The following is a 56,648-nucleotide window of genomic DNA, read 5'->3' on the forward strand; positions in this document are numbered from 1 at the left end:
GAAACTTAAAATTGGCATGGGCTGTGCAATGTCTTACACATCGCAAGACGACTCAGCACTCACCCAAAAAATCGAGTGCCAGATAAACAAGGAAGCTAACATGTCACTACGCCCATTTATATTCACCCTCGCTTTTATAGTGTTTTTTACTGCTGGGGTATCGCTCACTGGCTGCATTCTTAATGTGAACGCAGCAGGCATGCCAGACTTAGACCACCAACAACGCGAACTCACACTCGATAGCCAAGACTTACAAGGCCTGATTGCAGAAACTGGCGCAGGCAGTTTGGAAATTATCGGTGTCAAAGGCCTTAGCCAAATTAAACTCGTCGCCGACATCTATAGCAATAAGGACGGCAACGATGACAGCAAAGTCATTCTCACCCTTGAGAAAAAAGCCAATAAAGCCAAGCTCAAGGCCAACTTTGAGCAAACAGATTCTAACAATGACTCGCCCTATATAGACCTAAAACTGCAAGTCCCTGCGAACTTTACACTGGATATAGATGACAGTTCAGGGGCTATTTTGATCAACAAGATGACGTCGGACATGAACGTCAAAGACGGTTCGGGTGAACTCACTATCAACGGTGGTAACAATATCAACATAGAGGATGGCTCAGGTGATATTGAAATCAGCCAAATCAACGGCAGCCTAACCATTGAAGATGGCGCTGGTGCCATCAAGGTGACCGATATTCGCGGCAATATCGCAATTGATGACGGCTCGGGCAACATAGAGGTCGCCAATGTGCAAAGTGCTGTGACCATCACAGATGGCTCAGGCAACATTAATGTCTTTAACACTAAGGGATTAACGATTCTTGCGGCAGGTTCTGGCGATGTGACATTTAACAAAATCGACGGCCCAGTAAGCATGCAATAACGCGCCGTTTTACCACTCTACTCCCAAAGGTTTTACCCACTTCCCGGCGTAGAGGCTGATGTTGCAACGGTTCCCAGCCAAGATGTCAGTCTTCTACCCACCCTTTTAAGCGTATGCCCGACTTATGCATTTATGCCACTAACCCCTTGTAGTGGCATTTTTTTATACCGAAATTAAGCTTGAGTTTGCAGAAATGATGTTGATTTTATTCAGACCGTTACGCTTTAACCTTGTGGATTTGCTAAGATTGTCAGCCTTCCCACTTCAATAGTCGAAAAGTCACACTGTATTGCCAGTAAGGTCGAGAATATGGATCAGTTTTCGGAATACCAAAAAGAAATTGAAGCGCTTTCTCTATCGGATAACCCTAGACAGATAATGGAAGGACTAGGGGATATTTGTTTTGATGGCGAATCTTTTTATCGCAACGGCAATAAAGCCCTAGCCAAACACATTTTCAAGCATATTTACGCCTTAGATGCGCACTCAGACTATTTATCACACGCCAGGACTGTCGCAAAAGCCTTTCTTATAACCTTGGAAGAAATTCCCCCTATCTCCCTAGAAGATGTTATTTTACAGATAAAGCATGAGCATGCCTCATTAGCTACACATCAATTAAATCTGCTGATTGCAAAGCGTATTTTTAGGGAATTTAGTCACCATCAAGATGCTATCCACATCACTATGCAATATCTCACCCAAGCCGAGGCACTTACCCCTCTGAGCAAGAGTGACCTTCGCTTTAAAGCTTTAGTCAGCTCAAATAAGAGTGAGTAAAGGGATAGCGTGACAGAATAAATCATCAGAATTTAGAGCCGCTTCTCAAAAGAAATGCAAAAATATACCGGAAGAGATCAACGTTCTGAATTCGACAACCCAATTTTAATTAAGTGATAATATGGACATTTCATCTTTTAAGAAATATATAAAGTTAGCACCAGAAAATGTTTCAGAATGGCAGAGATGGGAAAATTCATTACCTACCTTCGATTCTATATTACCAATATTGGATTATGTATATAACACTGAGTGGCAGCGAGATGATTGGAAAGCCATAATGGCATTCATTCGGAAAGGTTATGTTGAGCAAAATGAATCATCTGAATTGGTTGACGGGATTAAGCATGTAAATATATTCAACTCCAAAGTTATTAATCTAAAAGTTGATGTCGCAATTTCATTAAACTGCTCCATTGTTCGTTCATTAGAGTCAATTAATTTATGCTCAGACTCAGTTGAATCATTAAGTGTGTCCCATGCAAGCAAACTCTCTGAAATTACCGGAAACACCCAGAATTTAAGCTACTTATCTTTAAATAAATGTCAAAAGTTAGATTTTGGTTCTATCATTTCAACGCTGGACAGCGTAAAAATTTTAGACCTCAGTGGAAACCCACAGTTGTCCAGTATTGACGAGTTGCGTGGAAATAAAAATATTTTTGCGTTGTATCTTGTTGAAACAAATGTAATTAAAACTAAAGAGACAGTAGAAATCTTGGCTTCGATACCAAACTTGAAAAAACTTTGGATTAAAGCAAACAAAAAGGAGTTGGAACTTTTAAGAGAAGCCCTACCAGGGATTGTAAATTAAGCATAGAAAAAGGCCGGACATGTAGTTCGAGAGCGCGAAAAGATCTGTGTAAGTGGCATTCTTAAGCTGTTGAATGGAGTTCAGAATACCAATAGCAGACAAACTTATCGCTCAGCAGAAGAAAAAATCGACTCACCCCAATAATAAATCCGGCAATAAACCGGCCAGTGGCATTTTTTTAACTCTCAATTTCTACTTCTCTAACCCCAATGCAGACCAGTCTTTGGTGACGACTAAAGCTTAACCATTTGATTTATTATGAAAGTTAATCGTTAAGCTATTAAGCACTGCCATTCCAGTGACTCGCCGCCCTGTCGTTTAACAAGAAGTGCACCTATAGGCTCGACGGCGGCATCTGCTGCATACAGAAGTGCAAATACCGCGATCACATGGATGTGAAAGAGCGGCCATGCCGCCAACGGTTACTTCCATGACAGTGCTTAATCTCATTAACCTTTGAGTATACCTGTGGCCAAATTGAACAATGAATGCCTTAATAAACTTCACATATAATGTTGCATTCAAGTATGAGCAACATTGCCACTAGCCCCCAACCTTGAACTAAAAATACCAAGCTTTAGGAATCACTCTTAAATGCTTTATTATCTTAATGACTTTCGACCAAACCTCTCATAATCATGGACAATAGCTTCAAACAGTTTTGAACCTACCACTTTATCCACATTATCAATCACATAATTTTCAATCTTTGCAAGCTGTTCTTCTGGGATTTGCTCGTATAGTTCAGATATTTTATTTGCAGCATCCCTGATATAACCATCAAAACCGTCAGGAAAGACATACTGTCTTGGGGATATTGTTCCGCCGCTAATAGCCACACGGCTAGATCGCATTTGTTTCGATTGCTTTGACTTAATTACACCTATAACAATAAACGAAGGTAACTTCGTATAAATGTACGTGCCTTGTGAGTTACCCACAATATCCATGGCAATAGCACGAAGGAAATACCGATTGATGTTTGTTGGAAGACTATCGAAATTTGTTGACTCAATAACATCAAGAGGAAATATGTGTTGCTCAAATTCGTATAAGTTTGAAGATTTACCAAGTAAGAAGTTGGCTAACCCCTCTTCAGCTTTTGCCAACATTTCTAGGTATTCTTGCGGTTTAGTTTCATGGCTATTTTTGCTGCGAACATAAGTAAGTGTTCGCCAAGACAAAGAGGCTGCAAATTTTGACAACCAATTTCCATACACTGCTACTAAACTCGAGTTTTTCATATAAGGGTGGAATATTTTAACCGAAAAAGTTCTTTCCCATGTTGAAAATAAATCTTCGCAAGCTCCACATAACCAATATTCTTTGGCTATATCTTGCTGTCGTTTACTTACTTGATTTCCATCTCTTAAATAACCCGTAATTGAAGTCTTCTTAAGCCACTTTCCTATAAATTTTGGAATAAAATGACTCAACTCAAGCTTCGCTTCTTGATTACATAATTTGCAAACGCCATGCATATAAAAAAGACCTCCATTAAGATAACCTTTGAATAGTGTGCATGCTCGCTTACCTCATTAGAGCAGAGAAAGCGTGCATCGTTAACTATTTGTATCAAAATAAATTAATCAGATTTCTATCACTTTCCTTACACAACAATCTATCAGACAGAATATCCCATGTGCGAGTTACAAACCTATCATATATTGCAATAGGATCATGCCAACTAAGATAGATAGTTCTGTCTGACATTAGGCTTAAGAGAATGCTCTAGGTAACAGGATACTATGCAGTTAGCCAGATTAAGCACTGACATGGAAGTGACCGTTGACGGCATGGATGCCGTCGTCGAGCCTATAGGGACATATTTACGGCGAGTCACTGGAATGACACAGTGCTTAATCATTCCTCGTCACAGAACAAGTATGATGCAGTGTTAACGCTCTAGTAATCCACGCCCTGACTCAATCAACGCCAGCTTTTGAGCACGGCTTAACTTTTTAACTGCAATTTCACGGCGTAGTGCATCGCCGTGACTGCCAACCTGCTCTTGATACATCAGCGTTAATGGACCTTTACCGCGCAGATACTTAGCGGATTTAATGCCACCCGACTGATGCTCGCTAAAACGTCGCGCTACGTTGGTGGTGACACCTGTGTATAAATGCCCGTTGGCGCAGCGGACTAGATACAAGTACCAGAGGGATGCTGATTTTATGGGTGTAGGCTTCAGAGGTACAGGATTTAATGGTACGGGATTCAGCGCATCTTCTGTCGTAGCGACAGCGCTAGCCACTGGGGCAAGTGTATCTGCCACCAGTGACTCATGTTGCTGTAAAGCGCCTCTGTCAGTATTACCTAGGTTGACGGCTGATCCAGTCACTTGCGAATGACCTACTTCGCCATACCTAATAGACTCAAGAAGAAGGCATATTCTTGGGCTGTGTCTTGGTATTGGCGATAGCGACCACTCTTACCGCCGTGGCCAGCTTCCATATCCACATTGAATAACAACACCTTATCATCCATCTTGTACCACTTATTCTGTACATCGCGCAGTTTAGCGACCCACTTGGCGGGTTCAAAATACTGCACTTGGGAATCATGCAAACCAGTCGTCACTAGCATGTGTGGGTATTCTTGCTCGGTGACATTGTCGTAGGGCGAGTAACTCAGCATGTAATCGAAATAGGCTTTCTCGTTCGGATTGCCCCACTCGTCATACTCATTGGTCGTCAACGGAATCGACTCGTCCAGCATAGTCGTCACCACATCAACAAAAGGTACATGGGCTGCAAGGGCGAAATACTTATCCGGAGCTTGGTTAGCAATCGCGCCCATTAGCAAACCACCCGCGCTGCCACCAGAAGCGACGATCTTGTTTTTGTCGCCATAACCTTGCGCCGTTAATGCCGTTGTTACGTCAATAAAATCATTGAAGGTATTCTGCTTATTCAACAGCTTACCATTGTCATACCAAGGACGGCCGAGCATTTCTGAGCCGCGTACATGGGCAATGGCATACACAAAACCGCGGTCGAGCAAACTAATAACAGATGAAGAAAAATCGGGTTCTACTGTGTAACCGTAAGATCCATAACCGTATTGATACAGAGGGTTAGTACCATCTTTCTTGAATTTATCTTTGCGATACACCAAAGAGACGGGCACTTTCGCACCATCGCGGGCCGTCACAAATATCCGTTCGGCACGATACTGGCTGGCATCGAAGCCGCCTAAGACTTGATCTTGTTTTAATAAATCACGTCTATCGGGATTCACCAGTGAATATTCGTATACGGCTTCTGGCGTCGTTAGGCTGGAGTAAAAAATGCGTAACTTATTGCTGTCTTGCTGGGAATTGATCTCTAAACCCATCACATAAGCAGGCTCATCAAAGCTCAACTCGAAGGGCTTTTGACCATTGAGCGGCATCACTTTAATCCGGCTCAAGCCGTTTTCGCGGATTTGAATAATCAGATAATCCTTGAGCACCAACTCGTCTTCGATTCGGGCATTGGGATTATGCGCAACCACTTCTTGCCACTTAGATTTGTCCGCCGCATCTTTAATGGCGACTTTCATCAAACGGAAGTTAGTCGCCTGCCAGTTGGTGAGAATGTAATAAGTATCACCCAGCTTAGACACACTGTATTCGTGACCTTCTTCCCGCGCTAACACTGGCTTGAATAAACCTAAAGGCTCGCTGGCATCGAGAATAGACACTTCACTCGTCGTGGTGCTTTCTTGGAACAACACAATTTGCGACTCATCTAAGGTTTTGCCCAGTGAAATATAAAATGAATCGTCTTGTTCTTCATACACTAAGACATCGCTCGATTGCTTAGTGCCCAGCTCGTGGCGATACACTTGATAGCCCAGCAAGGTTTTTAGATCTTTGGCGATATAGAACACATGCTTGTTGTCGTTCGCCCACACTACGCGACCTTCGGTATTTTCAAGCACGTCGGTGATCATATCGCCCGAAGCCAAGTCTTTAAAATAGATGTGATATACACGGCGGCTGAGGACGTCTTCACCAAAGGCCAACATGGTTTCATCTGGGCTCACACTCGCGCCGCCTAAACCATAAAACTCATGGCCCTTAGCTCGCTCGTTAACATCGAGCATCACTTGCTCAACACCATCGGCGCCCTTACGGCTGATCAGCGGATATTCGCTGCCCTCTTGGTATCTGTGATAATAGCTGTGCTGATGCCATTGGTACGGCACGCTCGACTCATCGGCGACTAAACGCTCGGTTAACTCCTTATAAAGACCATCTTGCAATGGCTTTAATGGTTTGAAATAAGCAGCGGTATAACGATTCTCAGCGTTGAGATAGGCCAACACTTTAGGATCTTTGCGCTCATCATCACGCAGCCAATAGTAATCATCGGTACGCGTTACGCCATGTAAAGTCATCACATGGGGAATTTTTTCAGCAACCGGGGCGGGTACTTGCCCTTTGGAGGTCGAACAAGCGGATAACAGCATAGCAATACCTAAAGTGAGTAGCAGAGAGCGCATTTATACGTCCTTGTGACGTCCATAACGACCGTCGAAGAATGCGACGGCAAGTCAATTAGCTTATGTGTTCAGTATGATAGTGGTCAGGTGTGCACTAGCGCAAACATTGAACGCGAGAAGTTGCCATTCGCGGTAAATAAGAGCAACATAACCGCGTTTTTGAGCGCAAATGGCTCAAAAGCAAATTCTCAGGGCGGGGTGAAACTCCCCACCGGCGGTAAATGGGTAACGACTAAGTGATTATTTTGCTGAGCGACACCCAAAGCCCGCGAGCGCCCGAAATCACTTTCGGGGTCAGCAGATCTGGTGCCTTAGATTTTGCCTAGTGCAAAACTGACTATTCCAGAGCCGACGGTAATGGACTGTTTGCTTTAATGGCGACAGTGCTGAGTCCGGATGGAAGAGAATGTAAGACAACATTGTGGTATCTCAGTGCAACGCGCTGATGTATCTCAGTGTTAGCCTCATGTTTTGCAATAACTTCACCCCAAGTGAAGTGATATTGCTACAGCAAAATCGAGCCTTTTGGTTTGATTACGTTGTATTTCTGCACGCCCTGATTCTGGATATTCCAATGTCGTTTATTTAAGGATATTAACCATGAATCAGTCTTTACTTGCTCCTTTTGGTACTGCTATCGAACGCGTTGAAGCGGGTCTTAATGCCCTGCGTCAAGGCCAAGGTGTGTTAGTTGTCGATGACGAAGATAGAGAAAACGAAGGCGATTTAATTTTCGCTGCCGAGACGCTGACTAACGCTCAAATGGCCATGCTCATCCGTGAATGTAGCGGTATTGTTTGCCTGTGTTTACCCGATGCAAAAGTCAAAGCCCTCGAGTTGCCCCCTATGGTGGAAAACAACTCGAGCCAATACGGCACGGCGTTTACTGTGAGTATTGAAGCTAAAGTTGGTGTGACTACAGGGGTTTCTGCCGCCGATCGCGTGACCACCATTAAAGCGGCGATTGCCGATGGCGCTAAGCCAAGTGATCTCGCTCGTCCTGGCCATGTGTATCCACTTCGCGCCCAACCGGGTGGGGTATTGACCCGCCGTGGTCACACTGAAGGCACTATTGATTTAATGCAACTCGCGGGTTTAAAAGCCGCTGGCGTATTGTGTGAAGTCACTAACACCGATGGCACTATGGCGCGTTTACCCGAAATTATTGCCTTCGGTGCGCAGCACAATATACCCGTATTAACGATTGAAGATATTGTCGTTTATCGCAAATCATTGCTGGCCAATGTCGGCTAGATAACATGCCAATCGCCTGAATCTAGGGCATTGATTTAAATAGAAGGACGTTTAGCTGCGGCAAACGTCCTTTTTATTTAAGTAGATTTACCGTTAACAATCGCGTTCCACCTAATGCACTAAAAAACCGATGAAAGGTAAAGTTAAACAAGTCATTCTTTCGAATGATGAAATACTGCTTCACATCACAGACAAAGCAAATGCTTGTTTGATAGGTGCAAAATAGGTTAATAAAAATAGTCTCTTAGCATGATATATAACAATTTGCTTAATTTCGTGACCTAGATTAGATATCCATAAACTAAAGGTCGCGGTGGCTGGCCGCCTATGTTAAATATCCTCACCCTGTGCCTAGTCCTATTTGTAACTCGGATTCAACGTTATTACGTTGAATTTTCTTTTTCTGCCTAGGTGAACGAGTGGAGTGATCTTTAATGCCGTCAGCGCTACACCATCTCAGTTTGAAGCAAAAGCTCATTCTGTTTTCGTTAGTCCCATTATTAATGATGAGCTTTTTCATTCTGACGCGCATGCATGACTTGATAAAGGAATCACACTCAGCCAAGCACAATCATCTTGCGGTACAAACGACGGTACAAATCACTGAGCTACTCTATCAGTTGCAAAACGAATATGGTCTAAGTACAAATCAGCGACCAACCGATGAAGTGCTATTACAGCAACAAGCGACTAGGTCAAAAGCACTCGATGCATTACTGAACAGTGAGCCTTTAGAGCATCTTCTGGAGGCGCTCGACCCTAAAAGTATTGAAGCAAACAAAATGAATGCATTGTTGGATGCGCTCAAACTCACAGGCAACAAACTCGCTAACGTTCACCAAAACCACACAGACGAAACACTGAGTCAGTTTACGGAACTCTATAATCAATTCCACACTCAGCTTTTACAGCTCATCCAGTTATTACAGTTACAAACCAATGAAATCAGTCAGTCCCGTGCCTATACCGATCTATTGAACCTGCTTATGGTGCAGGAGTTGGCCGTAAAAGAACGAAGTGCCATCAATCAATTACTGCTCAGCAAGTCACTCAATATTAATGATTACCGCACCATAATCTCCTTTATGTATGAATATGAGCGAGCCGTGATGCACGCGAGTAATGCATCAATTTCCGATAGAAGGTCCTTACTGCAAAACCTACAAGATTCGCCAGAAAATCAACGCATTCTGCAAATCAGCAAGCAAATTGAACAACAAACTCGCATTAGCGCTCTGGCACAAAATATTAATGCCTACTTAGGTTACGGTGGCTTAATGGGCAGTTTTCAGGACTATTTGCTTAAGGGCGATGAGATTTCACTGCAAAAATTTAATGCAGCACTTGCGACGATTCAGCTTAATTTGGATGAACTCAGTCACGAGACTCGTTCTCTACCCGAATTTAAGGTGGCGCTCAAAACCATTGAGGACAGCATAAATCAATACCAGTTCAGCATGGTCAAGTTGCAGCAACTGAAGCAGCAAGGTTTGCCGATGACGGAGATCAAAGCCATCGCGCAAGTCCCTGCCAGTGAGGACAAATTAAGCCAAGCGATGAGCCAACTATTAATGCCGCCACATCCAATTGATAGCCAGGAGTGGTGGGATCTCACCACTCAGCGTATCAATCAACTACATTTGCTGGCGCAAAATATCACCAAGAACATGGCGCAGCAGAGCGAATATCAACAAAACCACACCTTAATCTTACTCGGCTTATACTTGTTCTCGGCTTTGTTCACCGCGACCATCACACTTTGGCTTGGACAAAAGATCATCCGCAATTTTATGGATAAGATCACTAAGATTGCCAATGACATGCAGCAAATGGCAGCAGATCCACAGCTCAATATTAATATCCAAGTCTCAGGCACAGATGAACTCGCCCGCATGGCCCGTGCCATGAACCGTATGATTAGCGAACGGCAAAAAGCGAACCATGCCCTAAGCCGTGCCGCAGCTGTGTTTGACTATTCTGCCGAAGGCATAGTGGTGACAGATGCCGACAACCATATTGAACTGGTCAACCCCGCGTTTTGCCACATTACGGGCTATTCATTGGAAGAAGTAAAAGGCCGCAGTCCCTCCCTACTCAGCTCTAGCCGTCATCCTAAACACTTTTATACCGCCATGTGGGAGTCACTACAAAAAGAAGGCAAATGGGAGGGTGAAGTTTGGAATAAACGCAAAGATGGCCAAGTATATCCCGAGTATCTAGCGATCACTGTGGTGCGAAATGAGCAAGGTAAAATAATCCAACATATTGGTTTATTTATGGATATCAGTAAGCGTAAGCAATATGAGCAGGATCTTTGGTATCAGGCCAACTTCGATGGGTTAACTGGGCTGCCTAATCGTAAGCTGTTCAATGAACGACTACAGCACGAAATCCATGTGGCGCAGCATGACTCTCGCAAGCTGGCTATCTTGCTGATTGATTTGGATCAATTCAAATATATCAATGATGTACAAGGCCATGCCACTGGAGACTTATTACTTAAAGATGTCGCAAAGCGCTTAGAAGGCATTGCGGGGAAAACCGATTTTATCGCACGTATCGGTGGCGACGAGTTTGTGCTTATCTTGCCACGGCTGACTAACGAACTCGCCATAGAACACATGGCAACCCGAATCATTGAAACCTTAGGTATGCCATTTAACTTAAATGACCGCGAGATCCAGATTTCGGCCAGCTTTGGTATTGGCGTCTATCCCGAAGATGGGTTAGATACTGGCTCACTCACCCGCAATACCGAAACCGCCATGTATCAAGCCAAAGATGCGGGACGGAACAATTTTAAATACTTCACCGCGGGTATGAATCAAGCCATGTTCGCCCGGATGGAGTTAGAACAACGTCTACGCCGTGCCGTGGCACAAAATGAATTTGCCCTGCATTATCAACCTATCGTGGATATGCAAACCGGAAGTGTCTGCAGCGTCGAAGCCCTTATCCGCTGGCAAGATCCCGAGCTTGGGTTGATCCCGCCGGATCAATTTATCCCATTAGCCGAAGAGACTGGATTGATAGAGCCTATGGGCGAATGGGTGCTCAACCAAGCCATGCATGACCTGAGGCAATGGCAGAAAAGTGGCTTAAATATCAATGTCGCGATTAATGTTTCCAGCCGCCAATGTATCAATACACGCGGTATGGGGTTCGACCAAGTGTTGCAAGAGTGCTTCAACCGCCACCACGTTAACCCACGAAATGTGCATATTGAGATCACTGAAAGCATGCTGATGGGCGATGCCAGCCATTGCTTGAGCACGCTCGAGTCTATTCGTCATTTAGGCTCGCAAATCTATATCGATGACTTTGGTACGGGTTATTCTTCCCTGAGTTATCTGAAAAAATTCCCAATTTCAGTGATTAAAATCGACCGCAGCTTTGTGGAAAATGCCCTCGAAAATAACTCGAACGCCAACTTAGTCAAAGCGATTGTCATGATGGGGCAAAGCCTAGAAATGGAGTTAGTTGCTGAAGGCATAGAAACCGAAGCACAGTGGCACTTCCTACGAGATTTAGGTTGTCACTTCGCTCAAGGGTATTTGATCTCCAAACCGCTCCCCTTTAACGAGATCACTCCCTTGCTACGCATCAAGCACACAGCGCTGTTGAATGATGGCTATCAAGATAAATGCGTGAATATCTAAGCTTATAAAAAATAAAACGATAAAGAACAAAAAAGCAGCCTAGGCTGCTTTTTTTGTGGCAAATAAAACGGGTTTAAGCCTGTGGTTGGCCTTGACCGTTCATTATGCTTTCGCCACCCTTAGAGGCTAGCTTAGCTAAATCTTTATCTATAAAGAACAGAGCCTTACCATCTTCGCCCACTAAACGTATCTTATCGACAATCGACTTAAACAGCTTTTCTTCTTCGTGCTGCTCAGCGACATACCATTGTAAGAAGTTAAAGGTTGAGTAATCTTGATTCGAAAATGCGGCATGGGCCAAGGCATTGATCTGACGGGTAATCAGTTGCTCATGCTCATAGGTTAATTCAAACAATGTCAGTAAAGAATCGAACTGTGACTGTGGCGCCGCAATCGCACCTAACAAAGGTAAGCCACCGGTTTCACTCACATACGTGAACAGACGACGCATATGGCCCATTTCTTCATCCGCGTGCTCACGCATAAACTTAGCTGCGCCTTCAAATCCCTGATCTTCACACCACGCACTCATTTGCAGGTATAAATTTGAGGAGAAGAACTCCATATTAATTTGTTCATTCAACTTTTCGATCATAGTTGCAGACAGCATAGTAAATCCTCTTTTGCATTCGAACTGAATCATGGGGGACATTGTCATCAAGGGGGTCGACAAAAGCAACAAAATTTACCTTTGGATTTCTTGCTAAGTTAATGATTCATTGATAAAAATGATTTTCATTTGTTCATCGACTCGCGTTCAACCCTCGAATTAGCGCAGTAAATTGTATGACTTCTAGCGAGGTTATCGCCCAAAGTGGCAGAAAAAACTGACTGGCCTATCACAGAAACTCACATGCAAATCATAGCCATCCCAGATCAGCGTGGCATAATAGCCAGTCATAATCAGGTGGAAATTCATTCAGCGTCATTACGACCCATTGCATATAAGGCAGACCCTAATGTCCGTAACAGCCGATCCTTGTTCGCAACCTAGCTTAATGCATCCAGATCAAGCTATTCCCCTTTTGCTCGAGCAAGTTAGCCCAGTGTCAGACACCGAAGTCGTATTGCTTCCCCATGCCCTTGGCCGCGTCCTAGCAGAAGATTTAGCTTCCTGCATCGACCTGCCGCCCTTTAACAACTCCTCTATGGACGGCTACGCCTTCCGTTTTGTCGACTTAAATACGCAAACCAATCAGACCGCATTGCGCCTTATCGGCAGTTCCTTCGCCGGCCATGGTTTTAAAGGTGAAGCCAAACCTAATACCTGCGTGCGGATCATGACAGGCGCGCCTGTGCCTACAGGTTATGACACAGTGCAAATGCAGGAAGAAGCCGAGGTTGAAGGAGAGATTATTCATATCCGCCACCCTAGGGCGCAAGGCGCCAATGTGCGTTGCCGCGGTGAAGAACTCACCCAAGGCACTAAAGTGCTCAGTGCTGGCATTCAAATTGGTGCCGCCGAACTCGGGGTGTTGGCCACGATTGGTGTTAGCCAAGTGCGAGTTTATCGTCAGCTTAAAGTGGCCTTTTTCTCCACAGGCGATGAACTGCGTCCCGTTGGCAGCGAATTAGCCCTAGGACAAATTTACGATTCAAACCGTTACTCGATCCAAGGCTTACTCAGCCGCGCTAACGTGGAATGGCTCGATTTAGGCGTAATAGCCGATGATCCTGAAGCCATACGTCAGGCATTTCGCCATGCGGCCAGCCAAGCCGACATGGTATTAACCTCGGGTGGCGTGTCGGTCGGTGAAGCGGATTTCACTAAACAAATTCTTGATGAGGAAGGCAAAATTACCTTCTGGAAACTCGCCATCAAACCAGGCAAGCCCTTTGCCATGGGCCGTATCGGCAAAGCGATATTCTGTGGTTTACCGGGGAATCCCGTGTCTTCTATGGTGACGTTTTACAAACTCGTTTGGCCAATACTGAACAAGATGCAGGGGTTAACCCCAGTTGCACCTTTGATGTTAGACGCTACGCTCACCACGCCTGTGCGTAAACAACCGGGCCGCGTCGAATATCAACGGGGCATTTTAAGCCGTAATGCACAAGGTAAACTTGAAGTTGCCATTACTGGTAGCCAAGGTTCTGGCATGTTGACTTCGATGAGCTTAGCAAACTGTTTCGTTTTATTGGAGCAATTCCAAGGTGATACTTCCGCTGGCACCCAAGTGACTGTCGAGCCATTTAACAGCGTGCTTTGCTAGGAAAATCCCAATGAATGTGCCAAAAGATATTCTCAGCGACAGCGAACTCTTAAGATACAGCCGCCAAATATCCATCAAGGCTATGGATATCGACGGTCAAGAACGCTTAAAACAAGCCAAAGTGCTGATGATAGGCGCTGGCGGTTTGGGCTGTGCCGCCAGCCAGTACCTCACGGTTGCGGGTATTGGTGAACTGACACTGGTCGATTTTGATACAGTTGAATTATCCAACCTGCAGCGCCAAGTGCTGCATCAAGATGCTAATGTCGGCCAGCCTAAAGTCGAATCGGCTAAACAGAGCCTCATGCAGCTCAATCCCTTTATTAAGATCAATATTATCAATGCCGTATTAGATGATTATGAGATTGACGCCCTTGTCGCCGATCACAATCTAGTGCTCGACTGCACCGATAATGTCAGTGTGCGCGAGCAACTTAATCTCAGCTGTTTTAAGCATAAAGTGCCCTTAGTGTCTGCCGCGGCAATTCGGATGGAAGGCATGGTCACTGTGTTCGATTATCACAGCGAAACGCCTTGTTATCATTGCTTTAGCGCCCTATTTGGCGAGCAACAACTGAGCTGCGTTGAATCGGGTATCCTAGCCCCTGTCGTCGGCATGATAGGTTGTTTGCAGGCGGTTGAAGCCATCAAAGTGATCACTGGCATGGGTAAAACCTTAGCGGGACGCATTTTGATGATCGATGCGATGACGATGGAGTTTCGCGAGATGAAGTTACCGAAACAAGCCCGCTGCAGTGTTTGTGACACTGAAGAGGCTTAGGTTGTTCTCACTTGAAAAACGGCTTTATTTACACTAGCTTAATTGCCACCGCTTAATTTGCCGTCATATAGCCCAACACTGATGACGCTTAATGGCCCGTTAAAATAAGGAAATCACAAGGAAAACATATGGATTCGGAAAACAGTGTATTTGACCGCATGACCACAGACGACCCAATAGTTGGCGCAGGTATTTACAACCTCGTTATCGGCCTCACGCTGATTTGGGGTTTTGCCGTTAACTATTGGATGGTCACCAATATCGACCCAGAGGCGATTGCCAATGTTAATCCTTGGATTTTCTTTATCGGCTATTTCGCCTCCTGTTTCTTTGGGATTTATCTATTCCAAAAATCGACTAATCCCGTTGTCAGTTTTATTGGCTACAACTTTGTAGTCGTACCTTTCGGCTTAATTATCAATATGGTGGTTAGTCAATACGATCCCGAATTGGTGACCGAAGCCATTCGTATCACAGGGCTAGTGACCATAGCCATGATGTGTTTAGGCACACTCTTCCCCGCCTTTTTCCAAAAAATTTCCGGCGCACTCACGATTGCTTTATTGCTCGTTATCGTCGTCGAACTGATTGAAGTGTTTATCTTTAATACTCACCACGGCATTTTAGATTGGATAGTCGTGCTGATTTTCTGCGGTTATATTGGTTATGACTGGGGACGAGCGAATCAAATTCCTAAAACCATAGATAATGCTATCGATAGCGCCGCTGCTTTGTATATGGATATCATCAACTTGTTCCTACGGATCCTGCGGATTTTAGGGCGAAAATAACTCACCAAGGAGTGTCTATGAAAATCAAATTCCTGCTTGTTACTGCTCCACTTCTGGCGAGTGTGGTATTAGTCGGATGCAGTGATACTGAACAAGCAAAAATAGCCAATCCCGCCTCTGAGTATTGTGTCTCCATTGGTGGCAAATTAACAATTGAGAAAACCGCCGAAGGTGAACATGGGATCTGCACCTTACCCAGCGGTGAAGCAATTGAAGAGTGGGCGTTATTCCGTCGCGAGCATAAGGAAGAAAAGCCGCAGTAACAGTGGCTATTTTTACCTTTAATAAAAACAGGCGCTATTGGCGCCTGTTTTGTTAACAGTACTTAATTGGGTCATACCCAAAAGCCTTAACGGGCTAAGTGTTCACCGCGCCAGATTGTGCGCTTAGCTGCTGACTGGAAGCTCCACGCTAAAACCCGCGTAATTTTATTACCCTGCTGCATCTCAATCGTTTTCACAGTATCGACTTTCAACTGCGCTAAGGCTTGATAACAAGGTTTCAGGTTTTCCTTCTTCGACACTAGACTGGTAAACCATAAGCATTGATCTGCAACCATTTGGCTCTCACGGATCATAGTCGCTAGAAACTGTCGTTCACCACCTTGGCACCAAAGCTCAGCCGCTTGACCGCCGAAATTCAGCTTAGGGGAAGACTTGACCAAGCCACCTCGATTGAGCTGCAGATTATTCACCTTACGCTTTGTACCTTCGCTCGCCTCAGCCATAGAGGCATGAAATGGCGGATTGCACAGGGTTAACTCAAAACGTTCTCCGGCTTGAATGATTCCCTTGAAGACCGCCTTGTCATCTGGCTGTAATCGTAAACTTATCTGCCCTTGCAGCAATGGGTTTTGCTCAATAATACTCTGCACATTACTGAGTGAACCGGCATTAATATCCGAGGCGACAAATTGCCAACCGTATACTTGGCAACCCAATATGGGATAAATACCGTTCGCGCCAGTGCCGATATCTAATACCCTAGTTTTATCCAAAGCAAATACATCATCGCCTTCGGCTAGAAGGTCTGCTAAATAATGTAAATAATCGACTCGACCGGGAATAGGAGGACATAACGCTCCATCAGGAATATCCCAAGACTCAATCCCATAATGATATTTCAGTAGCGCCGCATTAAGGATTTTAACTGCTAACGGATCGGCAAAATCGACCGATAAAGCCCCATAAGGCGTGGGTCGAACAAAGGCTTTTAGCTTAGGGAATGAACTCATCAGCGCCGGAAAATCATAGCCGTTCAAGTGTACATTTCGAGGATGTAAAGCTTTTTTAATCTCAGCACTAGGCCTGTTTTTGACCGACTTGGCTTTGCCTTTCACCTCAGTTCTAGCCTGCTTTGGTGCTTTAGTTTTTGCATGACCAATGTTGGCTGTACTCGTTAGGCGTTTCGCAGTCACTAATTGGACGGGTTTCACGGCAGGTTTTGACATAATAGCTCTTGTAACGCAATGGGCCGACCTGAGTCAGCCCATGGAATGGGGCAGTAAATTAATCGTACAGATAAGAGGTAAACAATAAGTTTACGATCAAGGGTTTGCCAGCTTCTTTGGTGATCAAGTTGTTGACCATTTCAAAGCACTCACGACGAATCTCTTCACGACCCGTGAGCGACTTAATCTTCTCTTCCGATTGATTGCCTAACACTTCAACAATTGCGGCTCGCAATAATGGATTATGGAGCTCAATTGTCACTAGATCATCTGGACTCTTTACCATTAACTCAACGCTAATCTTCACAAAACCCAATTTCTTGCGATTAGAAATATAGTTAGTGACAATTTCGGGTTCGAAACCATAGTAGGCATACTCACCCGTAGGTGGGGTTGCTGCAGCAGGTGCTGCTTCTTTTTCATCGGCCGCATAAACACTGAAAACACTGGTAAACAGGATCAGACAGACTGAGAGTAATTTTTTCATAGCGGCTTACGGCTCCCTAAAACAATAATGGTAATGGAAGAAACTTCCCAATCTATATAGCCAAACAACCTGAAGATGCAGTATCCGTATCTGGAAGTAGCTTGGGTATATATGCTCGCGTCGCGACATGCTAGACTGCCGACGTTTGTTTATATTGTAACGAGTATTTAATGAATGTGACTAGCTTAAGCTTTCCCTATGGTGAATCTATTCAGTGGTTTTCAGCCGATCTAGCCGACAAACTCCCCAAATCGCCCTTGAAAGAATGGTTGCTTGCCACTGGCAGCCTAACGCAAAAACTCAAAACTTGCTGTGCTCAATTTGAAGTAAAGATACTAGGCGAAGGACTGCATGCTCCCTTAGAGGGCGAATATCCCCAGCAAGGTGCTGTATGGATCCGTGAAGTCTTGCTTTGCCTCGACTCGATACCTTGGGTATTTGCCAGAACCTTGATCCCTGAAAAATTAATGGCCGAGCGCAAAATGGATTTCCTTAGTTTGGGTACTCGCCCCTTAGGTGAATTACTGTTTAGCCAAGATAACTTCATCCCCGGTAGAATCGAAGTGGCCAGTTTCGAAACCTGTAGTCGCCTTGGCCACTTAGCTGAAAGTTTAGATCAAAGTGTCGAACATGCACTCTGGGGACGCCGCCGCTATTTCCATCACGGTGAGCATGAAATGATCGTCAGCGAAATCTTTCTGCCAGCGGCCGAGCAAGCTATCCGTCAGTTGTAAACTTTAGATTTCACCCAAAGCTTAGTCAGAATTTAGCCTCAAGACAGATAAAAAATGCCTCTAGATCAGAGGCATTTTTGTTCGGGTTTCAAACAATCAACTTAGTGCACATTTAACTGGCGGCGCCAAGTCAATAAGCTAAGGAAGGTAAGGCTTAACCAACCTAAGCTGCCGCCACCTGAACTCTCACTGGCCGGCGGAGTTACTGGAGGCGTAACAGGTGCAACAACCGTTACCGTCGAACTGCTAATCGCCTTAGTATTTTGCGCATCTGTCACTGTAAGCTTCACAGTATAAGTGCCCGCCTTCGCATAGGTATGGGTTGGCGCCGTGACAGTGCTTGTCGTGCCATCACCAAAATCCCAAGCGTAGGTTAATACTCCCATACCGCCACCAATGTTGCTGGTGAAGCTTACTGCTAATTGGTTGACAGTATTAGTAAAACTGACAGTTAACGGCGCTATAGCATCAGAGTTCGCATTCGCAAGACGAATGACCGCAGTACCATTATTGCTGGCTTGAGATAGTACCTGCATTGTCAACCCCAGCTGCTGCAACACCATACCTGACTGTGGCTGTAGTGGCGCGCTGTAATCTAAGCTGTCATCGAACAGGCTGACAGCATCGCGATGATTGTCCTCCAAATAGAAGGTTTGATTTACTGTACTAAAGGCCGCATCACGAATTTGCACGTCGGTAGAGCGAGTGCCAATCATATTTTGGTCAGCATCAATCACGCCAATCAAGCCATGGCCAGCATGGTCTGAAACGTTATTGTCACTGTAGCTAAAATTTTCTAACCAGAGTAAAACTCCGGGATCAAAGCTTTTTGCTTTCAAACCCGCATCGACACCATTATGGCTACGCAGCTGGATAATATAACGAGACTGAGATTTGGGATCCGGACGAGAATCCTTAATCCGGCTATAGCCGTAAAACGTCATTTTATCCGCGACTTCAGCGTTATCACTATATAACTCAGTGGTATTTTGTTTAACGCTGATGTTATCAATAGCGATCCCTGACTTAGAGGTTAAATCATCGGTGACATAGTTGAACTCAACAGCAACAGATTTTCCAGAATATGCTGATAAATCATATTCTAATGTTACCCAAGCATCACGACCTTCCGCCTGAGCAAGCGCAGACGATTCACCAGTGATGATATGACGAGCGCTATTTATCCCATTGTTCGACTTAGTGTAATTACCCGCAATGGCCGCACCATCCACTTTCACCTGCATGTAGTCAAAGTCAAGTTCAATACTCCAACTGGCCTTCATACTCAGAATCAGTTTATCTGTGGTTACGGCAGGTAATTTAACATTAAAAATCATGCTGTTATTCAGCATATTTCCTTGGCCAGAATAGTACTGATAACTGCCCTGATAAGGTGTTTTAAAAGGAATTAGCGTTGGAGGAAGTGGAATAGAGATCTGATTAACCGCCTGATGATTAACCGCCTCATTCAACGTCACTTCCATGCCTGATTTGGGAATGCTATCTAAGGAAATTTCACGTTCATTTAACCACTTACCTTTGTATCTTTTCTGTAGATAAGATCGAGCATAAGGACTAAAACCACTCGGCTGAGCGCCAGGAATAGCACCAGCCCAACTACCACCAGACATTAAAGACCATAGCCCCACAGGCGAACCGTCTTTCTTATCATTTTCAGAGGTATCGTACTCATCAGGCAGACCTAGATCATGGCCAAACTCGTGGGTACACACGCCCGTTGCCGCATCGATAGGCTGAATGGTATAACCGAATACTTTTTTGTTGGTACCAGTAAGCGCATAACCATTGGTTGCTTGGTCGACATAATATCGATGCGACCATATCGCACTTTCACCTAGTTTTCCGCCACCGACCTCTTCGCCTACGCTAGAGTGGAAAATCATCACATGGTCGATAATGCCATCGGGCTCATCGTAAATACCGTTACTGTTCAAATCATTTTGGTCTTCAATATCATAGCTAGCCAGCTCTGCTTCAGACATATTTGCAACAGCTTGAGATACGGCTTCTTTGACCAATTGTTCGACCTGTGAATCACTACGGGTATCTGGATCATTAGCACCATAGTATTCAGCATTTTGCGAGGCGGTATACCAGCCCTTCACATCCCCAGTAAAGGAGAAGGTTTGCCCAGAAACCGCTTGATAATATTGATACCCCGAATCTAACGTCTGCCCCTGTGGACCTTTGAAGCCCGTAGGCGAAAAGAGTAATTCCTTGTAGTGGGACGCAGGATAACTCGGGTAATACATGTCTGTATCTCCCGCTTTTAAGCCATTGTCATCATGTTTTAGATCAGCAAAATCCACTAATACTGTGAGCACTTTAACGGTTTTCTTTACATCCGCATCGGCCTGTAAACGCTGTGCAGGTGAGCGCATCATTTGCGATGATTTAGCTCTTTGTAGACGCGCATGTTCAGCTTCAACTTCGATGCGTGGCGCTTTAGGTTGTGCCAAAGTGGCGCGATGAATATAAGCTTCTATCGCCTCCTGCTTTACGCTATCACTGGCATCGGCGGCCACTTCGCCACGCTTAATCAACCAATATAAAATTCGATCTTTATTAATCACACCCGCATCTGCAGGTGTATGATTCGGAGCTGCAATACTCGCGCCGCTAATCAATGCCAACATCAGTCCAAACGCTGTTACGCCTTTTGTACTTCGCATTTTTAACATCCTTCTGTAACAGCCAACGCCATTCTATTTATTAAGACTAGTGTCTCTTTGTATTAAGACAAATTACCTTTAATTAGTAACCTACTCAGGGTTTATCTGCCTTCAAGTGATAGAGACAGAGTTTTTGACATTAGCAGCACTGCACCTCAGTAACAACTTGATACACCTGTTCGCAGGTAAGATTTGCACTTTTGTCAGCAAATATTCAGCAAACCTCTGTGCTGACTCAATTCCAAGCCAAATCTCAGCCATAAAAAAACCGCATTAACAACGTTAATACGGTTTCGTTTTGATCAAACTAGATAAAGTTAGCCAGCGGTTTTCAGATAGTTTGAAATACCGTCGAGGAACATTTGCACTGAGATCATGACCAGCACCATACCCATCAAACGTTCGACTGCTGTGAGCCCCTTTTCCCCCAGCACACGGGTGAAAAGTTTATAAAACATTAAGATCACCGCACTCGCCCCCCAAGCTGACACTAACGCTATGGTCCAATCGCCCATACGTGAGCTATCGGTATGCGCCAGTAAAATCAAGGCTGCAAGAATCGATGGGCCAGCCATCAAGGGAATAGCCATAGGCACGATAAAAGGCTCTTCTCCCGCGGCTAATCCAACGACACCACCGGGTTGGGGGAAAATCATCTTAATCGCGATCAAAAACAGAATAATACCGCCTGCAATACTCACAGATTCGGAACGAAGATTTAAGAAACTTAAAATTGCTTCACCCGCATAAAGAAAAGACAGCATGATCACTAAGGCGAAAAGTAATTCGCGGATCAGTACCTTACGACGTTTCTTGGGATCGATATGTCGCAGAATCGATGCGAAAATCGGCAAATTACCCAAAGGGTCCATGATCAGAAACAACATTACCGCAGCAGAGAATATATCCATTTAACGTATCAACACCCAAGCCAACATAAGCCGATATTATATACCCAAACAATCTGAAGATGCAGAATTCAGCGGGAATGTAACGCACTTTAGGCAAGGCGGTTATTTGCGGACCTAGTGGGCTAAGTTAAAAATAACCAACACGGCATAAAGTACGTTACAACCCGCCGGAACGGAGCGCCTAGGGAGCTCCACTTCCGTGTTGCAACAATTCAAAAGGTGGCCGCTCTGAAACTCGTATCTTCAGGTAGCTTGGGTATAGTACCTTTTCTCGAGTTAGATCTGAAAATTTCTCCGCAGAATGGCCAAAGTGAATAAAATTCTCCCCTTCAAAACACAGTATAAAATGTCAGTTGAGTAAATTGCCTGCAAGTCACTGCTCACTTTGCTTTACAGCTGGTATACTATGGCGTTTTTTCAGCAAATTTTCCGTGGAATCCATGCTCTATCTTCTTGCTAGCTGTATCGCACTCTTAATTGGCCCTCTGTTTTATCGCTACTTCTCATCGAGTAGTGGCTTACAAAAGGGGCTCGATGGTTTTATATTCGTCTCATTAGGCGGATTAGTGCTGATCCACATCTTGCCAGAATTACTCGAGCATGGTGGCATGCTTGCGATCGTCTTTGTACTCCTCGGCATCTGGGGGCCTACCGCCAGCGAACGCCTATTTCACCGTTATTCAGAAGTCACCCATAATTTTACGCTTTTCTTGGGTATTGGTGGCTTATTACTGCATACCATCACCGATGGCACCGCTATGGTTTTGGCGCAGCAAGACGATAACTCCATTCTGCTAGCTCTTGGTGTCATACTCCACCAATTACCCGTCGGTTTTGCAGTATGGTGGATACTTAAACCCCATCTTGGAACACGTTGGACACTTATGATCTTTGCAGCCCAGATGCTATTTACAGGCATAGGCTATTTCGCCGGTGAGCAACTACTTCCTTATTTAAATATCGATGACACTGTCTACTTACAAGCCTTTATTACAGGCACAATTCTGCATGTGGTACTACATCAACCCCATGGTCAGCATGAAAGTGATACGCAAGGCAAATATGAATACCAAGCTGGCATAGGTAGTTTGCTCGGCATCGGCTTACTCGTGATGTTGCTATTAATGGATTCAGGCGGCCACGGCCACGAACATGCCCACCATGATCACAGCACAGAGCAATTAATGACTTGGCTATTAAAGCTCGCACCCGTGTTGCTGCTGAGCTATGGTGCGGCTGCGCTGCGCTTTAAATTAGGTTTGACGCCGCAGGATAGCAGTTTAGCCCGTCGCTGGTTCCAACGCTTAGCTGGGCCTGAAGCCTTAGTGATCACAGCTCTACTTCTCGGTCCTTGGTTAGCGTTATTCCAATTGCTTGTAGTGTTTATTCTGAGTGCGTATTTAAGCCATGCTAACGTCACCATTACCGATCCACACACTAAATTACCCAGCAATTCACTGCGTTTCGGCTTTGCTCATTTAGTCGATCGCAGTGCACCTTGGATTTTACTCAGCCTAGTATTAGTGAATTTAATTGGCCACCCTTCAATGCCCTTAAGCAATCCATTGCTACAGGTTGTTGTGCTATTGCTTGTATTTTTACCAATGCGTTTCTGCAACTTAGGCGCCGCCGTACTCGCTCTTGCACTGGCTTATAGTGGCTGGAGTCCTATTGCGATTATGATGCCGCTGATTGCAGCACCTGTGCTCAACATAGCTCAGCTTAAGTTAATGACATGGACGCAAAGGGCGATATTACTGAGTATTATTGCGCTGAGCTTAGCCGCAGCATTACGCTTGCCACTATGGTTCTCCTTATTTACCTTGCCTGAAGTCGTGAACTTAATTGCTCTACTGATCCTCTCCGGGGTGTTTGCCGCCAGCTTACTGCGCTTAGGTCCACGTAAATTTTTACGCCGCTTAATGCTTAGCAAACCGGCAGCTCATGCGCATAGCCATTCCCACGAGAATACACATACTCACGAATCTAGCGCTTCGCACACTGACGAGCAGAAACCTGTTGTGGCGCCTAGTGCCGATAAACATGCACATGAACACGCAAAAACGGATAAGCACTCGCACCACTAACGCTGTTCATTTGTGAGCAGACAGGCTAAGTTAATCTACCTTTGGATTAATTTAGCCTGCTATGTGCATACTCTTTGTCGCCATTAATGCCCATCCTAAGTATCCCTTAATCATCTGTGCCAACCGCGATGAGTTTCATCATAGACCAACTGCGCCAGCGCATTTTTGGCCGCCGGAAGAAAACATACTCGCGGGTAAAGATCTGCAGGCCGGTGGCACTTGGTTTGGTATCAATAAACAAGGACAAATCGCTGGCGTAACCAATCTGCGCGTTCCGCAAAAGAACCCTGAAGCCATGCGTAGTCGTGGCGAGCTGATTACTATGACGCTCAACTCAGGGTCGCTCGTGTGCCCTAATTGGCTCGTTGAACATAGCGACAATTATCAGCCGTTCAATCTCATCTTCGGCCAAGGTACTGACTTATATTGTTTTAACAGTATCAATAAAGACACAGTAAAACTTGCCGATGGATTTCATGCCATTAGCAATGGTGCACTCGATGATATTTGGCCGAAAATGGCGAAGGGACAGCAGGCGTTAGAAGCGGCAATCAGCCAGTCCAGCAGTATAGAAGTGCAAGTACTGTTACAACTAATGAAAGACGATTCCCAGCCGCAAGATAATGAGCTGCCTAATACGGGAGTAGGGATCGAGTGGGAACGGCGTTTAGCTGCGATTTATATTCGTCACCCCGACTATGGCACCCGCTCCACCAGCATTCTGCTTGAAGATGCTGAGGGCGGTATGCATTTCACCGAAGTGAGATACGATGGCAAAGGTAGACAGCTTGGACAGCAGGATTTCCATTTAACTCTGCCTGCCGAGCCGCCCACCAAACCAGACTGTTTATTATCGCAAATCTAATTTGAACTGCTGTGCAGCACTGAGTGTAAAGGACACGGTTTAGTCTGAACTGTGGTCCATAGTGATCACCCAACGATCGTCGATTTTTTCAATCAACAGAGTAAACACGCCCGTTGGGGCATCTTTTATCCGCCGTAAATCCCAGCGCCCAACAACCATAGCGGCGTAATTACTGAGCATTTTTATTTCTTTGATAGTGAACTTCAGTTCACCAAGCGCTTCTTTATTTGGATAATTTTTCTTATAGGCAGCGAGAGTTTCTTCCCAGCCAAAACGAAACTTACCATTAGAGACAAAACGCAGTTGATCACTCTTCCAATAGCCTTGCATATAAGCATCGAGATCGCCGCGATTCCAGGCGTCTTCTTGGCCTTTGAGCATCTGCGTAATTTCATCCGTCGGCACCGCATTAACATGACAAGTCAGCAAGAGTAACAGCGCCGCAAAAACACGCTGCCAGATAACCTTGTTTAATAGTCCATTTTTCAACATAGTATCGTTCCCCCACAATCAATCAGGTTAAACTGTATTATACCCAAGCTACCTCAAGATACGAGTTTCAGAGCGTCTAGGGTACACCAATTCAAGGCGCTTCAATGAAAGAATGTCGACCACCTTTTGAATTGATGCAACACGGAAGTGGGGTGCCCTAGGCGCTCCGTCCCGGCGGGTTTTAACGCATTTTATGCCGTGTTGGCTATTTTTAACTTAGTCCACTAGGTCCGCAAATAGCCGCCTTGCCTAAAATGCGTTCAATTACCGCTGAATTCTGCATCTTGAGGTTGTTTGGGTATATCGCGAATTCAGTACAGACTATCTTGTTTAAGCCAGTTTAAAATCTAAAAAAGCTGATGATATTATTAATTTTTCGACTCTGGGCACCGAACTATGTTTACACCACTTTGCCGTTGGCTACTTAACACTTCAGGCTGGCAGATAGAAGGCCAACTGCCCGACTGTGCTAAATACATCATCATAGTTGCACCGCACACTAGTAACTGGGACTTCATTGTCGGCATTTTAGCCCGTGGCGCCCTAGGTATCCGCATTCACTTTCTCGGCAAACACCAACTCTTTATCCCGCCTTGGGGCTGGTTTTTCCGCGCCATTGGCGGCAGTCCGGTGGATCGGCGCAAGAACAACAACTTAGTCGATGCCGCCGTGCAGCTGTTTGAGTCAAAATCCGATTACAAGTTAGCGCTAGCGCCACAAGGCACCCGCGGCCCAGTGACGCGCTGGAAGTGCGGCTTTTATCATATCGCCAGCAAGGCCCAAGTACCCATTACACCCGTTGGCTTAGATTTTAGCCGCCGCACTGTCGTTATCCGCACACCACTGCAACCCAGTGACGATATCGTGACCGACATGCAAGAGATTTTGAGCTTCTATCGCACCATTAAAGGCCGTCATCCCAAGGTGATCCCTGATTTTATAGCGAGTGCCAAATATTAACATTTATTCCATTTAGAGCAGCAAATATGCAACCCGAAACCTGGTTACTCTATTTATTTGCCATTGTATTGATTGGGATTTCACCCGGTCCTATCGCTATGTTGTCTATGTCCCATGGGATCCACTTCGGCAAGATGCGCAGCATAGCCACAGGCCTTGGCAGTGTTAGCGCCGCTTTAATCTTAATGATGGCGTCAGCGGCAGGACTGGGGGCGATTATTAGCGCCTCAGAATACGGTTTTACCCTGCTCAAATGGTGCGGCGCGGCCTATTTAGTATTTTTAGGTATTAAGCTGTTATTGACGAAAAACCAAGCTCAAGCCCTTGAAGTTAGCCCGTCAGAGGGCAAAGGTACGCCTGCGCAGCTTTATAAGCAGGCGTTTCTAGTGGGGATCAGTAATCCGAAGGATTTACTGTTTTTTGCCGCGTTATTTCCGCAATTTATCAATCTTGCCGCGCCGCAATTACCGCAACTGACCATTCTTGCCGTCACTTGGGCCGTGGTGGATTTTAGCTTTGTGATGATTTATGCCTGCATGGCCAATGTACTTGCGCCCAGCCTAAAGGCGAGCAACAAGCTGCATTGGTTTGACAGAACCAGCGGCGGTGTATTTATCACCTTAGCCGCGATTCTTGTCTCTCGAAACTAAATCAACAGTCATCAAACTAGTCGACCTTAACCGACTTTAAACTGCGAATATCATTGCCTGTTGGCGCTTGGAACGCCTGCAGACCAAACTCAGGCAATATTGCAAAAACATGGTCGAAGATATCCGCTTGTATCGCTTCATAAAATGCCCAGCGAGTGTCGTTAGTGAAGATATAAATCTCGATCGGTAGACCCTCTGTGGTCGGCGCTAATTGGCGAACCATTAAGGTCATATCCTTGTGGACTTTATCGTGACGCTGTAGGTATTCCTGCAGATAAGCGCGGAAAGTGCCGACGTTAGTCAAATGGCGGCCGTTCACTTTCATATCGAGATCCGACACTCTGGCATTCGACTCACGAATTTCGTTTATTTTTGCGGGGAAATATTCTTTTAAGCAATTGATCTTACTGAGACGTTCGCGCTCTTCCTCGGTCAAAAACTTTATGCTGTTGATATCGATATTGATCGCGCGTTTGATCCTGCGACCGCCCGACTCAGACATACCCCGCCAGTTGCGAAACGCATCCGACACTAAGGCATAAGCAGGGATCATAGTGATGGTTTTGTCCCAGTTGCGCACTTTCACCGTGGTCAGCGAGACTTCTTCTACCGCACCGTCGGCGCCGTATTTATCCATCTGGATCCAGTCGCCTTTACTCACCATACGGTTAGCCGCTAACTGAATGCCCGCCACAAAACCTAAGATAGTGTCGCGGAACACTAACATCACAAAACCCGTTGCCACACCTAAGCCGCTGAGGAAGTACACAGGTGATTGATCGGCCAAGATTGAGATAGAAACGATAATCCCAACAAAGAATAAAAATAGCTTAGTTAACTGTACGAAACTCTTAACAGGCAAGCGCCGACTCACCAGATTCACATCTGAAATTTCATCAACCGCATCCATACCTGCATACATAGCGCGGATAATCAGCACCACTAACCAAATACTCAGTAATCGGTCGACTAGCCCGCTTAACAGTGGATGCTCAGTCAGCGCGATTGGCACCAATAGATTAAGTACGATAGCGGGCACAAGCATGGCCAGCTTTTCAAGTACCTTATAACGCATGAATACATCGTCCCACGTCGCCTTAGAGCGCAGGATTACCATATTCACCGCACGAATCACCACGCGTCGGACAATAAAATAAGCGATGCTCGCTAACAGTAAGCAAGCAATGACCATAACTGTGGTCGATATTCCATCAGAGGGTTGGCTATCAATCCCAAAGCCCGCTAACCATGCCGAAATTTCGAGCCTTATTTCCTGATCCACAATTTCACTCCAACGTAGGCGCTAGCGCAACAAACCCATACAAAGGTAACTGCCGAGTTGACCTCGGTTAAATGTCACCCTAGAAAACACTCAAATCAAAACACAAAATATTTACAAACACTTATTTTAAAAGAGATTTTAGCATTTTGAATTGACCCCGCACACAGGAAAATGAACAATATTTCCCCTACCCCTAAGGAAACCATCCCATGTGTCGTCATTCATATACGCTAGCCTGTCTGAGCATTAGACTCCTGAGCCTATGCCAACCGCTTCAAGCGGCCGAATATAGCACTTCTAAGCAATTAGTTAGGCCAGATAAATCAGACGAAACTGCCAATGCACCCTATATCGCCCTTATGCTCGATTATATTCCCGCCACAGATAATCTCTATGGCATTACAATCGCCCCCTATCATTTCGATAATAATTACCAACAATGGGGTTATTACCTAGGCTATGCCCGCAGTCGTGAAACCGATATTATCGTGCCAGAACCCGCGGAATCCTATCGCCAAGAAAGCCTCTTCCGCTTAGGCTTAAGCTACAGCTTAACGGCAGATTTAAGCTTTTATGCCGGCGGCAGTGGCTATATCAGCACAGTGTCTTACACGAATAACATTTCACCCAAAATTGTCGATGGCAAACCCACATGGGAAGAAGATAAAACAACCCGTTGGGGCGCAGAAGCTGGGCTAAGATATCGAATCACTGAGCACTTCATACTGAGTGCCGGTTATAACTCCAGCACAGAATCCACTATTTTAAGCATAGGTTACGCGGGCTAAGCTCCTAGCGATTGGGCTTGAGCTATTTATTGCGTTAGCTCGGCTCGCGCCTTAGCAAGTTCAGCCTCGACTTCGGCGACTTTATTGCGTTTCTTGTTGATTTTATCCATAGAACGACCTTCTTCTATGGCTTTGGCCAATTCGTTTTGGCGCTCAGTGAGTTTTTCCTCTAAGGCCTCAACTTTAGCGACGCGCTCGGCATATAAACTGTCATCGTCGCAATGGGTTGAAACTTCGTCATAGGCCTTTTCAAGTCCCGCGACTTTATGCTTATTACCTGCCGCTTTTGCTTGGGCAAGTTCGGCACCAATAGCATCTAATTTCGCCGCGCAACCCACTTTCGGTGCTTCAGCAGCCAAAGTGACAGTGCTAAATGCCAATCCAATCACTAAGCCATAAATTCCATGTTTCATCTGCATCTTAATCTCCTGTTACTTTATTCATTGAGCATACCGCTCATGTACACCTATCTAATAGTGCCACAGTCAGCTAGCTCAATCTGTACTAGCGTTAAAATCTCGCCTTTAATCCACTTTATTCATCAAAACACGACTTAGACAGTGACTAACATGCGGCAAATTGTTTATGTTAGGGCAGAATATTGACTCAGACGGATATCGGAGCCAGAAAATTAATGCACACTTCATTACGCCTTAGCGCACTTAGCTCATTGTTATTGCTAACATCATCGGTTATGGCGGCCGACGTAGCCAATATCACCCTAGAAAATGGCGCCCAAGTCAGGCTCAAAGACGACTTTACCTGGGAATACGTGATCACTGAAACCAAAGCCGCGCCCAATGCCTTAGCCGCTACAGCCGTAGCAAGTGCATCGAGCAATATTGCCAGTGTCCCAAGTGCCGCAGTTACCACTCAAACTGTTGCTGCGCCAGTCACCACATTGACCGCCACTGCGATTACCCAACCTGAGCTATTAGGCTCAACGGCAAAAGATGGGATCAAAGTCAGCTTTGCTGAAGGTCAATGGAAAGGCGACAAACTCGGACTCAGCTTCGATCTCGCCAGCACCAGCAATGAACACGTTACCTTAGTTGAAGTTGAAGCTAGCTTCTTCGCCGATAATGGTACTTTGCTCAAAACCGAAAAACTCGAAGTGTGGGAAGCCATTTTCCGCATGCCTGAGACCTATCTACGCAAAGGCGAACAGCGTAAAAGCAGCGTCATTTGGGTCGAAGGCATAGATAAATCCCAATGGCAGAAGCAGCTCATTAATCTCAAAATAACCGAAATTAACTCACGCTAACTGGCAAAGAAGTAAGGGATTGCGAACCCGTTTTCAATCCCTTATCAACACTTTTATCAAATGTTATTGCTTTGTAGAGCCTGTGTTCGAGTAGAATGACAACACTTACTCTCCCCTTATTTTGAGCCCACAAGCAAGATGCATAATCTGATATCCAATCCAGCATTGTACCTTGTTGCTACGCTCTGTAGTGTCAGCCCCTTGTGTTATGCCGACACAGTTTTTTTGCTCAATGGCGATAAAATTAGCGGTGAAATTAAAGAGTTTAACGATCAAAATCTCATCATCAACACCAGTTATACCCCTAAAATTACCATTCAACGCAGTGCCATTCTCAGCCTCGAAGTCACAGATACTAGACCTTGGAGTGTCAGTCGTTCCATACAGGACATAAGAATTCAAGCCTCTAATGAACATGGCATGGTATTAATTAATAACCAGCACACTCCCGTGAGTGAGTTGAGATTCTCGCAGCACTATGCAAACTCAGATTGGAATTTTAACGGTAGTGTAGAAACCACACTTGATGTCACCAAAAACAAGAAAAATAGTCAGAAGCTACATATCAAAGGCGATATCACAGCGGAAACCTTGCAATGGCGACATAATCTCAAGACCGAAGTGCGCTACGAAACCGAAGATGACGTGACTAAGCGCAACACCCTCGAAGGACATTATTCATTAGACTATCTACTCAATGAGCATTGGCTGTTACGTCAGGAAGATTTTTATGAAGAAGATAAACTCGGCATCGATAGCCATAGCTATTATGCAGCGCTCGGTCCTGGTTATCGCTTTTGGGGTGCTGGACGCGATAAATTAGACTTCGTCGTAACCTACAACCATTTTTGGCTTGAACAACAGTCCTTTAAACTAGAACTAAATGCTTGGGCGGCCTCACTTAACTATAAACAATATTGGTTTGGTGGCATTTTAGAGTCCTATGCCGATCTGCAAATTGCCTTCCCAGATATGCCTTCGATTGATTACATCTCAAACTCGACAGTAGGACTTAAATATCTGCTAACTCAGCGGATTTATTTGTCATTTAAATATGACTTCAATGACACTAAAACAGTGATAGGCAATACGAGAGATACCAGCTACACCTTAGGATTAGGGGTTAATTTCTAATCCTCACTCCCGATACGCTAACCTGTGTGCCATAGGATGCTCATCATTCAATTGCAGTAAATCCCATAAGTTACCGTAGAGATCTTTAAACACAGCGACTATGCCATAGTCTTGTTCTTGCGGCTCGCGCGCAAACTCCACGCCATCGGCGACCATACGGCGATAATCACGCCAAAAGTCATCGGTATTTAAAAATAAAAACACCCGACCACCCGCCTGATTACCGATAAAATCGAACTGCTCAGGTTTAGACGCCCGCGCTAACAAGATAGACGCGCCCTTAGAACCCGGTGGGGCAACAACGACCCAGCGCTTATCTTGCTCGGCTTGATAAGTGTCTTCAACTAATTCGAATTTTAATTTATTCACATAAAAATCAATCGCCTCGTCGTAATCTCTTACGACTAAGGCGATATGCACGAGAGCTTGTTTCATGGCGACCTTAAATCAATCCTATTTAGTCACCAGTTTACAGGTCATTTCTGGTGCTTCGTAGCCCCAAACTACTTTAGCTTCGCCTTGATGTTCCCATAGGCTTTCATTGCGGCCTTGATACTTAGCGCCGCTGCCGCTGGGTTGCACAAACATTAATGAAGTACTATCACCATGTTCAGCAATCAGGGTGGCAGGTTCGGTTTTAAAATAAGTCACCACTACTTCGTTAGCTGGATTGCCGTCACAGGCATAAAACACTGGGCCGGTCATGTCGACTAAACGATATTGTGCCTGCAGTTCGGCAATGCGGGTTTGATAGCTAGATTCAATACACGCGTGCTTATCGTCGCTCTTCCAGCATTCATTACGGCCTTTCACCCAACCACGTTGCATCGCCTTTAAAGTAGGAGGTTGTTCATTCTTCGCTTTTTCAAGCGCTTGGCTATAAACCTTAGCTAACTGATTATCAAGTTGGTTCAGCCCCGCATCCTTACAGACCATGTCTTCAATACTGCCAGCATTCACTTTCGTGCAGTCAAAAGAAGGTGCGTTAGCCGCCATTACTCCCGCACTTAACGCGCTAACCATCACGCCTGCGGCACAATACCATTTGAAACCCAATCGATTACTTATCATCTTATTTGTTAACTTAGCCATCTCAATTCCTTTGTATTTCTGTGGTTTGTTTCAACGCTTGCCATAACTAACCCTATATAGGCTTAACCGAGCCTGACTCAAAGCACTATGCCTTGAAGAACCATGCCTTAAAGTGCACTCATAGTGATGTGATTTACTTTTATCTCGGTTCTAACAAGACTTAACCCTCAGCCGATATGCTGCGAAAACACCTAATTCTAGTGCGCTGCGAGGAAAATGCCCAGAGACTAAGAGCCACTTACCAATCTGTGTCCGCCTGCATAATCGGACTCTCTAGCGCCAAAAAACCACAAAATCCTGATGAAATCGACCTACTCCAATTTGCGCATAGCTGATTAAACTGAATGTCAAAACGGTTAATTTTTTGCTTTGCACACGATAGTGGTTGAATTTTCGAGTAAAATTGACTACTTTCACGCCGTTTGTCTCTTCACAAGGAAAAGGATCAACATGGAACAAGTTATTACCGCAGGGAACGAGAATCCCATTCAAATGACAGATATTGTCTATTCGAAGGAAAAATCGCTGTTCACTCTGTTAGCTATTATTTCTGGGATCGTCTGGGCGGCATTGATCATAGGCACTTTTGGCATGGCGCTGCTCTATGTGTTGATGTTTTTCATTATTTATCTCTTTAGCCACTCCGCCTTTATCAGCTACTTAAAAGGCACGGCTGTCGAAATCAATGCAGAGCAATTTCCTGAATTACATAAACAATATTTAGCGTGTTGCGAACGTTTAGAAATGCGCGAGCCACCACGCGCTTACTTATTGGCAGCTGATGGCATGTTAAACGCACTGGCGACACGCTTCCTCGGTCGCAACTATATAGTGCTATTTTCATCGATTGTGGATGCGCTTGAGTCAGATAAAGATGCGCTCAACTTCTATATCGGCCACGAGTTAGGCCATATTCGCCGCAATCATATAGGTAAAGCGCCCTTCTTAGTCTTCGCCACTTGGTTACCTTTAGTGGGTGCGGCTTATTCTCGCGCCTGTGAATATACCTGCGATCTCCACGGATTACGTTGCTGCAACAGCTTACGTTCAGCCACAAATGCCGTTGCTGTGTTAGCCGCTGGTGTCGAGCAATGGAAACGTATGAATGTGGATCAATATATCCGCCAAGCCAGTGAGTCGAGTGGTTTTTGGATGTCGCTGCACGAGCTTAATGGCAGCTATCCTTGGTTGACCAAGCGCATGGCAAGAGTCCAAGCCAAAGCACAAGGAGTGGAATATGCACCGCCATCACGCAGTGCATGGGCCTATGTACTCAGCTTCTTTATGCCACGTTTAGGCACAGCAGGCGGTGGATTGATAATCTTCGCTGCGATTATTGGTATTGCTGCAGCAGTCGCGTTGCCAGCGTATAAGGACTATCAAGAGAAAATGGGTGCCACCACGAGTTATGAGGCACCAACCACGACCGAAGCCACACCAGCGGCATTGAATGTACCCGATGCGGCACTGGCCATTGCCAGTATCGACCAGCAACATCAAGCACTGGCACCGATCACTGACATCTTAGTCGGTTACTATCAAACCAACAAAGCTTGGCCAACCGAATTGGATGTGCTTGGACTCACGGACGAGCAGATTGCGACATTTAATCTGTACACAGATGGCATAGTCGGTTTTATAGGAAGCGAAGCACTCGGGGATTATCAAGGCTATGAAGTCTATCTATCGCCTCAAGTTGATGAGCAAAATAATATCACTTGGGTTTGCAGCAGCAACGGTATTCCGGATGAATATCTGCCAGTAGATTGCCAAGGCTAATCCTGAATTTGCCCAATTAGCTGAAAGAAACTTTTACTGAGGAAGCTAATTGTATTTCCTGAGGAAATAGTAAAAAGCACAAACATAAGTTTGTGCTTTTTTGTTTTCATAATCGCGAAGGTTAGTGATTAACGCTGGATCAGATAACGAATAGTCGGACCATTCTGCTCAATTTCCAGCACTTTATAACCATGATTTTTAGCGTCAAGGGGAATGTTGTTAATAGACTGCGGGCAGTCACTAATCACCTCGAGAATTTCACCGGGCTTTAACTTTGGCATAGCCTCAAGGGTAGCCACTGCGGGATAAGGGCAAGGTTCACCCACCATATCGAGTTGATAATCTGGAATATATTGAGCCATTACGCCGCCTCCGCTAGCAATTGTTCATCACGCTTCGCCTTACGAGCAAAGAAACGTTTCTCCCACAGCAACATAGCGCCAAAGGAGAGCCCCAGCAGCACATAGGTCAGCAATAATCCGCCTTTATCGCCAAAGCTGGTCAGTAAATTAACTTTGTCCCAGTTCGTTGCTAATGGCTGAGCGATATCATCCCAGTAATACGCCAGTAAGGTTGAACCCAACACGTTACCTAAGCCCACCCACCAGAAATGTACTTGGCCTTCGACTGCACGATACATCCAACCCGTTTCACAACCACCAGCCAGTACAATACCAAAACCAAACAGTAAGCCGCCGATCACCGCATTAGGGCCAGCCCACATGATCTTAGGTGGCACACCCAGTTGCACATAGCTGTAAATGCCTATCGCACTGACCGCCATGCCTAAGATAATCGCCTTCGCCATGTGAGTACGACCAGTGATCCACATATCGCGAAACGCTGAGGTAAAGCAGATTTGGGCCCGTTCGATTAATAAACCAAAACCAACACCACAGAGCATAGCAATGCCGAGTTTTGGCGCATTGAACATAGTCAATAACCCCCAACCGACGATGCCTACAAACACCAGCATACCGATACGGAAACGACGTCTAGCTTGGTTTTCGTCCTGCTTGATTGAAGTCGCTTTATTTACCTTTTTCAGTTTTATCGGAATACGGAACATCGGCAGTAAGGTAAATCTTGCACCAAAGTAAGAGCCTGCTGCGGTCGCCAAAGCAAAGAACCAAGCATGTAAAGAGAACTGCGGAATACCCGTGAAGAAGGCGGCAAGGTTACAACCCATAGCTAAACGGGCACCAAAGCCAGCAATAATGCCGCCGATCAGTGCCTGAGCAATACGGATACGGCTCTGTGGCATACGCAGTTTGACGTTATTGGCCCAAAGCGCAGCAGCAATACAACCACCAAACATACCGATAATCATCATGCCGTCGATACGATCTAGAGGAGAGCCCTGCAGACCTATCACTTTGAAATAACCCCAAGTTTCTGGTTCTGCACCTAAAAACTGCAGTAAATGACCACCCCAACGAGTGAATTCCCCAGTAACAGCCCAGAAGGTTCCGGTCAAACCAAAATAGTAAGTAGAAAGGATACCTGCAGCGATAACCGCTGGCATAGGCGCCCAAAAACGGACCAAATATTCTTGTTTAAATTGTTGCCATGTCATGTCATTACCCTAATGAACGAGACTATAAAAAATAAGCGCAATACGCTTATAACCTGTGTGCCAGAATGATTGAAGTCGTTCGACAACCTCAATCTCAAGTGGCCTCACGCTTAAATGGCTTTAGCTAAGCTGACACACTGCTGCCCCAACAGGCGATAACCGTGGGTGTAAAGCGTTGCCCTGCCATTACGGCAAAAACCGATAAGCGTGATATTGCTTTTCTCTGCTAATTCCAACGCCAGTGAAGTCACGGCGGACATAGCAAACAGAATTTGGATATTGGCACTAGCGGCCTTTTGCACCATCTCAAAACTCGCGCGACTGGTGAGCAATACGGCCACTGGACGTTCCACATTGTGAGCGGAAAAGGCGCCAATTAGCTTGTCTAGTGCGATATGCCTGCCTATATCCTCATAGGCGGCGATGATCTGTCCTTGATGGTTAAGCCCCATGGCCGCATGAGTGGCGCCCGTCAGCTTAAAATGTTGTTGATTATCTTGAATTTGCCCAAGTGCAACCTGTAAGTGTTCGATATCGAATCTGGCATCTGAGTCCACCCGCATCACAGGCTTGACGGCCTCTTCGAGCTGGGCAACACCGCACAATCCACAACCTGTGCGCCCCGCCATATTGCGCCTTTGTTGCTTGAGTTCCATAAAGCATCGTTGGTTGATTTCCACTTGGATCAACACGCCTTCACTGGTGAACTCGAGCTCCACCCCTTTGATATCATTGATATGGGAAACGATACGTTCAGATAACGTAAAACCAATAGCGAAGGCTTCTAAATCTTGAGGGCTCGCCAACATCACGGTATGCGCTATGCCGTTATAGACCAGTGCGACCCGCACTTCATTAGCTAAGTAGTCTGTCAGCTCAGATGCGTGCCCATGTTCTAACAAGATCACGTTTCTTTCTGTCACCACTTCATGTGAATGATATTCCATAGCGCCCCTTTAAAACTATAAAACCAAATAAAAACAATTAGTTTGATGACAATTTAAGACTTGTATCACAAACCCATAAACTAAATAAGAATCGCCTTGAATCATCTTTACGCATTTTCTACTATCCCTAGGTCTTCTATTGGAAGAACGTCGTCTCCGGTGAGGCGTCCGGATTTCAAATCCGGGTAGGGCTGCCAGCAGTCCTGGGTAGGTTCGACTCCTATGTTCTTCCGCCAATTCTCATGGGAAAAAAACAACTCCGCATCCCGAACTTCTCGGCTATTACTGCGATACTTCCTACGGGTAAAACCACTTCTGTCAAAGAACTCAAGCAGTTGAATACTCACCTTACGCCCAAGCCCAACCATATCTTTAAATTCTGCCGTTTCGAGCTTGCCGTGTTCTGCAATATGAGTACGCACTAAGCTGGCGTAGTAACAGATTTGCTCGCTGAGCAAATATCTGTCCTTCACCACAGCAGTAATAAATCCCTGCTGCACCAGCTGGAAACACAGCAGCCTTAATTTGGCAGGTTCTAGCGCAAGGTATTCGCCCATTTCGGTGACCCATACAGGGGCTGTTTGCTGTGCCAGCCAAGGCGCAAGCGCCTGCCAACAATGCTGCGCCTCAGCATCTAGCACTATTTTGTGTTCAGCGAGCTGCAACAAGGCACCACGCAGCACCATGCGACCTTCTTGGCAAAGCGTATCGAGCACTTTATTGGCTAATTCGGGCGGCAAAGCGCTATGGCTCATGCGTTGCAGGCGATTACATCCAAGCCCAAGTTGGTCAGGATGCTGTTGATGGAACTCGTGAAGTAAAGTAATAAACTGTTGTTTTTCTTGCTCAAGTAAACTTGTCGCTATAGCAAATGCCCCAAAACGGACTAAACCCGCTTGGGCTAACAGCATAGCCAGCCCTTCGTCAGTTAATTGCCAACGCCACGCGATTTCATCAAGCTCTAGCGCCTGAGTTTGGCCGAGTAAAGCCACCACATGGGCAGGATTATCCAAGCGTGCTAATTGCAGTAATCTCGCGACTCGTTCAGGCGTACGTTTCTTACGATTAGGGACTTTCAGCGCCAACACTCGCCCCGCACCTAAAGTCTGTTTGCCCCCAATGTGTCGCAGGACAATTCGATCGTCTTGGCATAGGAGTAGCGGCTTTTCGAGTACCAACTCCGCCAGACAGAAGCCTTCTTCATCAGCTTCATTTAACAGGGAAACTCGACCTAAAGTATGATCAGCGCCATGGTGACAGTGGACATTTTGCCAATGCACCAATGACTCACTGCCTAAAAAATCGAAGGCTCGAATGTGCACAACGGGGCGGCTACAGAGCTCGGCTTGAGGCAAACTGCTCAGCCAATCGCCACGCTCTGGCTCCCTATGGTTATCGACACCCGTTAAATTGAGTGCTACGCGTGTACCCGTAACAGCCCTTTGGGCTTCTTGTCCCTGACAATGTATGCCTCGCACTCTGAGTTTGGCCTTTTGCCCTGAGCTAAAAAGACTATCCCCCACACATACGCTGCCGCTGATCACTGTGCCAGTTACGACACAACCCGCACCTTTAACACTAAAGGCGCGATCGAGCGTCATCCTAAAGCTGCTGGCATCCTCCGCCCGCTTTGACTCTTGCTCACCTAAATCAAGAATATGCGCCTTCAGCGCCGCCACACCATTGGATGCTAAGTCGGCGGTGCCATTCGCCGACACTTCAAAAACACCACTGGCCTCAATGCCATACTCGGCGAGCAAAGTGAGTCCATCGGCGACAAGCTGTGCCGCCGTGCCACTATCAACTAAATCCCGCTTAGTTAGCACTAAGGTCAAACTGTGCAAAGGTAAGAGCGCAAGAATTTGCAGATGCTGACGGGTTTGCGGCATTACGCCATCGTCACAGGCCATCACCAACAGGGCGTGTCGAGCATGACTCACGCCCACCAGCATGTTGTTGATAAATTTTTCGTGGCCGGGCACATCAATAAAAGCAAGCCGCGAACCATCTCGAAGTGGCATAAACGCATAGCCAAGATCGATCGTCATACCACGGCGTTTTTCCTCCGGCAGACGATCGGTATTCATCCCAGTCAAAGCGCGAATAAGCGTACTCTTGCCATGATCGACATGACCCGCAGTCACAATGATCACAACTGCACACCTAACGTACTCAACTCGGCGAGGAGTTCAGCTTCACTATCAAGACCGCGCAGATCTAACCTGAGTTGGTCCTGACTCATGCGGCCTATGATAGGCCGTGCCGCCTGCTTAAAATGTTGCTCTAATAGGCTTAAACTGCCACCATTGAGTGCGGTAAAACACAGCGCCACTGAGGGTAAAAAAGTATCGGGCTGCGAGCCACTGCCGACCTGTGTTTGGCACTCGACTAACTCAATGCGATAACAAGGTTCAAAGTGTGGAACCAAAGCTTGCTGTAAGCGACGACCAATCTGCCATAACGCCTCTTGGCTACGGGCAAATTTCGCCATAATAGGCAGCTCAATGTCTAAGGTTTCAGGGTTAAGATAGTGGATCAATGTCGCTTCTAACGCCGCCAAAATCAGCTTATCGCAACGCAGGGCGCGCTTTAGTGGATGACTCTGTAACTTCTTAATCAGCGACTGTTTGCCAACGATCAAACCAGACTGAGGGCCACCCAATAGTTTATCGCCGGAAAAACTGACTAGATCGACTCCATCGGCTAGCATGGCTTGGGGCGTAGGTTCTTGCTTTAGACCAAAGCGGCGCAGATCAGTCAGTGAACCGCTGCCAAGATCTGAAATGAGTGATATGCCACGCTCACGGCATAACTGACCCAGCCTTGCCTCCTCCACTGCGGCAGTAAAACCACTAATATGATAATTACTGGTGTGGACCTTCATTATCGCAGCGGTATTTTCAGTAATGGCCTGCTCATAATCCTTAAGGTGAGTCCGATTGGTGCTGCCGACCTCGACTAAGGTGCAGCCCGCTTGGCGCATAATGTCAGGGATGCGAAACGCGCCGCCAATTTCCACCAACTCACCACGGGAGACTATGACTTCTTTCCCCGCAGCCACCGCTGACAGCATCAACAACACAGCTGCGGCATTGTTATTCACGACACAACAAGCCTCGGCACCCGTTAAGCGCTGGATTAAAGCACTGATCGCATTATCCCTGTGACCACGTTCACCTACCGCAAGCTCAAACTCCAGCGGTGTGGGGTAGCGCATAACAGAAGTCACGGCTCGAATTGCCGCTTCTGACTGCTGCGCTCGGCCAAGGTTGGTATGCAATATGGTGCCAGTGAGATTCCACACGGGTTTTAAGCTGTGGCTGTAATCGTTAGACAGTTGATCAACCAAACATCTGTGCAATTGCGCAAGCTCGCCACACCATGTCGGCAAACAGTGCTCGCGGCCGATTAAGCTGCGCGCCGCCTTTAACTGGGTATCCAGTGCGGCCTTTACTGCCGCTTTGCCGTAGGACTGCTGCAATACCACAAAACTAGGCTCTGCAAGTAGGCTATCCATTGAAGGCAAAGCTCGGTACAGAACTTGTAGTGTTTCAGGTGCTTGGGTCATCATCTGTGTCATTTTGTTTATATTATTGCCATTGGTTTATAAAAAGCAGGAAGGGATCAGCAACCCGACTCCCTCCCGCATTTGTTTAAGCTATGTGGCTTACGTGGTTTCGTGGGCCAGTAGCAGTGGGTTCAGTGTTGTTGCACCAAAGCCCTTAGCATTTAGCTCACTGTCTAACATCAAGGTCGCGAGATCGTCTGCCGCCACATCCATAGAAGGTGACTTCTCGACGAACATCATCTTGGTATAGCCATGACATTCATCGCAGCTTTCGATCCGCACTTGAGCCTTGGCATCATCTAGCGACCAAATCGTCATCTCTTTGTCCTGACCGCAACTGGTGCAATGGGCGCGAATGTAATGCCATTCGCTCTCGCACAGACTGCAATGTAGATAGCGCAAACCAGCTCGAGGCTGATCGACAATCACACTCGCCACCGGATGACATCCACACACGGGACACATACTCTGCTGCGCCACCTTGCGCTGATCCATCCGCTTGATGACCATAGGTGCCCAATGCGACCAATAAACGCCCATCGCCGCCCAGATGAATAAGCTAAAACGGGCAGGCACTTCACTGACATGCCCTTGGCGTAGTGAACGCCCCCACGAACTCAGTTGCTCAGGTGATTGCTGCATCAACAAACGCACTACCCGAGCTATGGATTCATCCACCTGCGGCAACAAATCACTTAACAGTTGCTGTAGCAGTCCTTGCCAATAGCTATCTGCCTCTGAGCCCAAAAGGGAAAGCGGAGTCGCCTCATCTTTCCCCCAAGCGAGAAGCTGACCGAAGTCAGCCTCCTGCACTAACCTGGCCTGTATAGAGACCAAACGGCGACATAGCTCAAAGTAGTCAGCCAGCGGCGAGTCCTTGGCCAATGACAGCAAACGCTGCGCCCTTCTGTGATACACAGCTTGGGGATCTGCCGCTTTTAACGGTTTAAGTTCCAGCGGCGATTCGCTGCCTTGGGCCAGAGGTATCTCGGCTGTATGACTCATTAATGTTTCTCCACGTCCGAATGTTCATCCAACATCACAGGGTGATGTTTGCGGCACCAAGCCTTAGAGACTTTGCCGTAAAGCATGCCTGTAACCGACCCTTCCACCCATGTCGCCATCCAGAAATGCACCATCACAAAAATCAACATGATGAGCGCACAAATGGCGTGCAACAGAATGGCCCAACCCACCACAGTGGCTGAGAAATAGGGCGCAAAGTAAGGCTGCCACATGATGATTCCCGTCACCGTTAAAGTGATAGATGTCAGCACGAAGGCGCGAAACAATACCTTTTGCCCAGGGTTGTAATGGCCGATAGGCGGGATTTTCTCCTCGTTCTCGAACATCACATCCTTAATGGCGAGCATCCAAGCGAGGTCGTGCTTTTCCCATTTGTTGTGTTTGTAGTAACGCACCAACATCAACATCAGCGGTAAGCACATCATCAAGCCCGCAATGGGATGAATAAACTTCGCCAATTGCGGTGTGCCCGCTATCGCCCCAAGCCATTGAAACGATGGATAGAAGAAGGAAAAGCCAGTGAGAAATGTCACTAGGCCAACCGCCACAATGAACCAATGACAGATGCGATCGAACAGCTTGTGACGCACTATCATTTCTTGCTTATCATGCTTGCTCATTTGTCGGCCCCCTCTTCCTGCTTAGCCTCTTCCTCTGGCGGTTGATAACACGGTTGGTCTTCTTCGACTATGTTGCGACCGACGGTGATCTTATGCAGACAAGCGACGGCGGCAGTGGCAAGAATGCCCATAGTGCCTAAAGGTTTGACCCAGTCCTGCCACAGAGTGAGTGACAGAGGGATCTGCGGGTTATCAGGCATGTTGTAGCTTTCTGGCTGATTGATATCGTGTAATATCATCATCATACCCGTGCCACCTACGCCCTCAGGGTTATAAAGTCCTGCCTTAGCAAAGCCCTTTTCCTTCAGTTCTTCGACCCGTTTTTGCGAGTAGAACAACATGTCCTCACGGGTGCCAAAACGCAGCGCCCCTGTGGTACAGGACTTAACGCAGGAAGGTTCCAATCCCACAGCCAAACGGTCAGAGCACATAGTGCACTTGTAGGCCTTGTTATCCTTAGGATCGATTTTGGGCACATCAAAGGGACAAGCACTGGCGCAATAACCGCAGCCGATACATTTGTCCGAATCGAAGTCCACCACACCATTGGCGTGCTGGATAATCGCGCCCGAGGTCGAACAGGCCGTTAAGCAGGCAGGGTCAGCACAGTGCATACAGGCCGAGTGGGTAAATTGCCAACGCAGCTTGTTGCTTTCCATAACCTCATGGAATTCCATCAGGGTCCAACATTGGCCTGATAGCGACATAGGGTTTTGGTAACTGCCTTGGAAGGTGCCCACCTCTTCCCGTAAATCATTCCACTCAGAACACGCCACTTGGCAGGCTTTACAGCCATTACACTTAGTGGCGTCGAACAGCTTAGCGACCTTTTCTGACGAATTACGCCCCTTTGCCGCAGGCGTCACCGCTGAAGTACCGGAGCGGCGGATAATGTCTTGTGATGCCATAATCAGATCCCCTCCGCTTTAGTGATGTTAACCAAAAATGCTTTGAACTCAGGCACCTGTGTATTTGCATCCCCCACTTCCGTGGTGAGTACGTTACAGGAGTAACTCTTACGAGTGAGTGCATTATGGCTGCCGTGACGGGGTAACCCGACGGTATGGACTAACTGGCCATTTACCTTTAACGGCTGTAGCCGTTTAGTCACTAAAGCTTTGGTTTCAATGCTGCCGCGTTTAGAGCTGACAGTGACCCAATCCCCATTGGCGATACCTTTTTCTGCCGCTAACATTTCATCGATTTCGACGAAGGTTTCAGGCATAGAAATCGCAGCTAAACGAGCATGCGTAGACCAGAAGTTAAAGTGTTCAGTTACACAGTAAGTAGTTGCCACATAAGGGAAGTCCTTATGGGAACCTAAGGTTTCCTTCACACCCGGTAACATACGTACCGCAGGGTTACTGGTGACCTTGTGTAACGGGTTCAACCCAATAGGCGACTCCATCGGCTCGTAGTGCTCAGGGAACGGACCTTCGGCCAATAGTTTAAGGGCGAAGAAACGACCCACACCTTCGGGTTGCATGATGAAGGGGCCAGCGGATTCCTGTGGTGTTAACTTCATATTGAAGTCGCCCACATCGATACCGTGCCACTTACCGTCAACCCACTCGACGATAGTGCGTTTTGGATCCCAAGGTTTGCCGTTGATATCGCAAGAAGCGCGGTTATACAGCACACGACGGTTTGCTGGCCAAGCAAATGCCCAACCCGGAGTAACACCTTTACCGGAAGGATCATGGTTGTCACGGCGAGCCATCAAGTTGCCTTCTTCGGTCCAAGAACCCGCATAAATCCAACAGGCGCTGGCGGTACTACCATCAGCTTTCAGTTCAGCAAAACTACTGAGCTGACGTTGAGTCACGAGATCCTTACCGTTAAGCTCGCGAGCGATTTCTTCAGCGTGCGGTGAGTGAGGATTGTGGTAATTCCAGCTCATCGCGTGCACTGGCTCAGGCAGCTTACCGCCCTCTTGTTTGTACAGTTCACGCATTGCCATTAAGACGCCAGAGAGAATCTCAGCATCTGGCTTGGCTTCACCCGGCGGGTTAGCTCCCTTCCAATGCCACTGCATCCAACGGCCAGAGTTGACGATGGAACCTTCTTCCTCGGCAAAACACGTCGTAGGTAAACGGAACACTTCCGTCATGATTTCAGCGGGATTGACTTCATTGAAGCCATCGGCATTTTGCCAGAAGGTTGCAGTTTCCGTTGCCAAGGCATCCAACACCACCATGTATTTAAGATTACTCAAGGCTTTGAGTACCTTATTACGGTTTGGCATAGAGTTAATGGCGTTAACACCTTGGATAATGTAGCCATTCACTTCGCCGTGGAAAGCCATATCTAAGTGTTTAGTAAAGTCGTACTGCTTGTCCCATTTCGGCAACCAGTCATAACCAAAGTCATTTTCAACCGTAGCGTTATCGCCCCAAAAGCTCTTCATTTGCGAAACAAAGAATTTAGGGTAATTTTGCCAATAGTTGGTTTGACCCGGACGCAGAGCGACAGGGGTATAGTTGTGGAGATAGGTTTTAAGATTAATGTCTTTTTCGTTCGGTAACTTGAGGTAACCGGGCAAGCTTTGACACAATAAACCCATATCGGTCGCGCCTTGCACGTTCGAGTGTCCACGCAGAGCGTTAACACCACCGCCCAACACCCCAATGTTACCCAGCAGCAACTGCACCATGGCCATAGAGCGAATGTTCTGCGCCCCTTTACTGTGGTGAGTCCAACCTAAGGCATACATAAAGGTCGCGGCTCTATCGTGGGTATGAGTGCTACCAATTTGTTGGCAAACGATCTCATAGTCCGCAATCGGCGTACCGGTAATATTGCTTACTGTTTCAAAGTCATAGCGTTCTACATGTTGCTTCATTAAGTTCCACACACAGCGTGGATGTTCGAAGCTAGGATCGATTTTCGCGTAACCCTGTTCGTCTAACTCGTAGTACCAAGACTCTTTATTGTAGCTATCTGTTTCTTCATCGAAACCGCTGAACAGACCTTCACTAAAAGAGAAGTCTTCGCGCACTATGTAACTGGCATTGGTATAAGCCTTCACATAGTCGTAGTTCACTTGTTTAGTTTCAATAAGATAGCGGATCACCCCGAGCAGGAAGGCGATATCTGTGCCCGAGCGGATCGGCGCATAGTAATCGGCCACAGCGGCGCTACGGGTGAAGCGAGGATCGACCACCAAAAGTTTAGCGTTGTTATGTTGCATAGCTTCTGTAACCCAGCCGAATCCGACAGGGTGAGCCTCTGCAGCATTACCGCCCATAATAATGATCAAATTAGAGTTTTTAATATCGATCCAGTGGTTGGTCATGGCACCACGTCCAAATGTCGGAGCAAGACTTGCTACCGTTGGAGAGTGTCAGTTACGCGCAATAGTATCGATTGCAACTAGGCCCAGTGCCCGTGCAAATTTCTGGGTGATATAGCCGCCTTCATTCGGCATCGCCGACGAGGTCATCATCCCAGTGCTAAGCCAACGGTTAACCGTCATCCCAGCAGAATTCTTTTCAATCAAGTTAGCATCACGGTCATTCTTCATCAGACGGGCGATGCGTTGGTAAGCTTCAGTCCAGCTGATACGAGTCCATTCATTACTGCCTGGCGCACGGTACTCAGGATATTTAAGACGATTAGGGCTGTTCACATAATCCACTAGACCAGCACCCTTAGGACACAAGGCCCCGCGGTTGACTGGATGGTCTGCATCCCCTTCGATATGGAAAATACTTTGTTCGGCGTTTTTGCCGTTACTTCCTTTGCTGTACATCAGCAATCCGCAACCCACTGAGCAATAGCAGCAGTTATTGCGGGTTTCTTTCGCGCTAATGAGTTTGAATTCTCGAACGGCCGCATAGGCCTTTTCGGACATCAATCCCAACGCTGAAATTGCTGAGGTGGCAGCTCCGGCAGCACACAGTCTAAAAAACTGGCGTCTGTTCATTGCGTCCTCTCACACTCTTGTCGTTATGAGTCTAGTGGTTGCTGTGGTAAAAATGGCAACCGATTGAGTGAGTCCTACTAAAGACCACACTTAATTTAAGATTATCCCCAAAGAAGAAATAGATAACAAATAATGACATGAGATCAAGATCCCAAATAAACAACCACAGAACTTAACTCCAAAAAACATTTCAAATAAAGCACCAAAAACCAACAAATGATAATAAAAGCACAATTTAAGGAATTAAAAACCAATAAACCACAAAAGACAATTTGTCCAACATGACAACCCCATATTGTCCCACACCATAGGGTTATGGTTATTAAAAATTATTATATGCATTCAAATATGCATAATGATGGCGGATAAAAACACAAAGGTAACGGTTTATAGAGGGATAGACAGCCACAAAAACTGACAATGTAAAGATTAGGGCAAAAAGTGCAGAGTCTGCGGTGTTAAACACACCAAAATGGCAAAGACAAAGATCGAGGAAAAGCAGATAAAAACCAAAGAAAAAGGCACAAGCAATCTGCCTGCACCTTAAATTTTGCCTTTTAACGCTTATTTTTAGCACATTGAGGCGCAAAATCTGGGCGCGATAACAAAAGCGCCTCAGTGCAGCCTATTCCCGCGGAGTAAACACCTGTTCAGCCATTAAACTAAAACAAACGCCTAAAAGCTGGCTAGCGTTCCTGCTGGCAGATAAGTGTTAAAGCTCGCTGTATACAACAAATCTGTCGCGGCTTCGATATCTGGCGCGAAGTATCTGTCTTTATCGTAATAAGCGACGACTTCACGTAATTCGGCTTTAGCCTTAGCCACTGCAGCACTTGGGGCTAAAGGCGCGCGGAAATCTAAACCCTGCGCCGCCGCTAACAATTCAATTGCCAGTACACCACGGGTATTTTCGCTCATATCGCGCAAGCGGCGGGCCGCAAAGGTCGCCATAGAAACATGGTCTTCTTGGTTTGCCGATGTTGGCAAGCTGTCAACTGATGCCGGATGAGCGTAGGTTTTGTTCTCAGACGCCAATGCCGCCGCCGTCACTTGGGCGATCATAAAGCCCGAGTTCACCCCGCCATTTTTCACAAGGAAAGGGGGCAATTTCGACAGGCTAGAATCGATTAGCAGTGCAATACGACGCTCGGCAATGGAGCCCAGTTCGGCAATCGCAATCGCCAAATTATCCGCCGCCATAGCCACGGGTTCGGCGTGGAAGTTACCGCCCGAAATGATATCGCCGGTGTCTTGGAACACCAGTGGATTATCAGTTACGCCATTGGCCTCAGTGCCTAACACCTCGGCCGCGTGACGAATTTGGGTCAAACAAGCCCCCAGCACCTGTGGCTGACAGCGCAGTGAGTAAGGATCTTGCACCTTTTCACAGTTAGCATGACTTAAGCTTATCTCAGACTCTTCACCCAGTAGATGACGGAAGACCATGGCCGAATCGATTTGACCTTTCTGACCACGCGCCGCATGGATGCGAGGATCAAACGGGCTACGGCTGCCCATAGCAGCTTCGACGCTCATGGCACCGATCACTGAACTTGCTGCGAACAAGTCTTCGGCGTGGAACAACCCTTCCAGCGCCAGCGCAGTCGACGCTTGAGTGCCGTTCAACAGGGCCAGCCCTTCTTTGGCCGCTAAATCGATTGGCTTGAGACCAGCGATTTCTAAACCTTCGGCGGCAGAAATTAACTCGCCTCGATAGCTCATTTCGCCTTCACCCAGCATAGGCAAACACATGTGCGCCAGTGGCGCTAAGTCACCCGAGGCGCCAACAGAGCCTTTTTCTGGCACGCAGGGATACACTTCGGCGTTCACTAAACTGATTAAGAAGTTAATCACTTCTAAACGAATGCCCGAGAAGCCACGGCTTAATGAATTGATTTTTAACACCATCATCAAACGTACTGTGGCGTCTTGCATGTATTGGCCCGTACCTGCGGCGTGCGACAACACGATTGAGCGTTGCAGCAATTGCAGATCTTCGGGCGCTATCTTGGTATTGGCCAACAAGCCAAAACCCGTGTTGATGCCGTAAACGGTACGGCCTTCATCCAGCACTTTTTGCACGATTTGCGCACTGGTGTTGATGTCGGTAATGGCCTCTGGCGCGAGTTCGAGTGTCAGCTTATGGCGGCTGATTTCGCGTAATTGCGCTAGGCTCAAGCTACCCGGCGTTAACACTAAGTGATTCACAGATTTCATATTTTTAGCTCCAAGCTTTTAGTTATTATTGTTATTTTAAGAAGTTAGCATCGGCTACTCTTGCATAGGTAAGTCGAGGCCTTGCTCTTTGGCGCAGTTTTTCGCAATCTCGTAGCCCGCATCGGCATGGCGCATCACGCCTGTCGCTGGGTCATTCCACAGCACACGGCCAACACGTTTGGCCGCCGCATCTGTGCCGTCACACACAATCACCACACCCGAATGTTGGCTAAAGCCCATGCCGACACCACCACCGTGGTGCAAAGACACCCAAGTTGCGCCGCTAGCGGTGTTGAGTAATGCATTCAATAATGGCCAATCGGATACCGCATCTGAGCCGTCCAGCATAGATTCGGTTTCGCGGTTCGGGCTGGCAACAGAGCCAGAATCTAAGTGATCGCGGCCAATCACCACGGGCGCCGACAACTCGCCATTTTTGACCATTTCATTAAAGGCTAACGCTAAACGGGCGCGATCTTTTAAGCCGACCCAGCAGATACGCGCAGGCAAACCTTGGAAGGCGATGCGCTCGCGTGCCATGTCTAACCAATTGTGCAGGTGTGGATTATCCGGAATAAGCTCTTTCACTTTAGCGTCGGTTTTATAGATATCTTCTGGATCGCCAGACAGTGCTACCCAGCGGAACGGGCCAATGCCTTCACAGAACAGCGGACGAATGTATGCAGGCACAAAGCCTGGGAAATCAAAGGCGTTTTCAACGCCCACTTCAAACGCCATTTGGCGAATGTTGTTGCCGTAATCGAGCGTTGCTGCGCCGGCAGTTTGCAAATCGAGCATGGCTTGTACTTGCACCGCCATCGAGGCTTTTGCCGCCTTAACCACAGCAGCTTCGTCGGTTTTACGCATAGCTGCGGCCTCTGCCATAGTCCAACCCTGCGGCAGATAACCGTTTAATGGATCGTGGGCCGAGGTTTGGTCGGTTACGACATCAGGAGTAACGCCGCGCTTAACCAGTTCGGCAAACACATCGGCGGCATTTGCCAGTAAGCCAACGGATACTGGCTTGCCAGCTTGGTTTGCCGCTTCAATCATCGCCAATGCTTCATCGAGCGAAGTGGCTTTCTTGTCGACATAGCGGGTGCGCAAACGGAAATCGATGCGGGTCTCGTCGACTTCACAGGCTAACACCGAGAAGCCCGCCATAGTGCCCGCCAGCGTTTGCGCGCCGCCCATGCCACCTAGCCCGCCAGTGAGGATCCATTTGCCTTTGGAGATACCCTCAAAGTGCTGTTTCGCTACAGAAACGAAAGTCTCGTAGGTGCCTTGAACTATGCCTTGAGTACCAATGTAGATCCACGAACCTGCGGTCATCTGGCCGTACATGGCCAAACCTAGCTTATCTAACTCGTTGAAATGTTCCCAGTTAGCCCAATGTGGCACTAGGTTTGAGTTAGCAATCAGCACGCGCGGTGCATCAGCATGGGTGCGAAATACGCCCACAGGTTTGCCCGATTGCACTAATAAGGTTTCGTCGTCTTCGAGGCGTTGTAAGACTTCGATGATTTTGTCATAACAATCCCAGTCGCGGGCGGCGCGGCCAATACCGCCGTAGACGACTAAGTCTTCTGGGCGCTCGGCGACATCGGGATGTAAGTTGTTCATTAACATGCGCATTGGCGCTTCTGTGAGCCAACTCTTACAGCTTAATTGCGTGCCATGCGGTGCAATAATACGGCGGCTTGGGTCGTGTCGCTTGTCCATTGAATTTTCCTCTTTCAACCTGTGGTGCTAACTCGTATTCGCTAAGTCGCTAATACGGGTTAGCACTATTGTTTTTATTGTGTTTTTATCTTTTAACTTATAAGCGTACAGCTATCAAAGTTACTGATTTACACCTGTTAATCACGCCACTGGCGTTACTTGCTAAAGGTTAAGTGGCCGCCGAGTTTAAAGCGGCTACCTGGGTGAACTAATTTTGCGAAACTCACGACGCCTTGGCGTGACCAAGTGCGGCGTAAAATCTGTAAACAGGGCTCAGTGGCGGGGATTTCGAGCCTTTGCTGTAATGCTTCACTGGCGATAATCGCTTCAATCGTGTGATGCGCCTCGGTCAGCGGTGCCACTTGGGACAAATATTCGTGGGGTGTCTGCTGGGTAAAATCCTGCAATAAATAATCGGGTACCAGCTCAGGATTCACATAACGCTCTTCAACTTGCAACGGTAAGCCCTGCTCGCAATGCACTAAGATCGAATGGAAGACTGTCGCACCGTGCTCAAGCCCAAGGGAAATTGCGATACTCGTACTCGCCACGACTTGTTCTAACACCCATTGCTGCACGCTATAGCCGTGGCCGCGGTCTTTTATCTCATCGGCAATATTGCGGATCGCCAACATAGACGACTGGGATTTACACCCTGCGACGAAGGTGCCTAGCCCTTGAGAACGCTCAAGCACACCGCTATCCGTCAGTTCGGTTAACGCACGTCGCGCCGTCATTCGGCTGCAGGTAAACAAATCGGCAAGCTGATTCTCAGAAGGCACGCGAGCATGTTCTTCCCACTCACCCGACTCGATAGAGGAGATAATGTATTGCTTAATTTCTGCAAACTTAGGAGTAGCCAAAACATTTCCTCAATATAAAGCGCTAGAATCTAGGTACTATTCACTCTTTCAAACGTTCAAAATTGCGGCTACAATCCTAGCTTGTATATACAAGTAAATACAAGCTAGCTCACATAAATTTAATAAACCGTTAATCACTTGGTTAACATCTGCCAGCACAGCGAGGGGAATACATGTCTTGGGATCAGGTTTGGATAGACGTTAACTTAGCCACAATGGACCCTTCCGTATCAGCACCTTATGGTGCGATCACCAACGCGGCCATCGCAGTAAAAGATGGTAAAATTGCTTGGCTTGGCCCCCGCAGCGAACTGCCCGCCTTCGATGTTTTGTCAATTCCCGTTTACAGGGGCAAAGGCGGTTGGATCACCCCAGGATTAATTGACGCCCACACCCACTTAATCTTTGCCGGTAATCGCGCCAATGAATTTGAGTTACGCCTACAGGGCGCCAGTTACGAAGAAATTGCTCGTGCAGGTGGCGGCATTATTTCGACCGTTAAGGCCTGCCGCGAAGCTGATGAAGCAGAATTATTTGAACTCGGCCGCCAGCGCTTAAACGCGCTCGCCAAAGAAGGAGTTACTACGGTTGAGATCAAATCGGGTTACGGCTTAGATACTGAAACTGAATTGAAAATCCTGCGTGTCGCCCGCGAGCTCGGCAAACATCACCACGTAGATGTGAAGACCACATTCCTTGGCGCCCATGCAATTCCGCCTGAGTATAAAGACAATAGCGACGGCTATGTCGACTTAATTATCAATAAGATGCTACCCGCAGTGATCGCCGAAAATCTTGCCGATGCAGTGGATGTGTTCTGCGAGAATATCGCCTTTAACCTTGAGCAAACTGAACGGGTGCTCAGCGCAGCCAAAGCGGCGGGCTTAGAGATTAAGCTCCATGCCGAGCAGTTAACCAATATGGGTGGCAGTGCACTGGCCGCACGTCTTGGTGCTAAGTCTGTAGATCATATCGAATATTTAGATGAGGCAGGCGTTAAAGCCTTAAGTGAAAGCGGCACCTGCGCCGTACTGCTGCCAGGCGCGTTTTACTTTTTGCGGGAAACCCAAAAACCACCTATCGATTTATTGCGCCAATACGGCGTACCTATGGTACTCGCCAGCGATTTCAACCCAGGTTCATCCCCCATTTGCTCAACCCTGTTGATGCTGAATATGGGCTGCACCTTGTTCCGTTTAACGCCAGAAGAAGCCCTAACAGGACTCACCTTAAATGCCGCCAAAGCACTTGGGATTGAAGATAATGTCGGCAGTTTAGTCGTTGGCAAACAGGCCGATTTTTGTCTGTGGGATATCGCCACGCCTGCGCAGTTGGCCTATTCCTACGGCGTCAATCCCTGCAAAGATGTGGTGAAGAATGGCAAGCTAGTTCACCAGTAACCTAAGTGCATCAATAATAGGTGCATCAGCAGCAAAAACGGCATAAGCGAAAGGTTAGATAAGGTCGCTAAATCAAACTTGGCGACCTTATCTTGATTTAAACACTGGCCCCATTTTCTAACTGTTCATCTTCTTGTTTTACCAGCTTATGCTCACCTTCGTTACAACCTATTTTCCAATAGCTCGAGGTATAAAAATGACTCTTAGGCAATGCATGCGCTTGCTTAAAGTGTCTTCTTAACGCGCGCATGCTATTAAATTCACAGGCAATCCATACGGCGGGCTCGCCAGCAAGCCAAGGTAATTGGGCAATTCGCTCGATCAAAGGGCGACCTTCGGGATCGGCCTCAGGATTGATCACCCAATGCAGCTCCACGTGTTCAGGATGTACGAGAGGCTGAATGTCAGCCTCGCTTAGCACTTCAATCACAGCGTAACCCACGGCATTGTTTGGTAATTTTGCCAGATTCACGCTAATGGCGGGTAAAGCTGTCATATCACCTGCGAGTAAAAACCAATCCGCCTCAAAATTGATCAGTTTTTTAAGCCCGGGTCCACCAATTTGAATGAGTTCGCCCACCTGCGCCGTTTTCGCCCAACTCGATGCGGGGCCGTCGGTATCGTGCAGCACAAAATCCACATCGATTTCATCATCGCGTTGCTGACGGATAGTGTAAGTTCGCATTAATGGACGCTCACCCGCTTGTGGGAATAACAACTTGATATAGGCACTCTCTTGATCGACAGGAAATCCAGCCAATCCCGCACCGCCTAAGGTGATGCGTAACATATGCGGAGTGATATAAGTCGCGCGGATCACTTCTAGCTCACGTGGTGCAGGTTTATTCATTATGATTTTCTCCTATGGCGTGTTCTCCCGTTAAGCGCAACTCAATGGCTCCGTTTCCAGCCGTATCTTTTGGCTTACTAGATGGTCTTTTTTGAGTAAGGCAATCAGTTTCACTTTTGGCGGCAGCGGCATCATCCACACTTTTACTGATCCTATTGGCAAGTTTAATAAAAGTATCAACTTCGTCTGAACTGAGCGCCTGCGTCATGCGCGCCACGGTTTTACGTTCTGAGGCATTGATCTGAGTCATGATCTTTTCCCCCTCAGCCGTGGGTCGCAGTAACTGGCTGCGGCCATCCTTAGGGTTATCGATTTTAGTGATCAACCCGCTCTGCTGTAGCTCATTAAGAACACGGGTAATTTGTGCTTTATCCCGCTGCATACGCAGGGCGATAGACTGGGCTGTCGATTCAGGATTGCGACACACGCCCTTCAAGGCTCGGATATGAGTGACAGGTAAATCAATCTCTTGTGCAGCAATATCACTACGCAATTGCTTTTTGTAGGCATGCACTAATCTGTGCAAAGTTTCACTGAGTGACAATGACGACATAGAAGGCTCTCGATATAGCTGACTGTATCAACAATATCGAGATTAGTTGATTGTGTCAACTAAGTAACCCTGTACTGAGTGTGCGGCAATGTGCAAATAATCAGAAAATGATTAAGCACTGGCTTTCCAGTGACGCGCCATAAACTCATCCTTGAGGGCTCGACCGTGACATCCCTGTCACGAACGGTCCCTTACATGCCAGTGCTTAATCTCATCAACTCCCGCGCATATAAACGATCTAATTTAGCCATTAGCCTTATGCAATTTACGTTACAGGAAACTGCGCCACCATCACAAACTCGTTATGTTGATAATGTGCCGTCATGAAGTGAGCTTGAATCAGTTCTTAAGAGATTTGATTCATTTTAGGGTAAAAAAATGCCCTCCAATACCCGATAACAGGGCTTAAGGGCATGTTTTAGCGGAGTGATGAATCAGTCTGGGGTAGAGTGATTCACTGGCTCATTTTTGGAGCCAAATACATCGTATGCTGTTATTGCCGCAGCACCGACAGCTACTACTACCGCGAATATTGAAGCTATAAGCGTGTGTTTATAGCGTTGATGTTCAGCTTTTAGATTGGCTACGGCTGACGCCAAAACAGGAAACTGTATACAATGACGTTGTTTATCTACTTCAAACTCAAACAACTTAACCTCAACACCTTTGGATTGTTGATATTTGTATACATTAGCTAAGTGATAATACAATCGACCAAATACTAATTCTGGGTCGGCATGCAACTTCCCTGCAATGAACTTGCAGTCTATAGGCACATATACTTTCCCAGCTCTAATTGTTTTATCTGAATCATACAATGCGAACTCTGATTTATAGTGGTTATAAATACATTCAAGCAACTCTAAATCAGTTGGATTTTTATACACTTACAACTCTCCTCAAAAAACATAACGCCTTGCTCACAGGCGAGTAAGTTGGTGCTGTTTTTGCTGCCTTTTCTTTTAGCAAAAACCACGACAACTGTATCGAGTCCGCGTGCAGCAACTTGTTATACGCTTTTAAGTATTCAAAAAAAATTCCATTTTTTGGCTTAGTTCTTTAATTGCAGGACCAAACCAATTTGCAGCTTCCGTGGCATCTTTAGCTAACAAATCCATTACTTCGATATTATCTACCAAATCATCACGGTTCTTTTTTACTGCATTTATTTTAAATGATTTTTCATGCATCTCATCTAATAATGAATATATTGATGGTTCCGTTGAAAAAAGAAACTTTGCAGCTTCCTTTTTTTCAATGAACTCTCTTACAAGCTCCTTTGATGCACCAGAGCCTGTTAGTTCTTGGTAAAACGTCAAAGAAACTGAATAGACTTCAAATCTTTTATTGTATAAATCCAGCTTTAATTTATTTCTATTTGTTTCCAATTGCTGGTATGCAATATAAGCCAGAAATCCTGCCATTAATGTCGATATCACAAAGTCTTTGATTAAAATTAGTTCATCCATAGTGTCCCCCTTAAAGTTAGCGACAAAGTTCAATTAGCGTATAACGTCTTAGTATTTATGCGCTGCGCTGTTTACCTCATTAGACCAGTAAAAACGCGTATTGTTAACTAATTGTATTATAAATAAATTATCATATTTCTATCCAATAGACCATCTGGAAAAATGCGCAAACAAATGAGCTTAAAAACACTCAAAAGCATCTACATTTAAATACAACTGTACCCATACATTGTTAGTCGATCTCTGGTAAGGCCAAACATAGGCAAATAGATAAGAATTTGTATGGCAGCAGGAGTGGGAATTTTCGGTTGAGCTAACGAGCCGAAACACGGAATGGGGCACCCGAAGCCAGCGCAAAATGGCTGTGTTTTCGCGTGTGAACCAGACTAGGCAAGTCTGATTCACGGATTTTAACGAGGCTAGATGTATACGCAGGTCTTAACTAGATTAAGCACTCGCATGGATGTGACCGTCCGTGGCATGGATGCCACGTTCGAGCATACACGGATGTACTTGCTGCGAGTCACAGTAATGCGAGTGTTTAATCTCCGAGTCCGAGTTTAAGCCCCTACGATTTTGATTTTAATAAGCCACAAACTAACACTCTAAATCCCCTATCGACTCCCGACTTTTTCCTTGTAATATAATGCTTTCACTCATGTTGAAACCCAAGGATGACAATGTATACCCCTAAGAATATGGCGATGACAGATCTGCAGGCCATTACAGGTTTTATCACACAAAACAGCTTTGGTTTACTGGTTTCGTGTTCACTGAATGCAACTCATATTCCCTTTGTACTCGATGCAACAGCGGGAGAGAAAGGCGTGTTGTACGGCCATGTTTCGCGAGCGAACCCACATTGGCAAGAGCTTGAAAAACAGCGGGTATTAGTGGTTTTCAGTGGTGCACACGCTTACATTTCCCCAACTTGGTATGACGCTAAACCTGCAGTGCCTACATGGAATTATGCGGCGGTGCATTGTTATGGTGTCGCAAGCCTGCTGAGTGATGCCGAAACCCAAGATATGTTGGACACATTAGTGGCGAAGTACGAGCCCAAGCTATTACAAGATAAACAAATTATGCCAGATGAGTATCAGCAAAAGCTGCACCAAGCCATAGTCGGCTTTAAGATTGTGATTGATGAGATTCAAGCAAAGGAAAAGCTCGGTCAGCATAGATCTATGAGCGATCAACAGGGCGTGTTCAGCGGCTTAAGTGCCAGCCCCCATGCCGATGCGACACAATTAGCCCACTATATGAATCAACGAGATATTGGCAAAGGCAATGGCTGAGCCCATGCAGCTAAACCAATACTTTGATTAGGGTCTGTTGATCTTTCGAGAGTGATTTTTAGACAGCATGGCAAGACGTTATAATTTGCTTCGCCAAAAGTAACCATAACCTCAAGCCATGCCAAGACTTATGCTAACCGATGCACGCTGGGAAAAGCTATTTCATTTAATGAAAAGCACAGGCCGTGTTTATGACAAACCTGAACATAGACAAACATTCGAAGGTATTCTTTACCGCCTTAGAACAGGTATCCCTTGGCGAGATTTACCTAAAGAG

At 46.4% G+C, this 56,648-nt stretch carries 50 protein-coding genes, 1 tRNA gene, 1 pseudogene and 1 riboswitch; of the genes and pseudogenes, 23 read left to right on the forward strand and 29 right to left on the reverse strand.

Going from position 1 to position 56,648, the window contains the following annotated elements; all coding sequences use genetic code 11:
• Positions 1-100 precede the first annotated feature (100 nt).
• The 3 genes from L5L97_RS17940 to L5L97_RS17950 all read left to right on the forward strand — a co-directional run bounded on the left by L5L97_RS17940 (position 101) and on the right by L5L97_RS17950 (position 2,480).
• Positions 101-886 carry a hypothetical protein gene (locus L5L97_RS17940; RefSeq protein WP_263183200.1) on the forward strand — a complete coding sequence of 262 codons (786 nt, stop codon included), beginning with the start codon at positions 101-103 and terminating at the stop codon, positions 884-886.
• 309 nt (positions 887-1,195) lie between these two features.
• A complete protein-coding gene (locus L5L97_RS17945; RefSeq protein ID WP_219251733.1) occupies positions 1,196-1,666 on the forward strand; it encodes a hypothetical protein in 471 nt (156 codons plus the stop codon).
• 121 nt (positions 1,667-1,787) lie between these two features.
• Positions 1,788-2,480, forward strand: coding sequence for a hypothetical protein (locus L5L97_RS17950; protein ID WP_263183203.1), 693 nt, complete (start codon positions 1,788-1,790; stop codon positions 2,478-2,480).
• A 602-nt stretch (positions 2,481-3,082) separates the two neighbouring features.
• On the opposite strand, the gene L5L97_RS17955 is transcribed toward L5L97_RS17950, so the two are convergent.
• On the reverse strand, positions 3,083-3,961 hold the full coding sequence (locus L5L97_RS17955; protein WP_263183204.1) for a hypothetical protein: 879 nt from the start codon (positions 3,959-3,961) through the stop codon (positions 3,083-3,085).
• A gap of 267 nt (positions 3,962-4,228) precedes the next feature.
• Here L5L97_RS17955 and L5L97_RS17960 point away from each other — a divergent pair, with 267 nt between their 5' ends.
• Complete coding sequence (locus tag L5L97_RS17960) at positions 4,229-4,381, forward strand: hypothetical protein (RefSeq protein ID WP_263183206.1); 153 nt, start codon at positions 4,229-4,231, stop codon at positions 4,379-4,381.
• Here the strand turns inward: L5L97_RS17960 and L5L97_RS17965 are convergent.
• Positions 4,378-4,824, reverse strand: a complete 447-nt coding sequence (locus L5L97_RS17965; protein ID WP_263183207.1) for a GIY-YIG nuclease family protein — start codon at positions 4,822-4,824, stop codon at positions 4,378-4,380. The two genes, L5L97_RS17960 and L5L97_RS17965, sit on opposite strands and share 4 nt — an antisense overlap.
• Before the next feature lie 11 nt (positions 4,825-4,835).
• The gene (locus L5L97_RS17970) at positions 4,836-6,971 is read right to left on the reverse strand and encodes a S9 family peptidase (RefSeq protein ID WP_263183209.1); all 2,136 of its coding nucleotides are present in this window, start codon (positions 6,969-6,971) and stop codon (positions 4,836-4,838) included.
• Between the two features lie 180 nt (positions 6,972-7,151).
• Positions 7,152-7,383: riboswitch (FMN riboswitch) on the forward strand.
• 188 nt (positions 7,384-7,571) lie between these two features.
• On the opposite strand from L5L97_RS17970, the gene ribB reads away from it, so the two are divergent.
• Both ribB and L5L97_RS17980 read left to right on the forward strand, forming a co-directional pair.
• Entirely contained in the window at positions 7,572-8,225 is a 654-nt protein-coding gene (gene ribB / locus L5L97_RS17975) for a 3,4-dihydroxy-2-butanone-4-phosphate synthase (RefSeq protein ID WP_105250977.1), read from the forward strand.
• A gap of 434 nt (positions 8,226-8,659) precedes the next feature.
• The gene (locus L5L97_RS17980; RefSeq protein WP_263183211.1) at positions 8,660-11,884 is read left to right on the forward strand and encodes an EAL domain-containing protein; all 3,225 of its coding nucleotides are present in this window, start codon (positions 8,660-8,662) and stop codon (positions 11,882-11,884) included.
• Positions 11,885-11,957: 73 nt separating this feature from the next.
• Here L5L97_RS17980 and ftnA read toward each other — a convergent pair whose 3' ends face one another.
• On the reverse strand, positions 11,958-12,494 hold the full coding sequence (ftnA, locus tag L5L97_RS17985) for a non-heme ferritin (RefSeq protein ID WP_113941270.1): 537 nt from the start codon (positions 12,492-12,494) through the stop codon (positions 11,958-11,960).
• A 349-nt stretch (positions 12,495-12,843) separates the two neighbouring features.
• Here ftnA and glp point away from each other — a divergent pair, with 349 nt between their 5' ends.
• From glp to L5L97_RS18005, 4 genes are all read left to right on the forward strand, one after another.
• A complete protein-coding gene (gene glp / locus L5L97_RS17990) occupies positions 12,844-14,097 on the forward strand; it encodes a gephyrin-like molybdotransferase Glp (protein ID WP_263183214.1) in 1,254 nt (417 codons plus the stop codon).
• A gap of 10 nt (positions 14,098-14,107) precedes the next feature.
• Positions 14,108-14,878: a molybdopterin-synthase adenylyltransferase MoeB gene (gene moeB / locus L5L97_RS17995; protein ID WP_263183215.1), complete on the forward strand. Its 771-nt coding sequence runs from the start codon at positions 14,108-14,110 to the stop codon at positions 14,876-14,878.
• Between the two features lie 128 nt (positions 14,879-15,006).
• Positions 15,007-15,669, forward strand: coding sequence for a Bax inhibitor-1 family protein (locus tag L5L97_RS18000; protein ID WP_113941267.1), 663 nt, complete (start codon positions 15,007-15,009; stop codon positions 15,667-15,669).
• Between the two features lie 17 nt (positions 15,670-15,686).
• Complete coding sequence (locus tag L5L97_RS18005) at positions 15,687-15,932, forward strand: DUF333 domain-containing protein (RefSeq protein ID WP_263183217.1); 246 nt, start codon at positions 15,687-15,689, stop codon at positions 15,930-15,932.
• An 86-nt stretch (positions 15,933-16,018) separates the two neighbouring features.
• Here the strand turns inward: L5L97_RS18005 and rlmF are convergent, their stop codons facing one another.
• Together rlmF and L5L97_RS18015 are read right to left on the reverse strand one after the other, a co-directional pair.
• Positions 16,019-17,119: a 23S rRNA (adenine(1618)-N(6))-methyltransferase RlmF gene (rlmF, locus tag L5L97_RS18010; protein ID WP_219251720.1), complete on the reverse strand. Its 1,101-nt coding sequence runs from the start codon at positions 17,117-17,119 to the stop codon at positions 16,019-16,021.
• A gap of 58 nt (positions 17,120-17,177) precedes the next feature.
• Positions 17,178-17,606, reverse strand: coding sequence for a flagellar basal body-associated protein FliL (locus L5L97_RS18015; protein WP_105250969.1), 429 nt, complete (start codon positions 17,604-17,606; stop codon positions 17,178-17,180).
• A gap of 170 nt (positions 17,607-17,776) precedes the next feature.
• On the opposite strand from L5L97_RS18015, the gene L5L97_RS18020 reads away from it, so the two are divergent.
• Positions 17,777-18,340: a chorismate--pyruvate lyase family protein gene (locus L5L97_RS18020; protein WP_219251719.1), complete on the forward strand. Its 564-nt coding sequence runs from the start codon at positions 17,777-17,779 to the stop codon at positions 18,338-18,340.
• Between the two features lie 101 nt (positions 18,341-18,441).
• Here L5L97_RS18020 and L5L97_RS18025 read toward each other — a convergent pair whose 3' ends face one another.
• Positions 18,442-21,033 carry an immune inhibitor A domain-containing protein gene (locus L5L97_RS18025; protein ID WP_263183219.1) on the reverse strand — a complete coding sequence of 864 codons (2,592 nt, stop codon included), beginning with the start codon at positions 21,031-21,033 and terminating at the stop codon, positions 18,442-18,444.
• Positions 21,034-21,350: 317 nt separating this feature from the next.
• Positions 21,351-21,944, reverse strand: a complete 594-nt coding sequence (locus L5L97_RS18030) for a YhgN family NAAT transporter (protein ID WP_011848195.1) — start codon at positions 21,942-21,944, stop codon at positions 21,351-21,353.
• Between the two features lie 440 nt (positions 21,945-22,384).
• Here L5L97_RS18030 and L5L97_RS18035 point away from each other — a divergent pair, with 440 nt between their 5' ends.
• Positions 22,385-24,031 carry a ZIP family metal transporter gene (locus tag L5L97_RS18035; RefSeq protein ID WP_263183220.1) on the forward strand — a complete coding sequence of 549 codons (1,647 nt, stop codon included), beginning with the start codon at positions 22,385-22,387 and terminating at the stop codon, positions 24,029-24,031.
• Between the two features lie 61 nt (positions 24,032-24,092).
• Complete coding sequence (locus tag L5L97_RS18040) at positions 24,093-24,896, forward strand: NRDE family protein (protein ID WP_131525674.1); 804 nt, start codon at positions 24,093-24,095, stop codon at positions 24,894-24,896.
• Between the two features lie 39 nt (positions 24,897-24,935).
• Here the strand turns inward: L5L97_RS18040 and L5L97_RS18045 are convergent, their stop codons facing one another.
• A complete protein-coding gene (locus L5L97_RS18045; protein WP_105250965.1) occupies positions 24,936-25,388 on the reverse strand; it encodes a YybH family protein in 453 nt (150 codons plus the stop codon).
• A 396-nt stretch (positions 25,389-25,784) separates the two neighbouring features.
• On the opposite strand from L5L97_RS18045, the gene L5L97_RS18050 reads away from it, so the two are divergent.
• Both L5L97_RS18050 and L5L97_RS18055 read left to right on the forward strand, forming a co-directional pair.
• On the forward strand, positions 25,785-26,348 hold the full coding sequence (locus tag L5L97_RS18050) for a lysophospholipid acyltransferase family protein (protein WP_263183222.1): 564 nt from the start codon (positions 25,785-25,787) through the stop codon (positions 26,346-26,348).
• A 26-nt stretch (positions 26,349-26,374) separates the two neighbouring features.
• Positions 26,375-26,998 carry a LysE family translocator gene (locus L5L97_RS18055; RefSeq protein WP_105250963.1) on the forward strand — a complete coding sequence of 208 codons (624 nt, stop codon included), beginning with the start codon at positions 26,375-26,377 and terminating at the stop codon, positions 26,996-26,998.
• A gap of 16 nt (positions 26,999-27,014) precedes the next feature.
• Here L5L97_RS18055 and L5L97_RS18060 read toward each other — a convergent pair whose 3' ends face one another.
• Positions 27,015-28,280 carry a mechanosensitive ion channel family protein gene (locus L5L97_RS18060; RefSeq protein WP_105250962.1) on the reverse strand — a complete coding sequence of 422 codons (1,266 nt, stop codon included), beginning with the start codon at positions 28,278-28,280 and terminating at the stop codon, positions 27,015-27,017.
• Between the two features lie 209 nt (positions 28,281-28,489).
• On the opposite strand from L5L97_RS18060, the gene L5L97_RS18065 reads away from it, so the two are divergent.
• Entirely contained in the window at positions 28,490-29,068 is a 579-nt protein-coding gene (locus L5L97_RS18065; protein WP_263175886.1) for an outer membrane protein, read from the forward strand.
• 26 nt (positions 29,069-29,094) lie between these two features.
• Here L5L97_RS18065 and L5L97_RS18070 read toward each other — a convergent pair whose 3' ends face one another.
• Positions 29,095-29,487, reverse strand: a complete 393-nt coding sequence (locus tag L5L97_RS18070) for a DUF1090 domain-containing protein (protein WP_263175887.1) — start codon at positions 29,485-29,487, stop codon at positions 29,095-29,097.
• A 215-nt stretch (positions 29,488-29,702) separates the two neighbouring features.
• Between L5L97_RS18070 and L5L97_RS18075 the strand changes: the two genes are divergently transcribed.
• Both L5L97_RS18075 and L5L97_RS18080 read left to right on the forward strand, forming a co-directional pair.
• On the forward strand, positions 29,703-30,332 hold the full coding sequence (locus tag L5L97_RS18075) for a DUF3157 family protein (protein WP_263183224.1): 630 nt from the start codon (positions 29,703-29,705) through the stop codon (positions 30,330-30,332).
• 138 nt (positions 30,333-30,470) lie between these two features.
• Positions 30,471-31,466 (forward strand): DUF481 domain-containing protein, encoded by a 996-nt coding sequence (locus L5L97_RS18080; RefSeq protein WP_219251715.1) that lies wholly within the window; start codon positions 30,471-30,473, stop codon positions 31,464-31,466.
• A 3-nt stretch (positions 31,467-31,469) separates the two neighbouring features.
• On the opposite strand, the gene L5L97_RS18085 is transcribed toward L5L97_RS18080, so the two are convergent.
• Entirely contained in the window at positions 31,470-31,901 is a 432-nt protein-coding gene (locus L5L97_RS18085) for a VOC family protein (RefSeq protein WP_113941252.1), read from the reverse strand.
• Positions 31,902-31,919: 18 nt separating this feature from the next.
• Positions 31,920-32,558: an MliC family protein gene (locus L5L97_RS18090; protein ID WP_131524607.1), complete on the reverse strand. Its 639-nt coding sequence runs from the start codon at positions 32,556-32,558 to the stop codon at positions 31,920-31,922.
• A gap of 450 nt (positions 32,559-33,008) precedes the next feature.
• Here L5L97_RS18090 and L5L97_RS18095 point away from each other — a divergent pair, with 450 nt between their 5' ends.
• On the forward strand, positions 33,009-34,337 hold the full coding sequence (locus L5L97_RS18095; protein WP_168826895.1) for a M48 family metallopeptidase: 1,329 nt from the start codon (positions 33,009-33,011) through the stop codon (positions 34,335-34,337).
• A gap of 128 nt (positions 34,338-34,465) precedes the next feature.
• Here L5L97_RS18095 and yedF read toward each other — a convergent pair whose 3' ends face one another.
• From yedF to fdhD, 3 genes are all read right to left on the reverse strand, one after another.
• Positions 34,466-34,699 (reverse strand): sulfurtransferase-like selenium metabolism protein YedF, encoded by a 234-nt coding sequence (yedF, locus tag L5L97_RS18100; RefSeq protein WP_107946196.1) that lies wholly within the window; start codon positions 34,697-34,699, stop codon positions 34,466-34,468.
• Complete coding sequence (gene yedE / locus L5L97_RS18105) at positions 34,699-35,913, reverse strand: selenium metabolism membrane protein YedE/FdhT (protein ID WP_107946195.1); 1,215 nt, start codon at positions 35,911-35,913, stop codon at positions 34,699-34,701. The genes yedF and yedE overlap by 1 nt, the downstream gene beginning before the upstream one ends.
• A gap of 110 nt (positions 35,914-36,023) precedes the next feature.
• On the reverse strand, positions 36,024-36,860 hold the full coding sequence (gene fdhD / locus L5L97_RS18110) for a formate dehydrogenase accessory sulfurtransferase FdhD (RefSeq protein WP_113941247.1): 837 nt from the start codon (positions 36,858-36,860) through the stop codon (positions 36,024-36,026).
• Positions 36,861-37,001: 141 nt separating this feature from the next.
• Here fdhD and L5L97_RS18115 point away from each other — a divergent pair.
• Positions 37,002-37,096, forward strand: a tRNA-Sec gene (locus tag L5L97_RS18115).
• 69 nt (positions 37,097-37,165) lie between these two features.
• Here L5L97_RS18115 and selB read toward each other — a convergent pair.
• The 9 genes and pseudogenes from selB to hutC all read right to left on the reverse strand — a co-directional run.
• Positions 37,166-39,013 (reverse strand): annotated as a pseudogene (gene selB, locus L5L97_RS22985) (selenocysteine-specific translation elongation factor); the annotation flags it as partial.
• Positions 39,010-40,431: an L-seryl-tRNA(Sec) selenium transferase gene (selA, locus tag L5L97_RS18120; protein ID WP_263183226.1), complete on the reverse strand. Its 1,422-nt coding sequence runs from the start codon at positions 40,429-40,431 to the stop codon at positions 39,010-39,012. The pseudogene selB and the gene selA, both read right to left, overlap by 4 nt.
• Before the next feature lie 96 nt (positions 40,432-40,527).
• On the reverse strand, positions 40,528-41,433 hold the full coding sequence (fdhE, locus tag L5L97_RS18125) for a formate dehydrogenase accessory protein FdhE (RefSeq protein ID WP_263142236.1): 906 nt from the start codon (positions 41,431-41,433) through the stop codon (positions 40,528-40,530).
• Complete coding sequence (locus L5L97_RS18130; RefSeq protein ID WP_011982054.1) at positions 41,433-42,074, reverse strand: formate dehydrogenase subunit gamma; 642 nt, start codon at positions 42,072-42,074, stop codon at positions 41,433-41,435. The genes fdhE and L5L97_RS18130 overlap by 1 nt, the downstream gene beginning before the upstream one ends.
• Entirely contained in the window at positions 42,071-42,982 is a 912-nt protein-coding gene (gene fdxH, locus L5L97_RS18135) for a formate dehydrogenase subunit beta (protein WP_317629542.1), read from the reverse strand. Before fdxH ends, L5L97_RS18130 begins: the two co-directional genes overlap by 4 nt.
• Positions 42,983-42,984: 2 nt before the next feature.
• Positions 42,985-45,999 (reverse strand): formate dehydrogenase-N subunit alpha, encoded by a 3,015-nt coding sequence (gene fdnG / locus L5L97_RS18140; protein WP_173496974.1) that lies wholly within the window; start codon positions 45,997-45,999, stop codon positions 42,985-42,987.
• Between the two features lie 675 nt (positions 46,000-46,674).
• Positions 46,675-48,216 (reverse strand): histidine ammonia-lyase, encoded by a 1,542-nt coding sequence (hutH, locus tag L5L97_RS18145; protein WP_212600828.1) that lies wholly within the window; start codon positions 48,214-48,216, stop codon positions 46,675-46,677.
• Positions 48,217-48,270: 54 nt separating this feature from the next.
• Entirely contained in the window at positions 48,271-49,938 is a 1,668-nt protein-coding gene (hutU, locus tag L5L97_RS18150) for a urocanate hydratase (RefSeq protein ID WP_263183228.1), read from the reverse strand.
• A 155-nt stretch (positions 49,939-50,093) separates the two neighbouring features.
• Entirely contained in the window at positions 50,094-50,801 is a 708-nt protein-coding gene (gene hutC / locus L5L97_RS18155) for a histidine utilization repressor (protein ID WP_263147157.1), read from the reverse strand.
• 173 nt (positions 50,802-50,974) lie between these two features.
• Here hutC and hutI point away from each other — a divergent pair, with 173 nt between their 5' ends.
• Complete coding sequence (gene hutI / locus L5L97_RS18160) at positions 50,975-52,201, forward strand: imidazolonepropionase (RefSeq protein WP_263183230.1); 1,227 nt, start codon at positions 50,975-50,977, stop codon at positions 52,199-52,201.
• A 97-nt stretch (positions 52,202-52,298) separates the two neighbouring features.
• On the opposite strand, the gene L5L97_RS18165 is transcribed toward hutI, so the two are convergent.
• The 4 genes from L5L97_RS18165 to L5L97_RS18180 form a co-directional block, all read right to left on the reverse strand.
• Positions 52,299-53,051, reverse strand: coding sequence for a siderophore-interacting protein (locus tag L5L97_RS18165; protein WP_263183232.1), 753 nt, complete (start codon positions 53,049-53,051; stop codon positions 52,299-52,301).
• On the reverse strand, positions 53,044-53,604 hold the full coding sequence (locus L5L97_RS18170) for a MarR family winged helix-turn-helix transcriptional regulator (protein ID WP_263183235.1): 561 nt from the start codon (positions 53,602-53,604) through the stop codon (positions 53,044-53,046). Before L5L97_RS18170 ends, L5L97_RS18165 begins: the two co-directional genes overlap by 8 nt.
• Before the next feature lie 434 nt (positions 53,605-54,038).
• On the reverse strand, positions 54,039-54,491 hold the full coding sequence (locus tag L5L97_RS18175) for a hypothetical protein (protein WP_212600832.1): 453 nt from the start codon (positions 54,489-54,491) through the stop codon (positions 54,039-54,041).
• 132 nt (positions 54,492-54,623) lie between these two features.
• Positions 54,624-55,073, reverse strand: a complete 450-nt coding sequence (locus L5L97_RS18180; RefSeq protein WP_212600833.1) for a hypothetical protein — start codon at positions 55,071-55,073, stop codon at positions 54,624-54,626.
• Between the two features lie 680 nt (positions 55,074-55,753).
• Here L5L97_RS18180 and L5L97_RS18185 point away from each other — a divergent pair.
• Positions 55,754-56,371: an FMN-binding negative transcriptional regulator gene (locus tag L5L97_RS18185; protein ID WP_263183237.1), complete on the forward strand. Its 618-nt coding sequence runs from the start codon at positions 55,754-55,756 to the stop codon at positions 56,369-56,371.
• Between the two features lie 118 nt (positions 56,372-56,489).
• On the forward strand, positions 56,490-56,648 hold a 159-nt coding region (locus tag L5L97_RS18190), incomplete at its 3' end, for a transposase (RefSeq protein WP_263180559.1).

The organism is Shewanella sp. SM71 (assembly GCF_025653905.1).
Taxonomy (GTDB): domain Bacteria; phylum Pseudomonadota; class Gammaproteobacteria; order Enterobacterales; family Shewanellaceae; genus Shewanella; species Shewanella oncorhynchi.

Coding starts and splice junctions, on each gene's coding strand:
- fdhD (WP_113941247.1), bottom strand. CDS start 36,860: ATGGAATATCATTCACATGAAGTGGTGACAGAAAGAAACGTGATCTTG.
- L5L97_RS18040 (WP_131525674.1), top strand. CDS start 24,093: ATGTGCATACTCTTTGTCGCCATTAATGCCCATCCTAAGTATCCCTTA.
- L5L97_RS18165 (WP_263183232.1), bottom strand. CDS start 53,051: ATGAATAAACCTGCACCACGTGAGCTAGAAGTGATCCGCGCGACTTAT.
- L5L97_RS17945 (WP_219251733.1), top strand. CDS start 1,196: ATGGATCAGTTTTCGGAATACCAAAAAGAAATTGAAGCGCTTTCTCTA.
- L5L97_RS18005 (WP_263183217.1), top strand. CDS start 15,687: ATGAAAATCAAATTCCTGCTTGTTACTGCTCCACTTCTGGCGAGTGTG.
- L5L97_RS18080 (WP_219251715.1), top strand. CDS start 30,471: ATGCATAATCTGATATCCAATCCAGCATTGTACCTTGTTGCTACGCTC.
- L5L97_RS17940 (WP_263183200.1), top strand. CDS start 101: ATGTCACTACGCCCATTTATATTCACCCTCGCTTTTATAGTGTTTTTT.
- ribB (WP_105250977.1), top strand. CDS start 7,572: ATGAATCAGTCTTTACTTGCTCCTTTTGGTACTGCTATCGAACGCGTT.
- yedF (WP_107946196.1), bottom strand. CDS start 34,699: ATGGCTCAATATATTCCAGATTATCAACTCGATATGGTGGGTGAACCT.
- L5L97_RS18085 (WP_113941252.1), bottom strand. CDS start 31,901: ATGAAACAAGCTCTCGTGCATATCGCCTTAGTCGTAAGAGATTACGAC.
- hutI (WP_263183230.1), top strand. CDS start 50,975: ATGTCTTGGGATCAGGTTTGGATAGACGTTAACTTAGCCACAATGGAC.
- L5L97_RS17980 (WP_263183211.1), top strand. CDS start 8,660: ATGCCGTCAGCGCTACACCATCTCAGTTTGAAGCAAAAGCTCATTCTG.
- moeB (WP_263183215.1), top strand. CDS start 14,108: ATGAATGTGCCAAAAGATATTCTCAGCGACAGCGAACTCTTAAGATAC.
- L5L97_RS18035 (WP_263183220.1), top strand. CDS start 22,385: ATGCTCTATCTTCTTGCTAGCTGTATCGCACTCTTAATTGGCCCTCTG.
- L5L97_RS18055 (WP_105250963.1), top strand. CDS start 26,375: ATGCAACCCGAAACCTGGTTACTCTATTTATTTGCCATTGTATTGATT.
- hutH (WP_212600828.1), bottom strand. CDS start 48,216: ATGAAATCTGTGAATCACTTAGTGTTAACGCCGGGTAGCTTGAGCCTA.
- L5L97_RS18070 (WP_263175887.1), bottom strand. CDS start 29,487: ATGCAGATGAAACATGGAATTTATGGCTTAGTGATTGGATTGGCATTT.
- L5L97_RS18050 (WP_263183222.1), top strand. CDS start 25,785: ATGTTTACACCACTTTGCCGTTGGCTACTTAACACTTCAGGCTGGCAG.
- yedE (WP_107946195.1), bottom strand. CDS start 35,913: ATGACATGGCAACAATTTAAACAAGAATATTTGGTCCGTTTTTGGGCG.
- fdxH (WP_317629542.1), bottom strand. CDS start 42,982: ATGGCATCACAAGACATTATCCGCCGCTCCGGTACTTCAGCGGTGACG.
- L5L97_RS18170 (WP_263183235.1), bottom strand. CDS start 53,604: ATGTCGTCATTGTCACTCAGTGAAACTTTGCACAGATTAGTGCATGCC.
- L5L97_RS17960 (WP_263183206.1), top strand. CDS start 4,229: ATGCAGTTAGCCAGATTAAGCACTGACATGGAAGTGACCGTTGACGGC.
- L5L97_RS18045 (WP_105250965.1), bottom strand. CDS start 25,388: ATGTTGAAAAATGGACTATTAAACAAGGTTATCTGGCAGCGTGTTTTT.
- L5L97_RS18180 (WP_212600833.1), bottom strand. CDS start 55,073: ATGGATGAACTAATTTTAATCAAAGACTTTGTGATATCGACATTAATG.
- L5L97_RS18020 (WP_219251719.1), top strand. CDS start 17,777: ATGAATGTGACTAGCTTAAGCTTTCCCTATGGTGAATCTATTCAGTGG.
- L5L97_RS18025 (WP_263183219.1), bottom strand. CDS start 21,033: ATGCGAAGTACAAAAGGCGTAACAGCGTTTGGACTGATGTTGGCATTG.
- L5L97_RS17950 (WP_263183203.1), top strand. CDS start 1,788: ATGGACATTTCATCTTTTAAGAAATATATAAAGTTAGCACCAGAAAAT.
- selA (WP_263183226.1), bottom strand. CDS start 40,431: ATGATGACCCAAGCACCTGAAACACTACAAGTTCTGTACCGAGCTTTG.
- L5L97_RS18075 (WP_263183224.1), top strand. CDS start 29,703: ATGCACACTTCATTACGCCTTAGCGCACTTAGCTCATTGTTATTGCTA.
- L5L97_RS18000 (WP_113941267.1), top strand. CDS start 15,007: ATGGATTCGGAAAACAGTGTATTTGACCGCATGACCACAGACGACCCA.
- L5L97_RS18030 (WP_011848195.1), bottom strand. CDS start 21,944: ATGGATATATTCTCTGCTGCGGTAATGTTGTTTCTGATCATGGACCCT.
- L5L97_RS17955 (WP_263183204.1), bottom strand. CDS start 3,961: ATGCATGGCGTTTGCAAATTATGTAATCAAGAAGCGAAGCTTGAGTTG.
- glp (WP_263183214.1), top strand. CDS start 12,844: ATGTCCGTAACAGCCGATCCTTGTTCGCAACCTAGCTTAATGCATCCA.
- L5L97_RS18185 (WP_263183237.1), top strand. CDS start 55,754: ATGTATACCCCTAAGAATATGGCGATGACAGATCTGCAGGCCATTACA.
- L5L97_RS18015 (WP_105250969.1), bottom strand. CDS start 17,606: ATGAAAAAATTACTCTCAGTCTGTCTGATCCTGTTTACCAGTGTTTTC.
- L5L97_RS18130 (WP_011982054.1), bottom strand. CDS start 42,074: ATGAGCAAGCATGATAAGCAAGAAATGATAGTGCGTCACAAGCTGTTC.
- L5L97_RS17970 (WP_263183209.1), bottom strand. CDS start 6,971: ATGCGCTCTCTGCTACTCACTTTAGGTATTGCTATGCTGTTATCCGCT.
- hutU (WP_263183228.1), bottom strand. CDS start 49,938: ATGGACAAGCGACACGACCCAAGCCGCCGTATTATTGCACCGCATGGC.
- fdhE (WP_263142236.1), bottom strand. CDS start 41,433: ATGAGTCATACAGCCGAGATACCTCTGGCCCAAGGCAGCGAATCGCCG.
- ftnA (WP_113941270.1), bottom strand. CDS start 12,494: ATGCTGTCTGCAACTATGATCGAAAAGTTGAATGAACAAATTAATATG.
- L5L97_RS18095 (WP_168826895.1), top strand. CDS start 33,009: ATGGAACAAGTTATTACCGCAGGGAACGAGAATCCCATTCAAATGACA.
- L5L97_RS18090 (WP_131524607.1), bottom strand. CDS start 32,558: ATGGCTAAGTTAACAAATAAGATGATAAGTAATCGATTGGGTTTCAAA.
- L5L97_RS18065 (WP_263175886.1), top strand. CDS start 28,490: ATGTGTCGTCATTCATATACGCTAGCCTGTCTGAGCATTAGACTCCTG.
- rlmF (WP_219251720.1), bottom strand. CDS start 17,119: ATGTCAAAACCTGCCGTGAAACCCGTCCAATTAGTGACTGCGAAACGC.